At 59.5% G+C, this 57,516-nt stretch carries 54 protein-coding genes, 1 tRNA gene and 1 pseudogene (1 of these 56 cut by a window edge); 26 read left to right on the plus strand and 30 right to left on the minus strand.

Going from position 1 to position 57,516, the window contains the following annotated elements; genetic code table 11:
* The 7 genes from atzF to urtE form a co-directional block, all read left to right on the plus strand.
* On the plus strand, positions 1-53 hold the final stretch of the coding sequence (atzF, locus tag VCA57_RS13530) for an allophanate hydrolase (RefSeq protein WP_411185559.1). 1,750 nt of this gene lie to the left of the window's left edge; only the last 53 of its 1,803 coding nucleotides appear in the window; its start codon lies off the left edge, out of view; its stop codon occupies positions 51-53.
* Positions 54-57: 4 nt separating this feature from the next.
* Entirely contained in the window at positions 58-792 is a 735-nt protein-coding gene (locus VCA57_RS13535; protein ID WP_411185560.1) for a GntR family transcriptional regulator, read from the plus strand.
* A gap of 81 nt (positions 793-873) precedes the next feature.
* Entirely contained in the window at positions 874-2,139 is a 1,266-nt protein-coding gene (gene urtA / locus VCA57_RS13540; protein WP_411185561.1) for an urea ABC transporter substrate-binding protein, read from the plus strand.
* 163 nt (positions 2,140-2,302) lie between these two features.
* Complete coding sequence (urtB, locus tag VCA57_RS13545; RefSeq protein WP_411185562.1) at positions 2,303-3,874, plus strand: urea ABC transporter permease subunit UrtB; 1,572 nt, start codon at positions 2,303-2,305, stop codon at positions 3,872-3,874.
* On the plus strand, positions 3,874-4,965 hold the full coding sequence (gene urtC / locus VCA57_RS13550; RefSeq protein WP_411185563.1) for an urea ABC transporter permease subunit UrtC: 1,092 nt from the start codon (positions 3,874-3,876) through the stop codon (positions 4,963-4,965). The genes urtB and urtC overlap by 1 nt, the downstream gene beginning before the upstream one ends.
* The gene (gene urtD, locus VCA57_RS13555; RefSeq protein WP_411185564.1) at positions 4,965-5,816 is read left to right on the plus strand and encodes an urea ABC transporter ATP-binding protein UrtD; all 852 of its coding nucleotides are present in this window, start codon (positions 4,965-4,967) and stop codon (positions 5,814-5,816) included. Before urtC ends, urtD begins: the two co-directional genes overlap by 1 nt.
* A 195-nt stretch (positions 5,817-6,011) precedes the next feature.
* The gene (urtE, locus tag VCA57_RS13560) at positions 6,012-6,710 is read left to right on the plus strand and encodes an urea ABC transporter ATP-binding subunit UrtE (protein ID WP_411185565.1); all 699 of its coding nucleotides are present in this window, start codon (positions 6,012-6,014) and stop codon (positions 6,708-6,710) included.
* Between the two features lie 197 nt (positions 6,711-6,907).
* On the opposite strand, the gene VCA57_RS13565 is transcribed toward urtE, so the two are convergent.
* Positions 6,908-7,693, minus strand: a complete 786-nt coding sequence (locus VCA57_RS13565) for an aldolase (protein WP_411185566.1) — start codon at positions 7,691-7,693, stop codon at positions 6,908-6,910.
* A 201-nt stretch (positions 7,694-7,894) separates the two neighbouring features.
* Here VCA57_RS13565 and VCA57_RS13570 point away from each other — a divergent pair, with 201 nt between their 5' ends.
* Positions 7,895-9,214, plus strand: a complete 1,320-nt coding sequence (locus VCA57_RS13570) for an aspartate aminotransferase family protein (RefSeq protein WP_411185567.1) — start codon at positions 7,895-7,897, stop codon at positions 9,212-9,214.
* A gap of 195 nt (positions 9,215-9,409) precedes the next feature.
* On the opposite strand, the gene VCA57_RS13575 is transcribed toward VCA57_RS13570, so the two are convergent.
* Positions 9,410-10,906, minus strand: a complete 1,497-nt coding sequence (locus tag VCA57_RS13575; protein ID WP_411185568.1) for a PLP-dependent aminotransferase family protein — start codon at positions 10,904-10,906, stop codon at positions 9,410-9,412.
* Positions 10,907-11,104: 198 nt separating this feature from the next.
* Here VCA57_RS13575 and VCA57_RS13580 point away from each other — a divergent pair, with 198 nt between their 5' ends.
* The 5 genes from VCA57_RS13580 (at position 11,105) to VCA57_RS13600 (ending at position 14,975) form a co-directional block, all read left to right on the plus strand.
* The gene (locus tag VCA57_RS13580; protein ID WP_411185569.1) at positions 11,105-11,989 is read left to right on the plus strand and encodes a transporter substrate-binding domain-containing protein; all 885 of its coding nucleotides are present in this window, start codon (positions 11,105-11,107) and stop codon (positions 11,987-11,989) included.
* 97 nt (positions 11,990-12,086) lie between these two features.
* Positions 12,087-12,728: an amino acid ABC transporter permease gene (locus tag VCA57_RS13585; RefSeq protein WP_411185570.1), complete on the plus strand. Its 642-nt coding sequence runs from the start codon at positions 12,087-12,089 to the stop codon at positions 12,726-12,728.
* 10 nt (positions 12,729-12,738) lie between these two features.
* Complete coding sequence (locus VCA57_RS13590; protein WP_411185572.1) at positions 12,739-13,401, plus strand: amino acid ABC transporter permease; 663 nt, start codon at positions 12,739-12,741, stop codon at positions 13,399-13,401.
* Positions 13,394-14,152: an amino acid ABC transporter ATP-binding protein gene (locus VCA57_RS13595; RefSeq protein ID WP_411185574.1), complete on the plus strand. Its 759-nt coding sequence runs from the start codon at positions 13,394-13,396 to the stop codon at positions 14,150-14,152. The genes VCA57_RS13590 and VCA57_RS13595 overlap by 8 nt, the downstream gene beginning before the upstream one ends.
* 61 nt (positions 14,153-14,213) lie before the next feature.
* Entirely contained in the window at positions 14,214-14,975 is a 762-nt protein-coding gene (locus VCA57_RS13600; RefSeq protein WP_411185575.1) for an SDR family NAD(P)-dependent oxidoreductase, read from the plus strand.
* 58 nt (positions 14,976-15,033) lie between these two features.
* On the opposite strand, the gene VCA57_RS13605 is transcribed toward VCA57_RS13600, so the two are convergent.
* Positions 15,034-15,762 carry a sulfite exporter TauE/SafE family protein gene (locus VCA57_RS13605; RefSeq protein ID WP_411185577.1) on the minus strand — a complete coding sequence of 243 codons (729 nt, stop codon included), beginning with the start codon at positions 15,760-15,762 and terminating at the stop codon, positions 15,034-15,036.
* A gap of 260 nt (positions 15,763-16,022) precedes the next feature.
* Between VCA57_RS13605 and VCA57_RS13610 the strand changes: the two genes are divergently transcribed.
* From VCA57_RS13610 to ureC, 6 genes are all read left to right on the plus strand, one after another.
* The gene (locus VCA57_RS13610; protein ID WP_411185579.1) at positions 16,023-16,856 is read left to right on the plus strand and encodes an urease accessory protein UreD; all 834 of its coding nucleotides are present in this window, start codon (positions 16,023-16,025) and stop codon (positions 16,854-16,856) included.
* A 3-nt stretch (positions 16,857-16,859) separates the two neighbouring features.
* Positions 16,860-17,162, plus strand: coding sequence for an urease subunit gamma (gene ureA, locus VCA57_RS13615; protein ID WP_411185581.1), 303 nt, complete (start codon positions 16,860-16,862; stop codon positions 17,160-17,162).
* Positions 17,163-17,171: 9 nt separating this feature from the next.
* Complete coding sequence (locus VCA57_RS13620) at positions 17,172-17,684, plus strand: GNAT family N-acetyltransferase (protein WP_411185583.1); 513 nt, start codon at positions 17,172-17,174, stop codon at positions 17,682-17,684.
* Between the two features lie 5 nt (positions 17,685-17,689).
* On the plus strand, positions 17,690-18,223 hold the full coding sequence (locus tag VCA57_RS13625) for a GNAT family N-acetyltransferase (RefSeq protein ID WP_411185584.1): 534 nt from the start codon (positions 17,690-17,692) through the stop codon (positions 18,221-18,223).
* Positions 18,220-18,525 (plus strand): urease subunit beta, encoded by a 306-nt coding sequence (locus tag VCA57_RS13630; RefSeq protein ID WP_411185585.1) that lies wholly within the window; start codon positions 18,220-18,222, stop codon positions 18,523-18,525. Before VCA57_RS13625 ends, VCA57_RS13630 begins: the two co-directional genes overlap by 4 nt.
* Before the next feature lie 111 nt (positions 18,526-18,636).
* Positions 18,637-20,337, plus strand: coding sequence for an urease subunit alpha (gene ureC, locus VCA57_RS13635; RefSeq protein WP_411185586.1), 1,701 nt, complete (start codon positions 18,637-18,639; stop codon positions 20,335-20,337).
* An 81-nt stretch (positions 20,338-20,418) separates the two neighbouring features.
* On the opposite strand, the gene VCA57_RS13640 is transcribed toward ureC, so the two are convergent.
* The 3 genes from VCA57_RS13640 to VCA57_RS13650 all read right to left on the minus strand — a co-directional run bounded on the left by VCA57_RS13640 (position 20,419) and on the right by VCA57_RS13650 (position 22,158).
* Positions 20,419-20,865, minus strand: coding sequence for a hemerythrin domain-containing protein (locus tag VCA57_RS13640; RefSeq protein ID WP_411185587.1), 447 nt, complete (start codon positions 20,863-20,865; stop codon positions 20,419-20,421).
* A gap of 85 nt (positions 20,866-20,950) precedes the next feature.
* Positions 20,951-21,217 (minus strand): DksA/TraR family C4-type zinc finger protein, encoded by a 267-nt coding sequence (locus VCA57_RS13645; RefSeq protein ID WP_411185588.1) that lies wholly within the window; start codon positions 21,215-21,217, stop codon positions 20,951-20,953.
* A 77-nt stretch (positions 21,218-21,294) separates the two neighbouring features.
* Entirely contained in the window at positions 21,295-22,158 is an 864-nt protein-coding gene (locus tag VCA57_RS13650) for an oxaloacetate decarboxylase (RefSeq protein ID WP_411185589.1), read from the minus strand.
* A 381-nt stretch (positions 22,159-22,539) separates the two neighbouring features.
* Here VCA57_RS13650 and VCA57_RS13655 point away from each other — a divergent pair, with 381 nt between their 5' ends.
* The 4 genes from VCA57_RS13655 to VCA57_RS13670 all read left to right on the plus strand — a co-directional run bounded on the left by VCA57_RS13655 (position 22,540) and on the right by VCA57_RS13670 (position 26,440).
* Entirely contained in the window at positions 22,540-23,268 is a 729-nt protein-coding gene (locus VCA57_RS13655; RefSeq protein ID WP_411185648.1) for a VC0807 family protein, read from the plus strand.
* Between the two features lie 23 nt (positions 23,269-23,291).
* Complete coding sequence (locus VCA57_RS13660; RefSeq protein WP_411185590.1) at positions 23,292-23,729, plus strand: YqaA family protein; 438 nt, start codon at positions 23,292-23,294, stop codon at positions 23,727-23,729.
* Positions 23,730-23,990: 261 nt separating this feature from the next.
* Positions 23,991-24,947, plus strand: a complete 957-nt coding sequence (locus VCA57_RS13665) for a lysylphosphatidylglycerol synthase transmembrane domain-containing protein (RefSeq protein WP_411185591.1) — start codon at positions 23,991-23,993, stop codon at positions 24,945-24,947.
* A gap of 221 nt (positions 24,948-25,168) precedes the next feature.
* On the plus strand, positions 25,169-26,440 hold the full coding sequence (locus tag VCA57_RS13670; RefSeq protein ID WP_411185592.1) for an Hsp70 family protein: 1,272 nt from the start codon (positions 25,169-25,171) through the stop codon (positions 26,438-26,440).
* Between the two features lie 216 nt (positions 26,441-26,656).
* Here the strand turns inward: VCA57_RS13670 and VCA57_RS13675 are convergent, their stop codons facing one another.
* A complete protein-coding gene (locus VCA57_RS13675; RefSeq protein WP_411185649.1) occupies positions 26,657-28,975 on the minus strand; it encodes a YgiQ family radical SAM protein in 2,319 nt (772 codons plus the stop codon).
* Between the two features lie 259 nt (positions 28,976-29,234).
* Here VCA57_RS13675 and VCA57_RS13680 point away from each other — a divergent pair, with 259 nt between their 5' ends.
* The gene (locus VCA57_RS13680; protein WP_411185651.1) at positions 29,235-31,085 is read left to right on the plus strand and encodes a diguanylate cyclase domain-containing protein; all 1,851 of its coding nucleotides are present in this window, start codon (positions 29,235-29,237) and stop codon (positions 31,083-31,085) included.
* Positions 31,086-31,114: 29 nt separating this feature from the next.
* Here the strand turns inward: VCA57_RS13680 and alr are convergent, their stop codons facing one another.
* From alr to rnr, 8 genes are all read right to left on the minus strand, one after another.
* Complete coding sequence (alr, locus tag VCA57_RS13685) at positions 31,115-32,191, minus strand: alanine racemase (protein ID WP_411185593.1); 1,077 nt, start codon at positions 32,189-32,191, stop codon at positions 31,115-31,117.
* Positions 32,192-32,289: 98 nt separating this feature from the next.
* Entirely contained in the window at positions 32,290-33,684 is a 1,395-nt protein-coding gene (dnaB, locus tag VCA57_RS13690) for a replicative DNA helicase (protein ID WP_411185594.1), read from the minus strand.
* Positions 33,685-33,801: 117 nt separating this feature from the next.
* On the minus strand, positions 33,802-34,248 hold the full coding sequence (gene rplI, locus VCA57_RS13695; RefSeq protein ID WP_411185595.1) for a 50S ribosomal protein L9: 447 nt from the start codon (positions 34,246-34,248) through the stop codon (positions 33,802-33,804).
* A 21-nt stretch (positions 34,249-34,269) separates the two neighbouring features.
* Positions 34,270-35,163, minus strand: coding sequence for a hypothetical protein (locus VCA57_RS13700; RefSeq protein ID WP_411185596.1), 894 nt, complete (start codon positions 35,161-35,163; stop codon positions 34,270-34,272).
* 36 nt (positions 35,164-35,199) lie between these two features.
* Positions 35,200-35,430 carry a 30S ribosomal protein S18 gene (rpsR, locus tag VCA57_RS13705; protein ID WP_069519637.1) on the minus strand — a complete coding sequence of 77 codons (231 nt, stop codon included), beginning with the start codon at positions 35,428-35,430 and terminating at the stop codon, positions 35,200-35,202.
* Between the two features lie 28 nt (positions 35,431-35,458).
* Positions 35,459-35,881: a 30S ribosomal protein S6 gene (rpsF, locus tag VCA57_RS13710; RefSeq protein ID WP_397492493.1), complete on the minus strand. Its 423-nt coding sequence runs from the start codon at positions 35,879-35,881 to the stop codon at positions 35,459-35,461.
* A gap of 249 nt (positions 35,882-36,130) precedes the next feature.
* On the minus strand, positions 36,131-36,883 hold the full coding sequence (gene rlmB, locus VCA57_RS13715) for a 23S rRNA (guanosine(2251)-2'-O)-methyltransferase RlmB (protein WP_411185597.1): 753 nt from the start codon (positions 36,881-36,883) through the stop codon (positions 36,131-36,133).
* The gene (gene rnr / locus VCA57_RS13720; protein WP_411185598.1) at positions 36,880-39,420 is read right to left on the minus strand and encodes a ribonuclease R; all 2,541 of its coding nucleotides are present in this window, start codon (positions 39,418-39,420) and stop codon (positions 36,880-36,882) included. Before rnr ends, rlmB begins: the two co-directional genes overlap by 4 nt.
* Positions 39,421-39,635: 215 nt before the next feature.
* Between rnr and VCA57_RS13725 the strand changes: the two genes are divergently transcribed.
* Positions 39,636-39,722, plus strand: a tRNA-Leu gene (locus VCA57_RS13725).
* A 102-nt stretch (positions 39,723-39,824) separates the two neighbouring features.
* Here VCA57_RS13725 and VCA57_RS13730 read toward each other — a convergent pair.
* The 13 genes and pseudogenes from VCA57_RS13730 to VCA57_RS13790 form a co-directional block, all read right to left on the minus strand.
* Positions 39,825-40,709 (minus strand): methyl-accepting chemotaxis protein, encoded by an 885-nt coding sequence (locus VCA57_RS13730; protein WP_411185652.1) that lies wholly within the window; start codon positions 40,707-40,709, stop codon positions 39,825-39,827.
* A pseudogene (locus VCA57_RS13735) lies at positions 40,683-41,687 on the minus strand (HAMP domain-containing protein); the annotation flags it as partial. The gene VCA57_RS13730 and the pseudogene VCA57_RS13735, both read right to left, overlap by 27 nt.
* A gap of 207 nt (positions 41,688-41,894) precedes the next feature.
* Positions 41,895-43,190, minus strand: a complete 1,296-nt coding sequence (locus VCA57_RS13740; RefSeq protein WP_411185599.1) for an adenylosuccinate synthase — start codon at positions 43,188-43,190, stop codon at positions 41,895-41,897.
* 64 nt (positions 43,191-43,254) lie between these two features.
* Positions 43,255-44,442: an ATP phosphoribosyltransferase regulatory subunit gene (locus tag VCA57_RS13745; RefSeq protein ID WP_411185600.1), complete on the minus strand. Its 1,188-nt coding sequence runs from the start codon at positions 44,440-44,442 to the stop codon at positions 43,255-43,257.
* 321 nt (positions 44,443-44,763) lie between these two features.
* Positions 44,764-45,633: a protease modulator HflC gene (hflC, locus tag VCA57_RS13750; protein ID WP_411185601.1), complete on the minus strand. Its 870-nt coding sequence runs from the start codon at positions 45,631-45,633 to the stop codon at positions 44,764-44,766.
* Entirely contained in the window at positions 45,633-46,790 is a 1,158-nt protein-coding gene (gene hflK / locus VCA57_RS13755; protein WP_411185602.1) for an FtsH protease activity modulator HflK, read from the minus strand. The genes hflC and hflK overlap by 1 nt, the downstream gene beginning before the upstream one ends.
* A gap of 96 nt (positions 46,791-46,886) precedes the next feature.
* Positions 46,887-48,188, minus strand: a complete 1,302-nt coding sequence (gene hflX, locus VCA57_RS13760; RefSeq protein ID WP_411185603.1) for a ribosome rescue GTPase HflX — start codon at positions 48,186-48,188, stop codon at positions 46,887-46,889.
* A gap of 14 nt (positions 48,189-48,202) precedes the next feature.
* Positions 48,203-48,463 (minus strand): RNA chaperone Hfq, encoded by a 261-nt coding sequence (gene hfq, locus VCA57_RS13765; RefSeq protein WP_411185604.1) that lies wholly within the window; start codon positions 48,461-48,463, stop codon positions 48,203-48,205.
* 100 nt (positions 48,464-48,563) lie between these two features.
* Complete coding sequence (gene miaA, locus VCA57_RS13770) at positions 48,564-49,541, minus strand: tRNA (adenosine(37)-N6)-dimethylallyltransferase MiaA (protein ID WP_411185605.1); 978 nt, start codon at positions 49,539-49,541, stop codon at positions 48,564-48,566.
* A 30-nt stretch (positions 49,542-49,571) separates the two neighbouring features.
* Complete coding sequence (gene mutL / locus VCA57_RS13775) at positions 49,572-51,449, minus strand: DNA mismatch repair endonuclease MutL (protein WP_411185606.1); 1,878 nt, start codon at positions 51,447-51,449, stop codon at positions 49,572-49,574.
* Positions 51,446-52,810 carry an N-acetylmuramoyl-L-alanine amidase gene (locus tag VCA57_RS13780; protein WP_411185653.1) on the minus strand — a complete coding sequence of 455 codons (1,365 nt, stop codon included), beginning with the start codon at positions 52,808-52,810 and terminating at the stop codon, positions 51,446-51,448. Before VCA57_RS13780 ends, mutL begins: the two co-directional genes overlap by 4 nt.
* A gap of 82 nt (positions 52,811-52,892) precedes the next feature.
* Positions 52,893-53,360, minus strand: a complete 468-nt coding sequence (gene tsaE / locus VCA57_RS13785) for a tRNA (adenosine(37)-N6)-threonylcarbamoyltransferase complex ATPase subunit type 1 TsaE (RefSeq protein WP_411185607.1) — start codon at positions 53,358-53,360, stop codon at positions 52,893-52,895.
* On the minus strand, positions 53,348-54,847 hold the full coding sequence (locus VCA57_RS13790) for an NAD(P)H-hydrate dehydratase (RefSeq protein ID WP_411185608.1): 1,500 nt from the start codon (positions 54,845-54,847) through the stop codon (positions 53,348-53,350). Before VCA57_RS13790 ends, tsaE begins: the two co-directional genes overlap by 13 nt.
* 60 nt (positions 54,848-54,907) lie before the next feature.
* On the opposite strand from VCA57_RS13790, the gene queG reads away from it, so the two are divergent.
* Positions 54,908-55,969 (plus strand): tRNA epoxyqueuosine(34) reductase QueG, encoded by a 1,062-nt coding sequence (gene queG / locus VCA57_RS13795; RefSeq protein ID WP_411185609.1) that lies wholly within the window; start codon positions 54,908-54,910, stop codon positions 55,967-55,969.
* A gap of 42 nt (positions 55,970-56,011) precedes the next feature.
* On the opposite strand, the gene orn is transcribed toward queG, so the two are convergent.
* Positions 56,012-56,554, minus strand: coding sequence for an oligoribonuclease (gene orn / locus VCA57_RS13800; protein WP_411185610.1), 543 nt, complete (start codon positions 56,552-56,554; stop codon positions 56,012-56,014).
* Positions 56,555-56,738: 184 nt separating this feature from the next.
* Complete coding sequence (locus tag VCA57_RS13805; RefSeq protein WP_411185611.1) at positions 56,739-57,512, minus strand: class I SAM-dependent methyltransferase; 774 nt, start codon at positions 57,510-57,512, stop codon at positions 56,739-56,741.
* Positions 57,513-57,516: the final 4 nt, after the last annotated feature.

Below are 57,516 nucleotides of genomic sequence, written 5' to 3' on the forward strand. Positions count from 1 at the left end.
TCACCAGCTTTGGCGGCTGGCGCGCATTTATCGCCAGCCAACAGCAGGGCTAACCCGATGCAACTGAGCGGCACGTCAGGCCTGTCCAAGGTTCGCCCGGAGAATCTTGCCGAGCGCATCTACCAGCAGCTCAAGGACGATATTTTCGAGTTTCGCCTGCTCCCAGGTGATCGCTTTTCCGAAGGCGAGATCGCCGAGCGCGTGGTCGCCAGCCGCACGCCGGTGCGTCAGGCGCTGTATCGCCTGCAACGCGAAGGCTATTTGCAGGTGCATTTCCGCAGCGGCTGGCAGGTCAACCCATTTGACTTCGCGCATTTCGAGGAGCTTTACGACGTGCGCATCGTCCTCGAACTGGAGTCGGTGCGCCGCTTGTGCGCGCGCCCCGCAGACGAGCACAGCAGTGCACTCACGCTGCTAGCGCGCACCTGGCTGGTGCAGCCAGAGCAGCGTTTGCACGACGAGCGTGAAGTATCGCGCCTTGATGAGCACTTTCACTGCCAGTTAGTCGAGGCCGCAGGCAACCGCGAAATGGCCCGCCTGCATGCCGAGGTGAGCGAGAAAATCCGCATTATCAGGCGTTTGGACTTCACCCAAGCGCCACGCGTGACGGCCACTTACGCAGAACACGGGGCAATTCTTCAGGCAATTCTGGCCAACCAAGCAGAAGAGGCACAGCTATTGCTCAAGACCCATATAGAGGTCAGCAAGGCCGAGGTGCGCAAGATCACCCTACACATGCTGCACAACGCACGTCAGCGCACCAACCCGGCACCCGAGGTAACGCCTTCGTAATCGACCCTGTTGCAACTGCCAAACAGACAACTAAAAAAACCAGCAGCTCAAACACTTAAGTTCGTGAATGGAGATCGCACCATGCAACGTCGCAATCTGATCAAGGCCTTCACCCTGACCGCGTCAATCGCCGCCATGGGCATGACCTGGACCGTGCAAGCCGCCGAAACAATCAAGGTCGGTGTGTTGCACTCGCTGTCCGGCACCATGGCCATTTCCGAAACGTCGCTGAAAGACATGGCCTTGATGACCATCGACGAGATCAACGCCAAGGGCGGTGTGCTCGGCAAGCAACTCGAAGCAGTGGTCGTCGACCCCGCCTCCAACTGGCCGCTATTCGCTGAGCGCGGCCGCCAGTTGCTGACCCAGGACAAAGTCGCCGTAACCTTCGGCTGCTGGACCTCGGTATCACGCAAATCGGTATTGCCGGTTTATGAAGAACTCAACGGTTTGCTGTTCTACCCCGTGCAGTACGAAGGCGAAGAAATGTCGCCAAACGTGTTCTACACCGGTGCTGCGCCAAACCAACAGGCCATCCCGGCGGTAGAGTACCTGATGAGCGAAGACGGCGGCGCGGCCAAGCGCTACTTCCTGCTGGGTACTGACTACGTTTACCCGCGCACCACCAACAAGATCCTGCGCGCCTTCTTGGTCAGCAAAGGCGTGGCCGAGAAAGACATCGAAGAGGTCTACACACCATTCGGCCATAGCGACTATCAAACCATCGTCGCCAACATCAAGAAGTTCTCCGCTGGCGGTAAAACTGCGGTGATCTCCACCGTTAACGGCGACTCCAACGTGCCGTTCTACAAAGAACTGGCCAACCAAGGCATCGAAGCGACCGACATCCCAGTGGTCGCTTTCTCCGTAGGCGAAGAAGAACTGCGCGGCATCGACACCAAGCCGCTGGTTGGTCAACTGGCCGCCTGGAACTACTTCCAGTCCGTGGAGAATCCGGTCAACACCAAGTTTGTAGCCGACTGGAAAGCCTACGCCAAAGCCAAGAAGCTGCCGAACGCCGACACCGTGGTAACCAATGACCCAATGGAAGCCACTTACGTGGGCATCCATATGTGGGCGCAAGCTGTTGAGAAAGCAGGCACCACCGACGTTGATAAGGTGCGTGAGGCCATGGCCGGGCAGACCTTTGCCGCGCCAAGTGGCTTCACTCTGACCATGGACAAAACCAACCATCACCTGCACAAGCCAGTGATGATCGGTGAAGTGCAGGAAGACGGGCAGTTCTCCGTGGTCTGGCAGACCGAAGGGCCGATCCGCGCCCAGCCGTGGAGCCCGTACATCGAAGGCAACGACAAAAAGCCGGATCACCCGGTCAAGTCGAACTAAGGCAAAAGCCCTCCCCTTGAGCGTGATGACACGCCGCGCGTGCTGACCAACCCTTTTGTAAGAGATGGGTTGGTCAGCCACGCAGGGAGAGGGTCGCTGTAGCCCGGATGCGATCCGGGAAGACCGCTCCCGGATCACATCCGGGCTACGCCAAGGAATCCCCATGCCCACTGCCCTTACCCGAATTCTGCTGAGCCTGCTGTTGCTGCTGCCCCTGGCCGCGCACGCTGGTGATGCGCAAGATTTTGCCGCCGCCAACCCAGCCAAGCAGGCCAAGCTGCTGCAAAGCTGGTCGGCCTCCCCCAATGCTGCACGCCTGCCACTGCTTGAGGCCTTGCAGGAAGGTCGTCTCGCTGCCGACAGCAGCAAACAAGCCTTTATCGAAACAGCGGATGGCTACCAAGCCGCCGAAGGCGACGCCCAACCACTCGACACACCGAAAAAGCTGCGCTTGAACAACCGTCTGCGCGGCCTGATCAGCACGGCCATGGCCAGCCATCAGTTGCTCGCGGACGACCCAGCACTGCGCCTGGCTGCCGCCCAGCAACTGCAAAAGAGCGCCAAACCGGCACAACTGCAACTGCTCAACGCCAGCGTCGCCCGCGAGACCGACGATGCCGTGCGTGACGCACTCACCCTGGCCCTGGCCAACCTGCAACTGGTCGACAGCGACCCAGCCGTGCGCCTGGCAGCGGTACGTTTGCTCGGTGAAACCGGCGACCCACTGGCTCGCACCCGCTTGGAAACCCTGCTCGACCCGGCCGTAGAAAGCGACCCAGGTGTGCGTACCGCCGCTGAAACCAGCCTGGCGCAGGTCAAACGGCAACTGCTGATCGGCGAATTGCTCGGCCAGGCCTTCAGCGGCCTGTCGCTCGGCTCGATTCTGCTGCTGGCGGCACTGGGCCTGGCCATCACCTTCGGCCTGCTCGGGGTAATCAACATGGCCCACGGTGAGATGCTTATGCTGGGTGCCTACTCCACCTACATGGTCCAGGTCATGTTTCAGCGCTTCGCCCCCGAGGCTCTGGCGCTGTACCCGTTGGTGGCGCTGCCGGTGGCGTTCTTCGTCACTGCGGCCATCGGCATGGCACTGGAGCGCACGGTAATCCGCCACCTTTACGGCCGCCCGCTGGAAACCCTGCTGGCCACCTGGGGCATCAGCCTGATCCTGATCCAACTGGTGCGCGTACTGTTCGGCGCGCAAAACGTCGAAGTGGCCAACCCTTACTGGCTGTCCGGCGGCATTCAGGTGCTGCCAAATCTGGTGCTGCCATATAACCGCATCGTCATCATCGGCTTCGCCCTATTCGTCGTGGTGCTGACCTGGCTGCTGCTGAACAAGACCCGCCTGGGCCTTAACGTGCGGGCCGTCACCCAGAACCGCAACATGGCCGCCTGCTGCGGCGTGCCGACGGGCCGTGTGGACATGCTCGCCTTCGGCCTCGGTTCGGGCATTGCCGGCCTCGGCGGCGTGGCCCTGAGCCAGATCGGCAACGTCGGCCCAGACCTTGGCCAGAGCTACATCATCGACTCCTTCCTGGTGGTAGTGCTTGGCGGCGTCGGCCAGCTGGCCGGTAGCGTGATGGCGGCCTTCGGCTTGGGCATCGCCAACAAGATTCTCGAACCGCAGATCGGTGCCGTACTCGGCAAGATCCTTATCCTCGCGCTGATCATTCTGTTTATTCAGAAACGCCCGCAAGGTCTGTTTGCACTTAAAGGACGGGTGATCGACTGATGACTATGCCCCTGAATCAAACGTTGCTGGCCCGCGCCAGCGCCAAGCTCGACCCACAAGTATCGATTGCCATTGGCCTGCTGGTAGTGGCCGTGCTCGTGGCCATGCCTGTGCTGCACCTGCTACCAGCAGACAACGCCCTGCATATCTCGGCCTACACCCTGACCCTGGTGGGCAAAATCCTCTGCTACTGCATCGTCGCCCTGGCGCTCGATCTGGTCTGGGGTTATGCCGGCTTGCTGTCGCTCGGCCATGGCCTGTTCTTCGCCCTCGGTGGTTATGCCATGGGCATGTACCTGATGCGCGAAGCCGCTGGCGATGGCCTGCCGGCCTTTATGAGCTTCCTCGCCTGGAACGAACTGCCCTGGTACTGGTACGGCACCGACAGCTTCCTCTGGGCGATGTGCCTGGTGGTGCTGGCACCCGGCCTGCTGGCGCTGGTGTTTGGCTTCTTCGCCTTTCGCTCGCGGATCAAGGGCGTGTACTTCTCGATCATGACCCAGGCGCTGACCTTCGCCGGCATGCTGTTGTTCTTCCGCAACGAAACCGGTTTTGGCGGCAACAACGGCTTTACCAACTTCAGGACCATTCTCGGTTTCGATATCACCTCGGCGCACACCCGCGCGGCGCTGTTCTTCGCCACCGTGGTGCTGCTGGTGGCCAGCCTGTACCTGGGCTGGCGGCTTGCCCGCAGCAAGTTCGGCCGAGTGCTGACCGCGCTGCGCGATGCGGAAAACCGCCTGATGTTCTGCGGCTACGACCCGCGCGGCTACAAGCTGTTTATCTGGGTATTGAGCGCCGTACTGTGTGGCCTGGCTGGCGCGCTGTATGTGCCACAGGTGGGCATCATCAACCCCAGCGAAATGTCGCCAACCAACTCCATCGAAGCTGCCGTTTGGGTTGCCCTCGGCGGGCGCGGCACGCTGATCGGCCCACTGCTCGGCGCGGGGCTGGTCAACGGCATGAAGAGCTGGTTCACCGTGGCCTTCCCCGAGTATTGGCTGTTTGCCTTGGGCTTCCTGTTTATCGTCGTGACACTCTTTCTACCTAAGGGCGTTATTGGTCTCTTACGTAAAAAAGGAGAGCAATAATGCGCGCTGCTCCGGTACCCGAATTTATGCTCGAACCAGCCTATGACCCGGCCGGCAGCGGCCGCGACCCGATTGGTGCCAGTGCGGCGGCAACCAAGGGCCTGAACATCCGCCATGGCACCATCCTGACGCTGGAAGACATCAACGTCAGCTTTGATGGCTTCAAGGCGCTGACCAACCTAACCCTGTATATCGGCGTCGGTGAGCTGCGCTGCATCATCGGCCCCAACGGTGCCGGAAAAACAACCATGATGGACGTGATCACCGGCAAAACCCGCCCAGACAGCGGCGTCGCCTACTTCGGTGAAACCTTCGACCTGACCCAGATGAGCGAAGTAGACATCGCCCAGTCCGGTATCGGTCGCAAGTTTCAAAAGCCCACCGTATTCGAAGCGCTGAGCGTGTTCGAAAACCTCGAACTGGCGCAAAAAACCAACAAGTCGGTGTGGGCCAGCCTGCGCGCCAAACTCAGTGGCGAACAACGTGACCGCATCGATGAGGTGCTGCAGACGATCAAACTCGACGGCTCACGCTCACGTCCTGCTGGCCTGCTCTCACACGGGCAGAAGCAGTTTCTCGAGATCGGCATGTTGTTGGTGCAAGACCCGCAATTGCTGTTACTCGACGAGCCAGTGGCAGGCATGACCGACTCGGAAACCGAGTTCACCGCCGAGCTGTTCAAGTCCTTGGCGCGCAAACACTCGTTGATGGTGGTCGAGCACGACATGGGTTTTGTCGGCAGCATCGCCGACCACGTCACCGTGCTGCACCAGGGCAGCGTATTGGCCGAAGGCTCGCTGGAACAGGTGCAGGCCGATGAGCGGGTGATCGAGGTTTACCTCGGTCGCTAAGGGATTCGTAGGGTGGATGACGCTTTTCTCATCTACCACAGGCAGTGCACGGCGGATCGATAAAACGCGATCCACCCTACGCACTAATGCATACCTGTGGGAGGGGCTTTAGCCGCGAGCTCTTAAAGATCAAAAGCTTCGCGGCTAATCGGTTCGCCGCCCACCCCCTCCCACACAACGAACAAGGACACAACCATGCTGCAAGTTGAGCAACTGCATCAGTACTACGGCGGCAGCCACATCCTGCGCGGCCTGTCGTTCGAGGCCAAAGTTGGCGAAGTCACCTGCCTGCTCGGGCGCAACGGCGTGGGCAAAACCACCCTGCTGAAATGCCTGATGGGCCTGATCCCGGCCAAAGAAGGCGCGGTGCAATGGGAAGGCCAGCCGATCACCTCACTCAAACCGCACCAGCGCGTGCACGCCGGCATCGCTTACGTGCCGCAAGGCCGTGAGATCTTCGGCCGCCTGACCGTGGAAGAAAACCTACTGATGGGCTTGTCGCGTTTTCCCGGCAGCGAGGCCAAGGTGGTGCCGGAATTTATTTATGAACTGTTCCCGGTGCTGCGCGAAATGAAGCTGCGCCGTGGCGGCGACCTCTCCGGCGGCCAGCAGCAACAGCTGGCCATCGGCCGCGCATTGGCCAGCAAACCACGCCTGCTGATCCTCGACGAACCCACCGAAGGCATCCAGCCCTCGGTGATCAAAGAGATCGGCGCGGTGATCAAAAAACTCGCGGAACGCGGGGACATGGCCATCCTGCTGGTTGAGCAGTTCTACGACTTTGCCGCCGAGTTGGCCGATCAGTACCTGGTGATGAGCCGTGGCGAAATCGTTCAACAAGGCCGTGGCGAAAGCATGGAAGCCGATGGTGTGCGCGGGTTGGTGGCAATCTGACGCTGGAGCGTGGGCTCCATCGACCTGTGGGAAGGGCTTCAGCCGCGACCCGTTGCAGATCGCTCCCCACGCTCCAAGTGGGAATGCCGCCAGGGACGCTCTAAGTCCAGTGTCAAACCCAAGCAGACGTGGAGCGTAATGACCTAAGCGCTGGAGCGTGGGCGCCATCGAATGACGCAACCCGTTGGGCGCTATCGCTAATCGGCGTAATCCGCGCCCTCGCGCAGTAACTGGCGCTTCACACTCTCCAGATGCAGGTAGGCACTTTCGGCATTGCCCTGCAGCATCTGCTGGCAGGCTGCGCTGGCGATGGCCGGTGCTACAGCCTTCAGCGGGCGACCGCTGGCCATGGCCTTGAGTTGCACCTCGGCGGCACGCTCCAGGTAATACAAATCGTCCCAGGCCTCGGCAATGCTCGGCCCGAGCACCAGCGGGCCGTGATTCTTCAGCATCACCACAGCCGCATCACCGGCTGCGCGGGCGATGCGCTCACCCTCGGCATTGTTCAGCGCCAGCCCTTGGTAATTCTCATCCACCGCCAGCCGCTGATAAAACTTCAACGCGGTCTGCCCGGCCCAAATAAAGGGCTCGCCCTCCAGCATGCACAAGGCCGTGGCATTCGGCATATGCGTGTGGAATGCCGCCGTAGCCTGTGGATTCAAGCGATGCAGTTGCGCGTGAATAAAGAAGGCGGTGGCCTCAGGGCGGCCCTCGCCCTGCAGTACCCGGCCCGCGAAATCGCAGATCAGCAGCGATGAAGCCGTGATCTCGGCGAACGCCAGGCCATAAGGGTTGACCAAAAACAGCGTCGGATGCCCCGGCACAACCACCGAGAAGTGGTTGCAGATGCCCTCGCCCATGCCCAGCCGCGCGGCCATACGAAAACAAGCTGCCAGGTCGATGCGCGCCTGACGGATGGCCGGGCTATCAAGGTCGGCGGGCGGGGCAACGGGGGCACTGTTGATGTCAAAGAGATGGGCCATGGTCTGCGACTCCGCAACGAAGGACAGCCCTTAGCCTAGCGCGCCCGCCATCTAAGCCAAGGGCCAGATAGCCACAACCGATGAGTCAGCAGCTCTGACCCGGCCATTTCGACGAACTGGCCCTACGGCCCGCGCGCGCTTTGTTTCTATCGTGAAGCCATGCACTAGCGGCAGCCACCCACGCGATCACACGAGGTCACCATGAGCACACCGATCAGCAATCAATACGTTTACGATCTGGATCGCCAGCACGTCTTCCACTCCTGGTCGACCCAGGGCAACCTCAACCCGCTGGTAATCGCCGGTGGCGAAGGCTGCACCCTGTGGGACTACGACGGCCGTCGCTACCTCGACTTCAGCAGCCAGTTGGTCAACACCAACATTGGCCATCAACATCCCAAGGTTATCGCCGCCATCCAAGAGCAGGCCGGCAGCCTGGTGACCATCGCCCCGGCTACCGCCAACCTGATGCGCGGCGAAGCCGCCAAGCGCATCCTCGCCCGCGCGCCGGCCGGTTTCAGCAAGGTGTTTTTCACCAACGCAGGGGCCGACGCCAACGAAAACGCCATGCGCATGGCGCGCGTATACACCGGGCGCGACAAAATTCTCTCCGCCTACCGCTCCTACCACGGCAGCACCGGCGCGGCCATCGTCGCCACCGGTGACCCACGCCGAGTGCCCAATGAATTCGCTCGCGGCCACGTGCACTTCTTCAACCCCTACCTGTACCGCAGCGAGTTCAACGCCGCGAACGAAGAAGAAGAGTGCGAACGCGCGCTGCAGCACCTGCGGCGGGTTATCGAGTGTGAAGGCCCTGGTGCCATCGCCGCGATCCTCCTGGAAAGCATTCCCGGCACCGCCGGCATCCTGATCCCGCCTAAGGGTTATATGCAGGGTGTGCGCAAACTGGCCGACGAATTCGGCATCCTGGTGATACTCGATGAAGTGATGGCCGGCTTTGGCCGCACCGGTGCCTGGCTGGCGCTGGAGCATTTCGGCATAGTGCCGGACCTGATTGTCTTCGCCAAAGGCGTCAACTCCGGCTACGTGCCAGCGGGTGGGGTGATGATCTCCAAGCCGATCTGCGACTATTTCGACAACCACTTCTTCCCTGGCGGCCTGACCTACTCGGGTCACCCGCTGGCGATGGCGGCGATCGTTGCCACCCTCGACGCCATGAGCGCGGAAGGTATGGTCGACAACGCCCGCGACATTGGCCAGAACGTGCTTGGCCCAGGCCTGCAGAAACTCGCCCAGCGCTACCCGATGATTGGCGAAGCGCGTGGACTGGGGCTGTTCTGGGCGCTGGAGTTTGTTCGCGACCCGCAGCTGAAGACGCCGATGCCAGCGCCGGTAATGCTGGAGATGAAGGCGGCGCTAACCGCGCGCGGGCTGCTCAGCTTTGTGGTTGAGAACCGTATCCATGTGGTGCCGCCGTGCATCGTCAACGCCAGCCAGGTCAATGAAGCACTGGCGATTTTCGACGAAGTGTTCGCCCTTTTCGCCCCGCGCTTTGCCTAAACCGCTCGCGGCTAAAGCCCCTCCTACAGCCCATATCGTGGAAGGGTTTTACATCCGTAGCCCGGATGCAATCCGGGGGCTTTATAGACCGGTAGAGGCTCCCGGATTTCATCCGGGCTACGAACTGGACGCAGAGCGTGAAACGATCTGCAACAGGCCGCGCATTGAGCGAGGGGCTTTAGCCACGACAACGCATTACATCCGCGCCAGCACTTCACCCAGCTTGCGCACGCCAGGCCTGATGCGTTCAGCATCGATGGCATGAAAGCCCAGGCGCATAAAGTTGCTCGGGGCCACGCCCTCCCCCAGAAAGAACTGCGCCCCGGATTCGATCAACACACTCTGTTGCGCCGCTGCCCAGGCTAGGCGCTGAGTGTCCACGCCATCTGGTGCAGCTAGCCAACAAGCGCTGGCTCCGGGGCTGCCCATCGGCAGGCACTCGCTAAGCTCCTCGCGCAGCGCGCTGTAAAGCAGCTCGCGGCGGCGGCAATGCTCCTCACGGAAGCGCCGCAGGTGAGCGTCGTAGTGCCCCTGCGCGAGAAAGTCGGCCAGCATGCGCTGGTTATTCAGCGGCGGATGGCGATACATCAGCCGGCGCAAGGCACGCAGCTCGTCGATCAACTCGGCATCGGCAACCATGTAACCGATGCGCAAGCCCGGCGCGAAGGCCTTGGACAGACTGCTCAGATAAATCACCCGGCCATTGCTATCACTGGCTTTTAGCGCCGGCAGCGGATGGTTATCCAGGTTGAACTCGGCGTCGTAGTCGTCCTCGATCAGCACCTGATCGTGCTGGCGGATCTGCTGCAGCAACTCGCTACGCCGCGCCGCGCTCATGGCCACCCCAGTGGGCACCTGATGCCCTGGCGTGACATACAGGTACTGGCAGCTATCGAGGCGCGAATCGACCACCAGACCTTGCTCGTCGACATCCTGCAATTGCACCCGAGCGCCCAGGATGTCGAAGATGCTCATGGCATCGCGAAAGCCGGGGTTCTCCACGCCGACAGTTACGCCCCGGCTCATCAACAAGCTGGCCAGCAGGTAGAGCGCATTCTGCGAACCTAAGGTCACCAAAATCTCATCGGCGCGCGCCCAGATGCCACGCTTGGGCAGTACACGGGTGCGTAGCTGTTCGATGAGCATGTCATCGTCACGGTCGAAACGGTCGCCCAGCCAGCCCTGGTCGCGCTCGCCACGCAGGTTATTGCGGGAAACCTCGCGCCAGCGCTCCAGGGGGAACAGATCGTTGATCGGCTGGCCATAAATAAATGGGTAGGTAAAGCTGGTCCAGTTGCTCGGGCGCAGTACGCCGTGCTTCAAACTGGGCTGCATACGGAAGCGCGCGTTCCAATCCAGCGCACGATCCTCGGCCGGCTCGTCCGATTGCTCCTGCTTGCGCAGCGGGGTAATGCGCAACACCGCGTCGGCAGCCTGGCCAGAATAATCCGGGTGCAGGTAATAACCACTGCGTGGCCGGCTGACCAGGTAGCCATTATCGAGCAGGCTTTCATATACCAGCGCCACGGTATTGCGCGAGATGGACAGCTGCTGGGACAGCTTGCGGCAGGATGGCAGCGGCTCATCAGCCGGAAAACCGCCGCCGAGAATCGCCGACACCAGTGACTCGCGCAATTGCTCCTGAAGGCCGCGCTGATGATCAAAATCGAGGTGGTAGCAGTGATCGATCATGGCATTTCCACACAGACGGTAACCCCTTACAAAAGCAAGTAGCGCGCCAATTTAAAGGCCGTTCGACTGGCCAGTTGAAAGGCCCAAACTGCCCCTATCCACCGCGCCAACGGCGTCTCTATGGTGACAGCGAAACCACTGCCAGACCTGGCCCAGAGAGGCCCGGTTCAACCCTGTCGCGATAATCGGAGCACGTCCATGAAGCACTTGAACAAGGATTGCAAACCCTTTGCCCTGCTGCGCAAGTTCGCCCTGGCCAGTTGCCTGGTCGGCGTCGCGCTGAGCGCCCATGCCGACCTGGCCGAGATCAAGGCCAAGGGCGTGATGAGCGTTGCCACTGAAGATGACTACGCGCCCTTCAACTACATCGTCGACGGCAAACCAGAAGGCTTCCACAAAGAGTTGCTGGAAGACCTCAAGACCTACGCCAAGGCGCAAGGCTTCGACGTTAAGCAGGAAATCCTGCCGTGGACCGGCCTACTCGCATCGGTCTCGGCCGGGCAATACGACATGGCCTTTACCGGCGCACTGGTCACCGATGACCGCCTGCGCGTGTTCAACTTCGCCCCGCCCTTCGCCTCCGCGCAGCACTTCTACGTCAAGCGCGCCGGCGATGACAGCCTCAGCGGCATCGCCAGCCTGTGCGGCAAAACCGCCGGCGTGCAAGCCGGCAGCGCCCTGCTCGCGCGCCTGCCGGAGCTGAAGAAGATGATGGCTGCCGAGGGTTGTGAAATTGGCGACGTGATCGAGTACCCGTCCTACCCGGAGGCTTACGCCGACCTGGCGAACGGCCGCCTGGATTACGTGGTCAATGCGCTGATTTCGGTTAACGACCTGGTCAAAACCCGCGGCGATACCTTCGCCAAAGGCATCGCCGTATCGGGTGACGGTTTCGCTGCCTGGCCGGTGCCCAAGAGCAGCCCTGAGCTGCTGACCTTCCTGACTGGCTTTATGGACCACGTACGTGACAACGGCCGCTTGGCAGAACTGCAAAGCAAGTGGTTCGGCGAAGCCTTCCCGAGCATGCCCAAAGAGCCGATCAGCAACGTCGAGCAATTCCACAGCCTCGCCGGCATGGAATAACCCCAGCGGGCACCCGCAGCGGGTGCCCCTCTAAGGTCAGGGCTGGCCCTGACCTTGCTTGTACAGCAAATACCCCGTTATTTCTTAGGAGCCCGACATGACCGGAAACGCCTGGCTATTGCTGCTGGAAGGTGCCTGGACAACCCTGTGGATCTCCTCAATCGCCATTGCCCTAGGCGTGGTGATCGGCCTGGGGATTGCTTTGGTACGTATGGCGCGCCTGCCGTTCATCGACCAAGTGTTGGTGCTGTATGTCAGCCTGGCGCGGGCTACGCCGCTGGTGACACTGGTGCTGTTTATCTTCCTCTCAGCCCCCACCTTCGGCCTGGCAATGGACCGCAACAGCGCCGCCATTCTCGCCTTAACCCTGAACACCGCTGCGTTTAACGCCGAAGTCTGGCGCGCGGCATTCATCAGTTTCTCCCGCGAACAGAAAGAGGCCGCGCTGGCCTGCGGCATGACCAATGGCGTGTTCTTCCGGCGCATCATGCTGCCGCAAATGATCACCAGCAGCCTGCCTGGTCTGTTCAACGAAATGTCCTTCCTGATCAAGAGCAGCCCGGCCATTGCGGTGATCGGCATCGTCGACCTGACCCGCGTGACCAACCGCATCAGCGCCGTCACCTACGAACCGCTGCCGCCGATTCTCGCTGCCGCACTGCTGTACATGCTGATTATCGGCGTCCTGCTCAAGCTGCAGGCCATCGCCGAGAAAAAAGCCAACCGCCTGGCGATGTGAGGACACACAAATGACTGAGTGGAGCATCATCTGGGACGCGCGCGGCGCGTTCCTCAACGGCGCATTGAATACCCTGATTCTGTTTATCCTCTCGGTGCTCGCCGCGTTCGCCATGGGCTGTGTGGCTGTCTACCTGCTGGAGGCGCGCAACGCCCTGTCGACCACCCTGCGCTGGGCAATCAACCTGATGCGCATGCTGCCCTTTCTGGTGCTCGCCTACCTGCTGTACTACGGGCTGCCGGCACTGGGCTTCAAACCCAGCGCCTGGAGCGCCGGCCTGGTCGCCCTAGCCACCTATCACGCGGCCTACTTTGCCGAGATTCTGCGCGGTGCGCGGATCGTCCTGCCTGCCGGGCAGATCGAGGCAGCCAAGGCCCACGGCTTTCGCTCCGCACGCCTGTTCTGGCGGATCATCCTGCCGCAACTGGTGATCCGCACCCGTCCGCTGCTCGGCAACCAATTGATCTACGCGCTCAAGGACACCGCCTTTCTCACCATCATTACGGTGCAGGAACTCACCGCCGCCGCCAACTCGGTGCAGGCCACCTACTTCATCCCCACCGAGGCGTTTGTCGTGGTTATCGCCTTGTACTGGGTCATCTGCATCTGCCTGGAACTGGCGCTCAAATGGGCCGGCCGGCTCGGCGCAAAACGAGGATTTGAACATGCCTGAGGCACCTGCGGTACAGATCGAAAAACTGTCAAAGAGCTTCGATGGCGTGGAGGTGCTGCGCGACATTTCGCTCACCGTAAACAAGGGCGAAGTGGTCAGCGTGCTGGGCTCCTCCGGCTCCGGTAAATCGACCCTGCTGCGCTGCATCAACTGGCTAGAAGAACCCGATCGTGGCAGCATCCAGATCGCTGGCCAGCGCATCGGAGTCGACGCACACGGCAAGCGCATGAACAACCGCGACCTGGCGGCTATTCGCGCCAAGACTGGTATGGTGTTCCAGGGTTTCAACCTGTGGCCACACCTGACGGTGCTGCAAAACGTCATGGAGTCGCCGGTTCAGGTCAAGCGCATGCGCAAGGACGAAGCCCGCTCCATCGCTGAAGCACTACTGGAAAAGGTCGGCATGGAGCACAAGGCCGACGCGTATCCCTATACCCTGTCCGGCGGACAGAAACAGCGGGTGGCCATCGCTCGCGCATTGGCCATGAGCCCCGAGGTGATTCTCTTCGATGAGCCGACCTCGGCACTCGACCCAGAACGCGTCGGCGAAGTGCTGACGGTCATGAAGAACCTCTCCAGTGAGGGCTACACCATGATCGTGGTGACCCATGAAATGGAGTTCGCCCGCGCCGTGTCCGACCAGGTAGTGTTCCTGGAAAAGGGCCTGCTGATTGAAAAGTCCGCGCCCGAGAAGTTCTTCACTAACCCGGAGACCGAGCGAGTGCGCAAATTCCTCGAACTCGCCAACTGATTAATACGGCTGGCTGCACGGCTGGCCGATCCAAAACCGCAAGACCGACACGAGGTTGCATATGAGTAAGGTGGTATTTATCACAGGCGCCACATCCGGCTTCGGCCGCGCCACTGCACGCCGCTTCGCCGAAGCCGGCTGGTCACTGGTGCTCAGCGGCCGCCGCATGGAGCGTCTGGAAGAACTGCAGCAAGAACTGCAGAGCAAGGTGCCGGTACACATCGCCGCCCTGGACGTGCGCGACGCCGCCGCCGTGCAGCAAATGGTCGACGACCTGCCAGAAGGCTTCCGCGAAATCCGCTCGCTGATCAACAACGCGGGCCTGGCATTGGCCCCGGAGCCCGCGCAGAAGGTGGCGCTGCAGGATTGGCACACAATGATCGACACCAACATCACCGGCCTGGTCAACGTCACCCATGCGGTGCTGCCTAAATTGCTGGAAACCGGCAAGGGCGCGAGCATCGTCAACATCGGCTCGGTGGCTGGCGAATGGCCGTATCCGGGCGGCCACGTCTACGGCGCGAGCAAGGCGTTCGTCAAACAGTTCAGCTTCAACCTGCGCTGCGACCTGGTGTCCACTGGCGTACGCGTCACCGATATCGCGCCGGGCATGGCCGAGACCGAGTTCACCCTGGTGCGCACCAAGGGCAACCAGGCTGCCTCCGATGCGCTGTACGGCAGCACCACGCCGTTGAGTGCGGAAGATATCGCCGAGCAGATCTTCTACGTCGCCACCCTGCCCGACCATATCAACATCAACCGCTTGGAAATCATGCCCAGCCGCCAGGCCTGGGGCCCGTTCGCGGTCGACCGCGACAAGTAAGCAGATCGCGCCACGCGCTGCACCCACAGCGCGTGGCAGTTCGGCTAGCCGCGACTACTCATGACTGACCGCCCGACAGGCGGTGATAAAGCGTGAGAATCGACAGCACAACCAACAACCCACCCACCAACACCCGCACAGATGCCGGCGGCCAGCGGCGGTGCGCCCACTGCCCAAGCAAGTTGCCCAGCAAGGCCGGCCCCAGCAATACCGCCACCAACTGCGCCTGCTGACTTTCTAGCACGCCAAACCACCACAACCCGAGCAGCGAGCAAGCACTGCTGGCCAGGAAAAATAGGATGGCCGTACCGCGCATATGCTGCGGCTGCACGCCACTGCGTACCAGGTACAACATCAATGGCGGGCCACCCGCAGATGCCAAGCTGGTAGCCAGCCCCGATAACAGTCCGGCCAACATGGCCAAGGGCCGCCGCGCAGGCGCAACCAACTGCGGTGCCGGCTGCAACAGCACTGCCGCCCCACCCACCAGGCACAGCAAAGCAATTACCGGTGCTAGCAATTCGGCAGAGACCCGCGACAACAGCCAAACGCCCGGCAATACCGCCAGCAGCATGCCGCCTACCAGACACGCCGTTACAGGTCGATCAAAGTTGCGCATCGCCGACGGCAGCAGGCTGATACTGCACAACAGATCGAGCATCAGCGTCACCGGAATGGCTTGCGCGGGTGGCAACTGCAGCAGTAGCCCGAGCGCCATGATGATGGCAAAACCGAAGCCGCTATAGCCCCTTACCAGCCCCGCCAACAACGCAATCGCATAAAACACGGCCAACCTCCATGACTAGAGCCACGACTCTAAGAGGCCGGCCGCCAAGCCTGCAAAGCCAGTTAGCGCCGGCTTACAGGCCACCCAACGCACAGTAAACGCACACAACCAAAATAAATCGCACCAAATAAGAGCGCGCATGCAGCTCGAAAACCGCCTTAACCGCAGTGCTGCATCAGCAATGACACAGATGCACCGTCGTAGCGCATTGGGCATGGCAATTGCTCCACAGTTGCCATGAGCCTAATCAACCAACCGCTATGAACGCCCTGACCGCGCCCTTCACCCCAAGCTGGCATGCCGAGCTTGAGCTGGGCTATGGCCGTCAAGGCGAGCACACACGCCCGACGCTACGCCGCCACCTTGGCCCGCTGCGCGTGCAAAAACACCTGTATGCCGAAGGCCCCGAGGTGTGTCAGCACATCATCGTGCACCCGCCCGGTGGGATTGCCGGCGGTGACCGCCTGGACATTAGCGCCACAGTCGGTGCCAACGCCTGGGCGCAGCTGACCAGCCCTGGTGCCGCCAAGTGGTACCGCGCCGCTGGCCCGGCCTACCAAACACTAAAGCTGCGCGTTGAATCTGGCGCGACGCTGGAATGGCTGCCGCAAGAAACCATCATCTACTCAGCCGCCCAAGCCGAGCTGAGCACCGAAATCGACCTCGAAGCAGACGCCAAGCTGCTCTATTGGGACATCATCGCCCTTGGCCGCCCGGCCAGCGGTGAGCGCTTCGACAGCGGGCACTTTCAAGCCCAGCTGAACATTCGTCGCGACGGTGAACTGCTCTGGCACGAGCGCCAGCGCATAAGCGGCGCGGACGGCCTACTCGACTCAGCCATTGGCCTGGACGGCAAACCGGTGTTTGCCACCCTGCTGATCAGTGGTGAAATCGACCCTGAATTGCTCGAACGTTGCCGCGAACTGCCCAGCGCTGTGCGCGGCGATCTAACGCAACTTCCCGGCCTGCTGGTCGCCCGCTGCCTGGCCAGCGAAGCGCTGCATGCCCGTGCTTGGCTAATCGAACTCTGGCACCTGCTGCGCCCGGCCCTGCTCGGCCGCCCGGCCGTGCCCCCACGAATCTGGAGCACCTAAACCATGGATTTAACCCCCCGCGAAAAAGACAAACTGCTGATCTTCACCGCCGGCCTGGTAGCCGAACGCCGCCTCGCCCGTGGGGTGAAACTCAACTACCCGGAAGCCATGGCCTATATCTCCGCCGCCCTGCTGGAAGGCGCACGCGACGGCAAAACGGTGGCCGAGCTGATGCACTTCGGCACCACCCTGCTCAGCCGTGACCAGGTAATGGAAGGCATCCCGGAAATGATTCCGGAAATTCAGGTGGAGGCCACCTTCCCGGATGGCACCAAGCTGGTGACCGTGCATCAACCGATCGCCTGAGGCCCGACCATGATTCGTGATGCAACCGAGCAGGACCTGCCAGCGATCCGCGCTATCTACAACGACGCGGTGCTGAACACCACGGCGATCTGGAACGAACAACCGGTAGACCTGGCAAACCGCCAGGCTTGGTTCGCGGCGCGCCAGGCCCAGCAGTATCCGATCCTGGTCGCGGTGGAAAACGCTGAGGTCACGGGCTATGCCTCGTTCGGCGACTGGCGGCCCTTCGAAGGCTTCCGCTACAGCGTCGAGCACTCGGTTTACGTACGCAACGACCAACGCGGCAAAGGCCTCGGCCTGCGCCTGATGCAAGCCCTGATCGAACGCGCTCGCAGCGGCGGCAAACACGTGATGGTTGCCGCCATCGAAAGCGGCAACCAGGCCTCGATCCACCTGCATGAGCGCCTGGGTTTCGTCACCACCGGGCAAATGCCGCAAGTGGGCATTAAATTCGGCCGCTGGCTCGATCTGACTTTTATGCAACTGACCTTGAATCCGGGCGCGAAAACGCCCCAGGAGTGAGATCGATGAGCACCACGCAACTGCGTCGAGTCAATGCTGAAAGTTTCGCCCATTACCGCCCGGGCTTGCTCGAACTGTTGCTGGACGCGGTCAGGCACGGCGCATCGGTGGGTTTCATGGCCGACTTTGATGAGGCCCAGGCCCGCACCTATTTACACAGCGTCCAGGCCAGCATCGCAGACGCCAGCTTGCTGCTCTGGGTGGTGGTGCGCGACGAACAGGTGATCGCCAGCGTGCAGTTGGCACTGTGCCAGAAGGCCAACGGCCTGAACCGCGCCGAAGTGCAAAAGCTACTGGTGCACAGCAGCGCGCAGCGCCATGGCCTGGGCCAAAAATTGATGACCACTCTGGAACTCGCCGCGAGTCAGCACAAGCGTGGCCTGCTGTACCTAGACACCGAAGCCGGCTCCGCTGCCGAAGCCTTCTATCAGGCGCTGCACTACACCAAAGCTGGTGAACTACCCAATTACTGCCAAAGCCCGGACGGGCGCTACAGCCCGACAGCTATCTACTTCAAGACCCTGGAGCAACCTGCATGATTCCCGGCGAATACCAGATCCAGGACGGCGAGATTGAGCTCAACGCTGGCCGTCGCACCCTGACCCTAACCGTGGCCAATAGCGGCGACCGGCCGATTCAGATCGGTTCGCACTACCACTTCTTCGAAACCAATGATGCGCTGACCTTTGATCGCAGCGCCGCACGCGGCATGCGCCTGAATATTCCGGCTGGCACCGCAGTGCGCTTCGAGCCAGGGCAGTCGCGTGACGTGGAACTGGTTGATCTCGCCGGCCATCGCCGCGTGTTCGGCTTTGCCGGACGGGTGATGGGCGATCTCTGACAGCAACATGAATTTGTAGGATGGGTGGAGCGCAGCGATACCCATCGTTCGATATCCCTGATGGGTTACGCCGCTCTGCGCCTAACCCATCCTACGGACAGGACTCACCGCATGAAAATCTCCCGCCAAGCCTATGCCGATATGTTCGGCCCAACCGCCGGCGACAAGGTACGCCTGGCCGACACCAACCTGTGGATTGAGGTTGAGCAGGACTTCACCACCTATGGCGAAGAAGTGAAATTCGGCGGCGGCAAGGTCATCCGCGACGGCATGGGCCAGGGCCAACTGTGCGCCGCCGATGTGGTCGATACGCTGATCACCAACGCGCTGATCATCGATCACTGGGGCATCGTCAAAGCTGACGTGGGCCTCAAGGACGGCCGTATCGCAGCCATCGGCAAAGCCGGCAACCCGGATATCCAGCCCGACGTGACCATCGCCATCGGTGCAGGCACCGAGGTGATCGCTGGCGAAGGCATGATCCTTACCGCTGGCGGTATCGACACGCACATCCACTTCATCTGCCCGCAGCAGATCGAAGAGGCGCTGATGAGCGGTGTGACCACCATGATTGGCGGCGGCACGGGACCGGCCACCGGCACCAACGCCACCACCTGCACCTCCGGCCCTTGGCACATGGCGCGCATGCTGCAGGCCGCCGATGCCTTTCCAATGAACCTGGGCTTTACCGGTAAGGGCAACGCCTCGCTACCCGAGCCGCTGATTGAACAAGTTAAAGCGGGGGCCATTGGCCTAAAACTGCATGAAGACTGGGGCACCACGCCGGCCGCCATCGACAACTGTCTGAGCGTGGCCGACCAATACGATGTGCAGGTGGCGATCCACACCGACACACTGAATGAATCTGGCTTTGTCGAAACCACCTTGGCCGCGTTCAAGGGCCGCACCATCCACACCTATCACACCGAAGGTGCTGGTGGCGGCCACGCGCCGGACATCATCAAGGCCTGCGGCTTTCCTAATGTGCTGCCCAGCTCGACCAACCCGACCCGGCCGTTTACCAAGAACACCATCGACGAGCACCTGGACATGCTGATGGTCTGCCACCACTTGGACCCGAGCATCGCCGAGGACGTGGCGTTTGCCGAAAGCCGTATCCGCCGCGAGACGATTGCCGCCGAAGACATCCTGCATGACCTCGGCGCGTTCTCCATGATCAGCTCCGACAGCCAGGCCATGGGCCGCGTCGGCGAAGTGATTACGCGCACCTGGCAGACTGCCGACAAGATGCAGCAGCAACGCGGCCCACTGCCTGGCGACGGTGAAGGCAACAGTAACTTCCGGGTCAAACGCTATATCGCCAAATACACCATCAACCCGGCGATCACCCACGGCATCAGCCATGAAGTGGGGTCTATTGAAGTGGGCAAGTGGGCGGACTTGGTGCTCTGGCGCCCTGCGTTCTTTGGCGTGAAGCCAACGTTGATTCTCAAAGGCGGAGCGATTGCCGCCAGCCTGATGGGCGACGCCAACGCCTCGATTCCGACCCCGCAACCGGTGCACTACCGGCCAATGTTCGCCAGCTACGGCGGCAGCCGCCACGCCACCAGCATCACCTTTATCAGCCAGGCAGCATTCGACGCAGGGGTTCCCGCACAGCTCGAATTGAAAAAGCAGATCGGCGTGGTCAAGGGTTGCCGCAACGTGCAGAAAACCGACCTGATCCACAACGACTACCTGCCGAACATTGAGGTCGATCCGCAGAATTATCAGGTCAAGGCTGACGGCCAATTGCTCTGGTGCGAACCGGCCGAGGTATTACCGATGGCGCAGCGTTATTTTCTGTTTTGATGCCTTCACTGCCAGGAGCAGACAGAGGCTAGAGGGGCGTTTGCAGCCGCGCCCGCACCTTAGGTGCGGGCCGGGAGATGCTCAGCTGACGGCTGCTTTGTGCTCGTCATAAGTGCTGAAATAAGCAGACGAGAGTGTGTTCTTCTGCGTTTCACTCAACAGCTTGCCGGCCATTTGGAAGAACTTTTGTTCTTCCTCATGCAGATGATGATGCACCTTATCCGACAGGGCTTTGGCCTGGACCAACCAGCTGGGGCTGCTGAGATCGGTGTCTTCCAGGTCTTCAATCATTTCATCCATCTCGTGATGCTCGGCGATGGCATGACGCGACAAGTCCACGCCCAGATCGTCCTGCATCAGCGGGATATAAAAGTTGCGTTCTTCGGCCACCGAATGCGCGGCCAACTCGTCTTTCAATTCGCTAAACAGGGCTTCTCGCTCAGGACTGTCACCGCTGGTCGCCACCATTTTCTCGGCCAACTCACGTTGACGGTCGTGGCTGATGCGCAGAGCTTCAAAAATCGTCATGGGCAAATTTCCTCTGTAGTCACCAATATCCCTGTTGTGACCCCAGTAACCGCCAAAAAGTGCCATAACGGCTCAAGCGGCGCCGTCAGCGCAACTGGCTGTCCTTACTCCCGCGCCGGTTGTAGCCGCTGAATTGGGCCTGACTTTTATCCTGTTCGGCTTGGCAGGTCACACACAAGCGCACACCGGCAATGGCCTTGCGCCGCGCCTCGGGAATGGCCGCATCGCACGCTTCGCAGTGCGTCAGGCTCTCGCCACTGGGCAACTGACTGCGCACACGCTGAATGGCGTCCTCGATGCTGCTGTCGATCTGCTCTTGCACCGCGCCGTCGTTGCTCCAACCTCCGGCCATAACCACCTCCACACATTGCACTGAGTAGGAGATATGAACGTCACAGCGGTTAATTACAAGCGCAGTTGATCGGTTAGCTACTCATGCACATTCATAAACTCTTCAGCCCAGACAATGTAATCCTCTGGCTGGGTGTAGGTGTGCGTCAGCTCGGTTGCGCTGAGATCACTGGACTGCGCCCCGCGCTGCTCGCGCAGGCAATCGTAGGTGGCCTTGATGGCCGCGAAGTAGGCGGCATGACCATTGACCACAATGCGCACGCCGAGCTTGGCCAGGCGCTCGTTGTCACGCAGTTTGGGGTTGCCGTAGGTCACCAGCATCAGCGGAACGCTCAAGGCCGCAGCAATTTGTTCCAGATGATCAAAATCTTCAACGCCGACAATGCAGATCGCATCGGCACCGGCTGCCTGATAAGCCAGGGTACGGCGGATAACCTCATCAAGCGTAAGCACGCCAGCATGGGTACGGGCGATGATCGCCAGGTCCGGGTCGACCCGTGCCTCCAGAGCCGCGCGGATTTTGCCAACACCCTCAGCAACGCTGATCAAATCGGTAGACTTGCGCCCGAACTGCGCCGGCAGCAGGGTGTCCTCAATGGTCAGCGCGGCTATCCCAGCGCGCTCCAGCTCCACCACGGTGCGCATCACGTTGAGCGCATTGCCGTAGCCATGGTCAGCATCGGCGATGACCGGCAAACGGCTAACGCGACCAATACGGGTAGCCTGCTCGACAAACTCGCTCAGGGTAATCAAGGCGAAGTCCGGAGCGGCCAAAACTTGTAGTGAAGCTACAGAACCGCCCAAAATCCCCACTTCGAACCCCAGGTCAGCAGCAATTCGCGCGGCCATGGGATCAAACACCGAAGCGGTGTGATAGCAGCTATTTGAAGCAAGAAGCGCACGAAATTGCGCGCGAAGGTCGTGATGCGAGGATCGTTGCATGGGATGCACCATCGGTCATGGTCAATTCTGAGCAAGGCATTATGTAGCAAAACTACAAAAGCCGTCATGTAGTAAAACTACATAATCGACCAACAACCTTGCACTCGCCTTTCAGTACGCAGGCGACACTAAGCTGTTACCCGCCCTGATAGCAGCGCAGCAGCCACAGATCCGCGGCTTAACTCAAGGGTCATGCTGAACCTGCTGCGCGGATGTTCGCCACCAACCCGCCGCGACATAGACGCCCGCCAGTAATAAGCCTTGAGACATAGCGATACAGCGCCCTTACTTGATACTTTTTCACGCTCAATACGACGACTGGACTAGCCGCAGCCGCTCAGGCAGGCGATGATCGCGCCTCTTTCCTGCGCCTTGAATGACATGACCGACACCACACAAAGTACCCAGGCTGCCCATAAACCCCGCCCACTGATCGATTTGCTGGTCAGCATCCTGATCCCCTCGCTGATTCTGATGAAGCTTAGTGGCGAAACCAGACTCGGTGCCGACGGGGCACTAGTACTGGCGCTGGCCTTCCCTTTGGGCTGGGGCAGTTTCGAGCTGATCAAGTACCGCAAATTCAACTTTATCGCCCTACTCGGCCTGGTCAGCGTGCTGCTTACCGGTGGTATCGGCCTGCTCAAACTGGACAACCAGTGGCTGGCGATCAAGGAAGCAGCGATCCCCGGCATCATCGGCATCGCCGTGCTGGTATCGACCCGCACTCGCTTTCCATTGATTCGCACCATGCTGTTCAACAAAACCGTGCTTAACGTCGACAAAATCCACGAGTGCCTAGAAAAAGCAGGTAATACCAGTGCGTTTGAGGCGCGCCTGCTGAAAGCGACTTACTGGCTGAGTGGCACGTTCTTCTTTTCCTCGGCGATGAACTACGCCCTGGCCAAGTGGATTGTTATCAGCCCGGCCGGCAGCGAAGCCTTCAACGAAGAGTTGGGGCGGATGAACCTGCTCAGCTACCCGATGATCGCCATTCCCTCGATGATCATGCTGATGGCCATCTTCTATTACCTGTGGCGCACCATCCACGGCCTCACCGGCCTCAAGCTGGAAGATGTGATGGCCAATGCCGAAGAGGAAAAGCAGCCCTGAGCAGAGCCGGCCAGTTTTAGTCGATGCTGACCCTCAGCGCCTACCTCAGCCTGTTTCTCTCGGCTCTCAGTGCAGCGACCTTACTGCCGCTGCAATCGGAGAGTGTGCTGGTGGCCCTGCTGCTCAGCGCGAGCTATTCGCCTTGGGGCCTAGTCGCGATTGCCAGCCTCGGCAATATCCTCGGCTCACTGCTCAACTGGCTGCTGGGCCGCTACGTGGAACACTTTCGCCAGCGCCGTTGGTTTCCCGTTAGCGAAGCTCGCCTACAGCAAGCCCAACAGTGGTATGCGCGCTACGGACGCTGGTCACTGTTGCTGAGTTGGCTACCGATAATCGGCGATCCACTTACCCTGGTCGCCGGCGTAATGCGCGAACGCCTGTGGCTGTTTCTCTTGATCGTCAGCCTGGCCAAGACCACACGCTATGCCGTGTTAACGCTCATCACCCTAGGCCTGACATGACCACCGACGAATACCCCAAGACATACCCGGTAACGCCCATGGCGCGCACGGTGGTTGAGCATCTGCTGCGGCTCCGCGATACTGCGCGCCTTGCGCCAAGCAGGCGCATACTAGCCCCCGTTATAAAACTGGCCGCGCTGATTAGCAGCGGACATGCTGCTCTGCGTAATCCCATGCAGCAGCATGCGATCCCGTACAGGTTGAACAACCTTATGTCCAAGCAGTGCGCAGTGGTTGTCGTAAGGTGAAGGAGCTACGCCCGTGATGAAGAAGAGCGATCTGATCTGGACCCTAGTGGGTCTCGGAGCCGTTCTGCTGTCGTGCTACTTGCTCTACCACGAAGTACGCAACATCTCCCTGCATGAGATTGCCGATAGCCTGCAAGCCATCCCGCACAAGGCCTGGCTGCTCGCGGCTGGCGCCACCCTCGGGGCCTATTGCGCGCTGGCTTGGTATGACCGGATTGCGCTCGCGCACTTGGGCAAGAAAATCCCCTGGCACTTTATCAGCCTGTGTTCCTTCACCACCTACGCGCTGGCTCACAACATCGGCGCTTCGGTGTTTTCCGGCGCGCTGGTGCGTTACCGCGCCTACCGCACCAAAGGCATGACGCCACAGGAAATTGGCATCCTGATCGTCTTCTGCTCTTTCACCTTTATCCTTGGCACCCTGCTGGCCAGCGGTTGCGTGCTGCTGCTGGAGCCAAACCTGATTCACCGCGTGACCAAAGTGACGCCCGTGGTATCCGAGATCATCGGCGCGTTCTTGCTGCTACTGGTCGCCTTGTATGTGCTGGGCTCCTGGCGACACTTCAAACCCTGGCACTGGGGCAAACTGCACATCGAATACCCACGCCTGGGGATTGTCGCCCGCCAGTTACTCGCAGGGCCGTTGGAGCTGGCTTGCGCGGCAGCAATTATCTACTTCGCCCTACCGGCCGAAAGTAATCCTGGCTACCTGGTGGTGTTTGGGGTGTTCCTGGCATCGTTCTCACTGGCGCTGCTGTCTCACGCGCCTGGCGGCTTGGGCGTACTCGAAGTGACCTTTCTCGCGGCGATGCCCGAGCTACCAGCGCCCGACGTACTGGCGGCGCTGATCGTCTTCCGCGGCTTCTACCTACTGCTGCCCTTCGCCCTGTCTCTGCTGATCGTGGTGGGCTTTGAGTGGAGCCAATGGCGAGGCCGACGCGCCCCAGTAAAACTCCCCGAACAACCCTAAAGCGGATAATCGGGGCAGCATTACGCGCCACACTCGCATAGAATGCGCGGCCGTTTTTGTGGCCATGCCATCCATGCTGGCCACCCTTCGGGCCGTCGCTAAGCGACTTCAGATATTTCTCTCAGCACGTTGTGGCCACGCCCTTAGGGCAGCCACCCACTAAGTTGTCGCTAGGCGACATCAGAAATGCTCCCGGTAATTTTTCAGGAACAGCGCGCCGCATGACTCTATCCACACCCGCCCGCGCCTGCGGCATCGACTTCGGCACATCCAACTCCACCGTCGGCTGGCTACGCCCCGATAGCCAACCGCTGATTACCCTGGAAGACGGCAAGATCACCCTGCCGTCCGTGGTGTTCTTCAACCTCGAAGAACGCCGACCGGTGTATGGCCGCCTCGCCTTGCAGGAATACCTGGAAGGCTACGAAGGCCGCCTGATGCGCTCGTTGAAGAGCTTGCTGGGCAGCAAGCTGCTGAAAAGCGAAACCACCGTGCTAGGTAGCGCCCTGCCGTTCAAGGACCTGCTCGGTTTCTTTATCGGCGAACTGAAAAACCGCGCTGAAGCCGAGGCCGGCCGCCCCTTCGAGGAAGTAGTACTGGGCCGCCCGGTGTTCTTTGTCGATGATGACCCCGTCGCCGACCTGGAGGCGCAGAACACTCTGGTAGCCGTGGCGCATAAGCTCGGCTTCAAGGATGTATCGTTCCAATACGAACCGATTGCTGCCGCCTTCGACTACGAGTCCGGGATTGACCGCGAAGAACTGGTACTGATCGTCGACATTGGCGGCGGCACGTCGGACTTCTCCCTAGTGCGCCTGGCCCCGGAGCGGCGCAGCATTGCCGACCGCCACGCCGACATCCTCGCCACCGGCGGCGTGCATATCGGCGGCACCGACTTCGATAAGCAGCTCTCACTGGCCGGGGTAATGCCACTGTTCGGCTACGGTAGCCGGATGAAAAGCGATGCACCAATGCCCACCAGCACCCACCTGAGCCTGGCCACCTGGCACACCATCAACGCCGTCTACTCCGCACAGTCGCAGCGCCAGTTGCAGAGCATGCGCTATGACATCGTCGACCCCACCGGCATCGATCGCCTATTCAAACTGATTGAGCGCCGCGACGGCCACTGGCTGGCGATGCAAGTGGAAGACAGCAAGATTGCCCTGACCGAACAAAATGCGCGGCCCATCGACCTTAGCCGTCTGGAGGACGGCCTGGTCGCCGAACTGACCCGCGACCTGTTTGAAGGTGCCATCGAGCCGTTACTGGCACGCGTGCGCGCCAGCGTCACCCAACTGCTTGGCGATGCAGGAGTGGGCGTTGCGCAGGTCGATACGGTGTTCTTCACTGGCGGCTCCAGCGGCATCCCTGCGCTGCGCCAGAGCGTTGCAGCCATGCTGCCCAACGCCCGCCATGTCGAAGGCAACACCTTCGGCAGCATCGGCAGCGGCCTGGCTATCGAAGCGCATAAGCGCTACGGCAGCGTCTAGAACGCAACCTGAGTCCTCGCGGCTAAAGCGGAACGCCGCCCGGCCTCTCCCACAGGTTTATATGCCTCTGTGGGAGGGGCTTTAGCCGCGACATTTTTATAGAACCGTCACCAGCCCCGCAATCGGCCCCATGGGTTACGCCGCACGCAGCTAAACCCGCTGCTCGCCCCCCATAAAAAACGCCAGCTCAAGGCTGGCGTTTTTATTTGCGCAGAATTAGCGCGGCACAGCCGGCTTCTTCACCGGTTTCTTGCCTTTTCCCTTGGCAGCATCGGCACGCTCTTTAGCGGCCTGCTGGTTACGCACTTGCGCAGCCGCTTTGGCCTGCTCGCGTTTGTCCCAAGGGTTGCCACCGGCAGCGCCCGTATCACGCGGCGGCAAACCGGTGTGCTGAGTCAGCATCGGCTTGCTCTTAGCAGCGGAAGCCCCAGCCACTTTCTTACTGCCTACGGGCGTCGAGTTCTTCCGGCGTGCACTCTGATAGCTGTCGGTGGCCGGTTGGTGAAGCGGGATAAGCTGGTTCTTGCCGGGCCCGATCAGGTCGGCACGGCCCATGCGCTCCAGTGCCTCGCGCAGCATCGGCCAGCCTTTCGGGTCGTGATAACGCAGGAAGGCCTTGTGCAGGCGGCGCTGCGCCTCGCTCTTAACGATGGTAACGCCGTCGCTCTTGTAGCTGACCTTGCGTAGCGGGTTCTTGCCAGAGTGGTACATCGCCGTCGCCGTGGCCATTGGCGACGGGTAAAACGCCTGCACCTGGTCAGCGCGGAAGCCGTTGCCCTTGAGCCACAGAGCCAAGTTCATCATGTCTTCATCGGTGGTGCCCGGGTGTGCGGCGATAAAGTACGGGATCAGGTACTGCTCTTTGCCCGCTTCCTTGGAGTACTTCTCGAACATGCGCTTGAACTTGTCATAGCTGCCAATGCCCGGCTTCATCATCTGGTTGAGCGGACCTTCCTCGGTGTGTTCCGGGGCGATCTTCAGGTAACCACCGACGTGGTGAGTGACCAGCTCCTTCACATACTCCGGCGACTCGACCGCCAGGTCGTAGCGCAGACCGGAGGCGATGAGGATTTTCTTCACCCCTGGCAAAGCACGGGCGCTGCGGTACAGCTGAATCAGGCTGGAGTGGTCGGTATTCAGGTTCGGGCAGATGCCAGGGAACACGCAGGACGGTTTGCGGCACGCGGATTCAATTTCCGGACTCTTGCAGGCGATGCGGTACATGTTCGCGGTCGGCCCGCCGAGGTCGGAAATCACCCCAGTGAAGCCCGGCACCTTGTCGCGGATCTCTTCGATCTCGCGAATGATCGACTCTTCCGAACGGTTCTGGATGATCCGGCCTTCGTGCTCGGTGATCGAGCAGAAGGTGCAGCCGCCGAAGCAGCCACGCATGATGTTCACCGAGAAACGGATCATGTCGTAGGCCGGGATTTTCTCCTTGCCATAGACCGGGTGCGGGATGCGCGCGTAGGGCATGCCGAACACGTAGTCCATCTCTTCTGTGGTCATCGGAATGGGCGGCGGATTGAACCACACGTCCACCTCGCCATGCTTCTGCACCAGCGCGCGAGCGTTACCGGGGTTGGTTTCCAGGTGCAGCACGCGGTTGGCGTGAGCGTAGAGCACCGGGTCGTTGCGCACTTTCTCCATGGACGGCAGGCGAATCACCGTTTTATCGCGGGTCATGCGCGGGCTGGCGAGCAACTGCACCACTTTGGGCTCGTTCGGGTCCTCAACTGGGCCTTTCTCTTGCTCAATGGCGCAGGCTTGGGTGTCCTGGGTGTTTACATACGGGTTGATGATCTTGTCGACCTTGCCCGGCCGGTCGATGCGCGTGGAATCGACTTCGTACCAGCCCTGCGGCGTATCGCGACGAATAAACGCAGTGCCGCGCACATCAGTGATGTCTTCAATCTTGTGGCCGTAAGACAAACGCTGGGCGACCTCAACAATCGCCCGCTCGGCATTGCCGTACAGCAGGATATCGGCGCTGGCGTCGATCAGGATCGAGTTGCGCACGCGGTCCTGCCAATAGTCGTAGTGGGCGATGCGCCGTAGCGAGGCTTCGATGCCGCCCAGGACGATCGGCACATGCTTATAGGCTTCCTTGCATCGCTGGCTGTACACCAAGCTGGCACGATCCGGACGCTTGCCGGCCAGACCGCCTGGGGTGTAGGCGTCGTCTGAACGGATTTTCTTGTCGGCGGTGTAACGGTTGATCATCGAGTCCATGTTGCCGGCCGCGACGCCGAAAAACAGATTCGGCTCGCCGAGCTTCATGAAATCGTCTTTCGACTGCCAGTTGGGCTGGGCAATGATCCCGACGCGGAAACCTTGCGACTCCAGCAGCCGACCGATGATTGCCATGCCAAAAGATGGGTGGTCAACGTAGGCATCGCCCGTCACGATGATGATGTCGCAGCTGTCCCAGCCAAGCTGATCCATCTCTTCCCGGCTCATTGGCAGGAAAGGTGCAGGCCCGAAACACTCGGCCCAGTATTTTGGATAATCGAATAACGGCTTGGCGGATTGCATGGACATGGAAATTGACCGGCGGTGGCGAAGATGAATGAAAAATCGCGGGCGCGGAATATAGCACAAAATTTAACCAAACCCGACTCAAACGCTAGGTTAAGTAGCGGGAATAAAGCCAGAGATGTAGCTTCACCGTAATGGCTTGGGGCTATACTCCGGCCCACAACATCGGTCCCAATAGCCGAGACTAGGAGCACATGCGGTGCAGCGCTTAGCCCTTTCGATCTTGTTCACGTTGAGCCTGGCGTTCGTCAGCGGTATGGCGCACTCCGCTATTGAGCTTACGCCTGCGAGTAGCGGCACCTCACTGAATGACCAGATTGAGCTCCTAGAAGACGTCGGGGCACAGCTGAGTATCAGCGACATGGCCGATCCGGCCGTGCAACGCCGCTTCCAGCCAGCGGCTGGGCGCGCCACCGTCGGCCAAAGCCGCAACCCCTGGTGGATCAAAGTCACCCTGCAGCGCACGCCCGAAGCCCCCAGTCAGTGGTGGCTGGAAAATGCAGGGATCACCATTTTCAGCCTGCAGCTTTATCTGCCCGACGGCAACGGTAGCTGGAGCCTGCGCGAAACGGGCGAGGCCGTACCGTATATGGATGGCCGCGATTACGCCTACCGGCGCATGCTATTCAAGCTCCCGGAGATCGGTGAGCAACCGCTGACCCTCTACTTCCGCAGCCTGGACCCTGCCGGTAACTCCTTTCCATTGAGCATCTGGCAACTGCCAGACCTAGCCCAGCTAGCGAGCAACGAGAACATCGGCTTCGGCCTAATCTACGGGGTGATTTTCGCCCTATTTCTCTACAACCTGTTCATCCTGGTCGCGCTGCGCGACCGCGCCTACTTCTGGTATGTACTAGCAACCGCCTGCGTGCTGGTATTTATCCTCAGCATGAGCGGCCATGGTGCCCAATACCTTTGGCCGAACGCAGCCGTCCCCTTCTGGCTTGACCGCATCACCTTACCGGCGCTGTGGGGCATATTTGTCATGCGCTTCACCCAGGAACTGCTCTACACCAAGCAGGGCCTGATCTGGCCGCACCGCCTACTCAGTGCCGGTTGTGTCCTTTATGTCATTGCTATCGTGATCAATATGTTCGGTTACCGGGCAGAAGGTGCACTGATGATTGCCCTGACACCCATCGTCACAGTCCCCACGGCATTGTTCAGCGCCGGCATCCGTTGTTATCAGGGTTTTATCCCCTCTCGCTTCTACCTGCTGGGCTATGGTGCAGTACTTACTAGCACCATCGTCCTAGTGATGCGTGCAGCCGGGCTAATTGAACCCAGTAACTTCACCGCCTACTTGTTCCCGATTTCCGTCGCCGCAGAAACCATTCTGTTCTCCTTCGCCCTGGCCTATCGCATCCAGATGCTTAAGCAAGAAAAGGCCGAAGCCCTTATGCAAGCCGACCGCGAGAAGACCGCTCGCCTGGCGCAGATGCAGAGCAGCGCAGACGAGCTGCAGGATGCAGTTAATCTACGTACGGCAGAGTTGGCCCAAGCCAACCTGCAACTCAGTGAGCGCGAACGCGAATTACAGCACGCGGCCTTCCATGACTCACTCACCGAACTGCACAACCGCCGCTTTCTGGTCGAGCGCTGCGAAGCGGCGCTGGCCAACGCCCGCCGCTATAACGAAGCCACGGCGCTGCTGCTGATCGACCTCGATCACTTCAAACCAATCAACGATAAGTACGGCCACGACGCGGGAGACCTAATGCTGCAGAGCATTGCCCAGCGCCTACGTGAACACGTGCGCTCAGGTGATGCTGTGGCACGCTTGGGAGGTGATGAATTCGCCGTGCTGATTTGCGGTGAAGATGCCGAACAGCATGCCCGCGAAATCGCCCAGCGCCTGCTAGCCGAGCTCGCCAAACCAGTGAGTTATGGTGCCGAACGCCTAACCGTAACCATCAGCATCGGGGTCGCGCTATACCCGCACCATGCCAGCAACTTCACCACGCTGTACAAAGCCGCTGACGAGATGCTCTACAAAGTCAAGAGTCGCGGCCGCTCTGGCTCAGCGATATGCGGCGAGGATGGCGAGCTGAGTAGCAGCGCCCGCCTGCAACTGGATGTACTCAACGTCCCCAGCGGCCTGAGTTGAAGCCATCACACTGCAGCTGCCCTGCCTCATCAGCACTGATAGCGACGCGGCACGCGCGCAGTGACCTTGCTAAGCAGTTCGTAACCAATGGTGCCGGCTGCCTGTGCCACCTCATCCACCGGTAACTGCGTGCCCCATAGTTCAACCGCGGCGCCTTCAACCGCAGCAGGCAAGTCGGTTAGGTCAACCGTCAACATATCCATGGAAACGCGCCCAACCAGCGGCACCCGCTGCCCCTGCACAACAACCGGCGTGCCGGCCGGCGCATGGCGCGGATAACCATCGGCATAACCACAGCTCACCGTACCGATACGCGACGCTCGCTCGGCACGCCAAGAACCGCCATAGCCAACGCCTTCGCCTGCGGCAATATGCCGACAGGCAATCAACTGCGCAGTAAGGCTCATGGCCGGAAGCAGACCCAGCTCAGCCGCGTGCAAGTCGGCAAAAGGGGTGGCCCCGTAAAGCATGATGCCCGGACGCAACCAATCCATATGCGCCGCCGGGATAGTCAGAATGGCCGCCGAATTGGCCAGTGAACGCTGAACAAAGTCCAGATCCAGCAGGTCGAGAAACCCTTCAAGCTGCAACTCCGTCACCTCACTGCCGCGCTCATCGGCGCAGGCAAAGTGACTGAGCAGGTTCAACTCTGCCACCTGGGCCGCCCCCTGTAAGCGCCCATAGCATTCACGCAATCCTGCAGAACTGAAACCGAGTCGATGCATGCCGCTGTCCAGCTTCAGCCAGACATTCAGTGGCCGAAGCAAACTGGCATCGAGCAGCTGCAGTGCCTGCTGCTCGCTGTGCAACACAACGTCTAAACCCAGCTGCGCGGCGAACTGATACTCCAACGCCTCGAAACAGCCTTCAAGCAACAGAATCCGTGCATCGGCGTGTAAAGCGCGCACCTCCGCAGCCTCCTCCAAGCTGGCCACAGCAAAACCATCAGCCACATCAAACAGCGCAGTGACCACCTCACGCACGCCGTGCCCGTAGGCATTCGCCTTGACCACCGCAAACGCTTGCCGCCCTGGCGCGCAGCGCTTGGCCACAGCGTAGTTATGCACAATCGCAGACAGATCAATGGTGGCAACAAGCGGGCGCATAAGTGGGCAGTCCTTAAAACAAAACGGGCGACCAGTTTAACCACTGGTCGCCCGTTTTCATTGATCTAGCGCGGTAAGAAGATGCGCGATTGGCCGCGTTACTCTTCGTCGAACTGATAGCTACCCGGCGCCAAGTTCTCAAAGCGCGAATACTTGCCGAGGAACGCCAGGCGCGCCGTACCCAACGGGCCGTTACGCTGCTTACCAATGATGATTTCCGCCACTCCTTTGTACTCAGTCTCGGGGTGGTAAACCTCGTCGCGGTACACAAACATGATGATATCGGCGTCCTGCTCGATCGCTCCTGACTCACGCAAGTCGGAGTTGATCGGGCGCTTGTTCGGCCGCTGTTCGAGGCCACGGTTAAGCTGCGACAGGGCGATCACCGGGCAGTTAAATTCCTTGGCCAGGGCCTTTAGCGAGCGGGAGATTTCGGAAATCTCGTTCACTCGGCTGTCACCGCTCGACCCAGGAATCTGCATCAGCTGCAGGTAGTCGACCATGATCAAGCCGATCTCGCCGTGTTCACGGGCCAGGCGGCGAGTACGCGCGCGCATCTCCGAGGGCGAGATGCCGGCGGTGTCGTCGATAAACAGCTTGCGGTCGTTGAGCAGATTGACCGCCGAGGTCAGGCGCGGCCAATCGTCGTCATCCAGGCGGCCGGCGCGCACCTTGGTCTGATCGATACGCCCAAGCGATGCCAGCATACGAATCACAATGGATTCCGAGGGCATCTCCAGGGAGTACACCAGAATCGACTTGTCGCTGCGCATCAGCGCGTTTTCCACCAGGTTCATGGCAAAGGTGGTCTTACCCATGGACGGACGCCCGGCGACAATGACCATGTCGGCCGGTTGCAGGCCGCTGGTCAACTCATCCAACTCGCTAAACCCCGTGGACAAACCGGTGATTGCATCGCCGTTATTGAACAGCTCGTCGATGCGGTCGATGGCCTTGACCAGGATGTCGTTGATACCTACCGGACCACCCGTCTTCGGCCGCGCTTCAGCGATCTGGAAGATCAGCCGCTCAGCCTCGTCGAGAATCTCCTCACCGGTACGGCCTTCCGGGGCATACGCGCTGCCGGCAATATCATTACTGATGCCAATCAGCTTACGCAGCGTCGCGCGCTCACGAATGATCTGCGCATAAGCCTTGATGTTGGCCACCGACGGGGTGTTCTTGGCCAGCTCGCCGAGGTAGGCCAGCCCGCCGACTTGCGACAACTGCCCTTCCTTGTCCAACTGCTCAGATAAGGTCACTACGTCGAATGGGTGGTTACGCTCGGCTAACTTGAACACCGCGCGGAAGATCAAGCGATGGTCATGCCGGTAGAAGTCGCCGTCGGAGACCTGGTCAAGCACCCGCTCCCAAGCGTTATTGTCGAGCATCAGGCCACCGAGTACGGCTTGCTCAGCCTCGATCGAGTGCGGCGGCACTTTCAGCGCGGAGGTTTGCAGGTCGTACTGTTCGGGCAGGCTGATGTCGTTCATAAGGCTCTGGGGAAAAATTCTATGTTGTAAAAACAAAAGGCACGGCATCGCTTTCGCAATGCCGTGCCCGATGTTAGCCGGCCTACACCTAAGCGCAAGCCCACTTCAGCGGTTCGCTTAAGCAGCGACCACAATAACCTTAACGGTTGCTTCAACGTCGCTGTGCAGGTGCACGGCTACGTCGTATTCGCCAATTTGGCGAATGGTGCCGTTCGGCAGACGCACTTCAGCTTTGGCCACTTCAACGCCAGAGGCGGTCAGGGCGTCAGCAATGTCGTGAGTACCGATCGAACCGAACAGTTTGCCTTCATCGCCCGCAGTAGCGGTGATGGTGACTTCCAGTTCAGCCAACTGAGCAGCACGAGTTTCAGCGGAAGCTTTCTTATCGGCAGCCAGTTTTTCCAGCTCAGCGCGGCGTGCTTCAAAAGCAGCAACGTTCGCAGGCGTAGCAGCGGTAGCTTTGCCTTGCGGCAGCAGGAAGTTACGGCCGTAACCGGACTTAACATTCACTTTATCGCCCAGGTTGCCCAGGTTGGCGATTTTTTCCAGCAGGATCAGTTCCATTTGGTAATAACCTCTTAACTTTTAACCTTCACCGTTCGCGGGGCCAGAGCCTTGCTTGCGCTCAAAGCGACCACGAAAATCAAGCAGACTGTCGACAATGGCAAAAATTACCAATAACGGATAAGTCAGCTGCATAAACAGCAACAGCGTGATGTACAACCCAACCAGCCAGAACTTACCTAGCCGACCTTGCGCCACCACCCCATGCAACAGGGCTATACCTGCAAACGCCAGCGGCACACTGCACAACGGTGTCAGCATGGCCATTTGCGGGCCTAGATTTGGCCCCAACAGCATGCCAATCAACAGCAGCATCGCTAGCGGTGGCGGGAGGCGTAGGGAGCGAAATTCGCTACCAAAACCACCCGGGTTATACAACTGCGCCTGCCAGAAGCGCCCAAGCATCAGGCTCAACAAGCTGACTATCTGCAACAACGCCGCGATCAAACCGGTCAGTACCGGTGCAATCAGGCTATCCAGGCGCGCTCGCTCGTCCACCGACATCTGCTGGTGAACCCCATCGAGCATTTGCGGCATCAGCTTTTGCAGCTCAAGCGCCATTGCATCAATGGGTTCGCGGAATACCGCACCCAAAACCACCCCATACACCAAGCCCAATGCCACGCTGCAAAGCAGCACACGATTCCAGGACGGGTTAGCGCGCAACAACAACGCTAACCCCAGCGCACCGAGCAACACCAACAGGGTGCGCGGCTCGCCAAAATACCACCAGCCAATGGCCGGCAGCAGGGCCCAGGCGAGGATGCCAACGGCATCACTCCAACCGCGCCGCAGAAGCACCAGGCTTCCAGCGGCAGCACTTAACCAGAACAGCAGCGGCAATGCCGCAGAAACCACCACTACAAGAGTGGCCTGCATACGACCGCGCATAATGAATTCAGCTAAGGCGCGCATGCAATTTATCCCTTACTTCTTGTCGAACATCTGGTCTCAGCGGCCGTGGCTGTCGGTGTAAGGCAGCAGGGCCAGGAAGCGGGCGCGCTTGATAGCGGTAGCCAGCTGACGCTGATAACGAGCCTTAGTACCGGTGATACGGCTAGGAACGATCTTGCCGGTTTCCGAGATGTAAGCTTTCAGCGTGTTGAGATCTTTGAAATCGATCTCTTTCACTTCTTCTGCGGTGAAACGGCAGAATTTACGACGACGGAAGAAACGTGCCATGAGAGTGGCTCCTCAATAGATCCGTGGATTACTCGTCAGCGTTGTCGCTGTCGTTGTTGTCGCTGTCATCGCCATCGTTAGAATCGGCGTTTTCAGGACGGTCACGACGCTCACGGCGCTCACTGCGGTTTTCTTCGGCCTTGAGCATCTCGGACTGGTCAGTAACGGCCTCGTCGCGACGGATGACCAGGTTACGGATCACGGCATCGTTGTAACGGAAGTTGTCTTCCAGCTCAGCCAGGGCTTTGCCAGTGCACTCAACGTTAAGCATCACGTAGTGAGCTTTGTGGACGTTGTTGATGGCGTAAGCCAACTGACGACGGCCCCAATCTTCCAGGCGGTGAATCTTGCCGCCGTCTTCTTCGATCAGCTTGGTGTAACGCTCAACCATGCCGCCGACTTGCTCGCTCTGGTCCGGGTGAACCAGAAAGATGATTTCGTAATGACGCATAAATGCTCCTTACGGGTTGTAGCCTGCCGCCAAATGCGGTCAGGCAAGGAGTGAATTTCACTTGTTTGTCTTGCTGAAACAGAAAGGCGCAAATACGCCTGCCGTAGCGGCAAGGGGCGACATTCTAGTGAAGCCCCCAGCCACACGCAAGGTGAACTGGTGATTATTTGAACAGCCGTAGGTTGGATTAGCGCAGCGTAATCCGACAGGCCGAGACCTCACCCGGATTACGCCTTCGGCTAATCCGGGCTACGCCTTGGTATTTCCGCGACGCTGACGCAATGCCTCAAACAGGCAAACACCAGTGGCCACCGAGACGTTAAGACTGCTGACACTGCCCGCCATCGGTAACTTGACCAGGTAATCGCAGTGCTCACGGGTTAGCCGGCGCATACCCTTGCCCTCAGCCCCCATGATCAGCACGGTCGGCCCGGTCAGGTCATGCTCGTACAACTCCATCTCAGCCTCGCCAGCCGTGCCAACTACCCACAAACCGCGCTGCTGGAGCTTCTCCAGACTGCGCGCCAGATTGGTCACCGCCACCAGCGGGATGACCTCAGCCGCACCACAAGCCACCTTGCGCACGGTGGCATTCAGCGTCGCGGACTTGTCCTTGGGCACAATCACCGCCAGAGCACCGGCGGCATCGGCTGTACGCAAGCAGGCACCGAGGTTATGCGGATCGGTCACACCATCTAGCACCAGCAACAGAGGCGCGCCTTCAGTGCGATCAAGCAACTCGTCAAGCATGGCCTCGCCCCAAACCTGGCTCGGACTAACATCAGCCACCACACCCTGATGCACACCCTCAACCCAGGCGTCCATCTCACGGCGCTCACATTGACCGACTGCAACTCGCGCATCCGCCGCCAGGCTCAACAACACCTGCACACGCGGGTCATTGCGCCCCTCGGCCAACCAAATTTGCTTAACCCGCTTCGGGTGATGGCGCAGCAACGCCTCTACGGCATGCACGCCGTAGATTTTTTCCAACTGACTCATGACTTCGCCTTACGCTTGCGCGGCCCACCGGTACTTGGCGCACCTGTGCCGGCAGCGCCTTTACGATGACTACTTGGCTTGGCTGTCGAACGACCGCCATCACCCTTGGCAGCCGCACTCTTACTCGATTTGCCTTTCGACTCATTGAGCAGCGATTTCTTCAGTGCGCGACTCTGTTCCACATCGGTGTTACCCGGCGCAGAGCGCTCACCGCGACGCCCAGTCTTGCTCGCAGCCGACTCAAAACCGCCGCGCCGTGGACCAGCAGGCGCAACCGCTTTACCTTCAGCCAACTCGAAATCGATCTTGCGCTCATCCAGATCGACACGCATGACTTTGACTTCAACGCTATCGCCCAAGCGGAAGCTACGGCCACTGCGCTCACCCGCCAAGCGGTGATGCACAGGATCGAAGTGGTAGTAGTCGCCCGGCAGAGCCGTAACGTGCACCAGGCCCTCAACGTAGATGTCCTTCAACTCGACGAACAGGCCAAAGCCAGTCACCGCCGTGATCACACCTGAGAAGGTCTCGCCAACACGATCCTTCATGAACTCGCACTTGAGCCAGTTCACCACATCGCGAGTCGCTTCATCGGCGCGCCGCTCGGACATCGAGCACTGCTCGCCAAGCTGCTCGAGAATCGCATCGTCGTACGGATAGATTCGTGCTCGAGGCATGATCGCCGCACCGGCACGCTTGACGTGCGGGGTATCGAGCTTGGAACGAATCACACTGCGAATCGCCCGATGGATCAGCAGATCCGGATAGCGGCGGATTGGCGAGGTGAAGTGCGCATAGGCGTCGTAATTCAGACCGAAGTGGCCCTGATTGTCAGCGCTGTACACCGCCTGACTAAGGGAGCGCAGCATCACAGTCTGGATCAAGTGGTAATCCGGACGCTCGCGAATACTCTCCAGCAGCAACTGGTAATCCTTCGGCGTCGGACCCTCTTTGGCCTTGCCACGATGCAGCGACAAGCCCAACTCAGTAAGAAACGCCCTGAGCTTCTCTACCCGCTCTGGCGGCGGACCGTCATGCACGCGATACAACGCAGGAATTTCGTGCTTCTGCATAAAGGCAGCCGTGGCCACGTTCGCCGCCAACATGCACTCTTCGATCAGCTTGTGCGCATCGTTACGCTGCGTTGGGCGAATTTCCGCGATCTTGCGCCCGGAGCCAAAGATGATGCGGGTTTCCTGGGTTTCAAAATCAATCGCACCGCGCTCATGCCGCGCAGCCAACAAGACCTGATACAGCGAATACAGCTGCTTGAGGTGCGACAGCACTTCTTGGTACTCACCACGCAGGGCTTTGCCTTCGCTGCTTTTCGGCTGCTCAAGCATGGCACTGACCTTGTTGTAAGTCAGGCGCGCGTGCGAGTGGATCACCGCCTCATAGAATTGATAGTCGGTCATCTTGCCGGTTTTCGAGATACTGATCTCGCAGACCATGGCCAGGCGATCAACATGCGGATTCAGCGAGCAGAGGCCATTGGACAACTCCTCCGGCAGCATCGGGATAACCCGCTCGGGGAAATACACCGAGTTGCCACGCACTTGCGCTTCAGCATCCAGCGCCGAATCGATCTTCACATAATGGGAAACGTCGGCGATGGCGACATAGAGCTTCCAGCCGCCAGAGAACAGCCGCCAGTTGCTGCCGTTCTTCTCGCAATACACCGCGTCATCGAAGTCGCGAGCATCTTCACCATCAATGGTAACGAACGGCAGATGGCGCAGATCAATGCGCTTCTCCTTGTCCTTCTCCTCGACTTCTGGCTTGAGCTTATGCGCCTCTTTGACCACAGCCTCAGGCCAGACATGGGGAATATCGTAGCTGCGCAGGGCAACGTCGATTTCCATGCCAGGGGCCATGTAGTTGCCGACGACCTCAACCACATCACCCTGCGGCTGGAAGCGCGTAGTCGGCCAATGGGTGATTTTCACCTCAACGAACTGACCCTGCTTGGCACCGGCATTACGCCCTGGCGTCACCAGCACTTCTTGCTGAATCTTCGGGTTGTCGGCCACAACAAAGCCAACACCACTCTCTTCGTAATAGCGACCAACAATACTTTCGTGAGCACGGGAGATGACTTCAACCACAGCGCCTTCACGACGACCGCGCCGATCCAGCCCGGAAACGCGCGCCAGCGCACGGTCACCATCGAACACCAAGCGCATTTGCGCAGGACTCAAGAACAGATCATCGCTACCGTCATCCGGCACCAAAAAGCCAAAGCCATCGCGATGACCGCTGACTCGACCGAGAATCAGGTCGAGCTTATCGACTGGCGCATAGGTGCCACGGCGGGTATAGATCAATTGACCATCGCGCTCCATAGCACGCAGACGGCGACGCAGCGCTTCGAGCTGCTCTTCACTGGCCATGCCAAACTCATCGGCCAGCTCTTCCCGGCTCGCAGGGGAGCCACGGTCAGACAAGTGCTGCAGAATCAGCTCGCGACTTGGAATGGGGTTTTCGTATTTTTCCGCTTCACGAGCGGCCTCGGGATCGAGGGATTGCCAATCGGCCATTAGAGGTAATTCACCTTATCTACACAAATTCGGTTTGCCATGTGCCTATTGAAGCGCGAAACCACTGTCCAGGTCAGCCCGGCACACAGAATAAAATTTTTTAACAACAGGGGTTTACAAGTAAAAACTCGGTCCGTATTATGCGCGCCACAACGACGGGAAACGAAGTTAACCGAGTTGTAGTTGATAGCAAATAAGCATTTTTTGCAATCAATGCCCAGGTGGTGAAATTGGTAGACACGCCAGCTTCAGGTGCTGGTGACCTTACGGTCGTGGAAGTTCGAGTCTTCTCCTGGGCACCAATTCAAAAACCGAGCCACTGGCTCGGTTTTTTATTGCCCTCGATTTAGCGTGCGCCCCTCGGTTTATTCGGCGAGCGCCTTACGCGCCCGCCACAAGCCAACTTAAACGCGAAACTGCCCCAGGCTAGCCTTGAGCCGCTTCGCCAATCCATCTAGCACGCGACCACTATTCGCCGTCGCCGCAACAGCCTCTGCCGCCCGCTGCGCCTCGGCATGAATCACCTCGACACGACCACGCACGGCATCCGCCCCTTCAGCCTGGTGCGCCGCCGCCTCGGTCGCAGCATTGATCGCACCATGCACCTCCTCCACCGCATCACGTACTGATTGCTGCACCCGCGCACTTTCACGCAATGCCGCCAGCCCTTGATCCGCCTGCTTACCAGCCTGACCGATGACGTCGACAGCCTCACGCGCACCCTGCTGCAACGCACCGATATGCGCCTGAATATCACCCGTGGACTGCTGCGTCTTACTCGCCAACGCGCGCACCTCATCAGCCACCACAGCAAAGCCACGACCGCTTTCGCCGGCGCGGGCAGCCTCAATTGCCGCATTCAAGGCCAGCAGATTAGTCTGCTCGGCAATTGAACGAATAACCGTCAGCACTACCTCGATCTGCTCACTCTGCTTGGCCAAGCGCTCAATCACAGTAGCGCCCGCATCAATACGCTGCACCAACTCCTCAATCGAACCACCAACGCGCCGGGCAATCGCCGCATTGTCATCCGCCGCCTGACGAATCGCCCCAACACGCTGCAACGCTTCGCGCATAGCCTGGCTTTCTGCCTGAGCCTCGCCAGCCATCTCCGCCAAGGCCTGCAGACTGCCAGCCACCTCATCACGCTGACGCGCGGCAGCAGACTCGGCCGCCACACTGCGCGCAGCTAAATTGCCGATTTCCTGACCAGTGAGAGACGCCACCTCACCAGCCTCGCGCACAATTGGCTGCAATTTGGCCACAAAACGATTGACCGCTGCCGCCATATCGCCAATTTCATCACGACTGTCTAACTCGACGCGGCGAGTCAGATCCCCCTCGCCCGCCGCCCAGTCATTCAGCACCGCGATCAACATATGCAGTTTATTAACCACACGCCGCCCAAGCACCACAGCCAACACCAGCAGGATCAGCAGCGCCACGACAACCAGACCCGCACTGATTTTCCAACGCAAGTCTGTTGCCGCTCTTTGCACAACCTCCCGACTACTTTGCGCCATACCACTAGCCGTTTCACGCGCCACGCCAAGACGTGTCGCCAAGACGTCAGCACTACTTCGAGCCGCACCACTCAAGCTATCTGAAACCAGCTGACCACTGCTGTCGATCAGACCAAGAAATCGCTTATCCAGCGAGGCCAACGCCTCATCTACTGCGGCAGTCGAGATACCTAGTACTACCTTGCCGATGTCAGCCCCCATTGGGCTGATCGACACCTCAGCGATGTACACACCAGGATCATTGACTGCGGCCTGCAGCACCTTATCCAGTGGGCTATTGCCCTCGCCCTTCGCGATCAAAGCACGCACGCGAGCATCTTGGCGGTTGAGATGACGCGTCAGACGCTGCCCCTGAGCATCAAAATAAACCGCAAACAGCACCTCAGGATTACGCTGCGCACCCCGCACCAAAGCCGTTAGCGCCGGCACATCAGAGTCCCAGATAGCCTTTGGCGCAACAGCCGCAAGCAACTGCGCCAGCTCATCTGCGGAGTGCTTAAGATTGCCGCCCAGCACCGCACGGATTTGCTCCTGTTCCTGCGCCAAGCGCCCCGAAAGCCCCTTGGCAAGCTGCGCCTGAGTACTCGCAGATAAACTATCCAGACCGCCACGCACCTCATCACTAGCACGACCTAATTCATCGACCAGGCGCGCCGTATCATCCTGCATACCCTTACCCAGATCAGCCTCAAGCGTAGCCACAGTCGCACGCGTTAGTGCCACCGCCACGATAACCTGAACCATCAGCGCCACACCCAAGGCAAGAAACACTGGCAACAACAAGCGGCTGCGCAACACAGAAATAATGGCAAACACGACAGACACTCCTAACAGCGGTAATACCTATAACGGCGAAGAGCTGAATTTATAAAGGCCAAGTAGGTTTTTTTCCCAGTCCAGAAACGGCGAAGGGCCGCCAATTGGCGACCCTTCGTGCACTGCATACGACTATCAGGCAAACGGATGCCGCAACACAATAGTCTCGTTACGATCAGGACCCGTTGAAACGATATCAATCGGCGCACCAACCAACTCTTCCACACGCTTGATGTAAGCGCGCGCATTAGCCGGCAGTTCTTCCAGGGTCTTGGCTCCCAGTGTCGACCCACTCCAGCCAGGCATGTCTTCGTAAACCGGCTGTAGACCGAGGTAGCTGTCCGCATCGGTCGGCGCATCGACCAACACATCACCATTCTGGTCTTTATAGCCAACGCAAATACGGATGGTATCCAGACCATCAAGCACGTCGAGCTTGGTCAGACACAGACCGGAGATGCTGTTGATTTCGATGGCGCGACGCAGGATCACGGCATCGAACCAACCACAACGGCGCGCGCGCCCAGTGGTGGAACCAAACTCATGACCACGCTTGGCGAGGAAAGCGCCAGTTTCGTCAAACAGCTCAGTCGGGAACGGACCCGAACCTACACGCGTAGTGTAAGCCTTGGTGATACCAAGAATGTAATCCAGGTACATCGGACCAAAACCGGAACCAGTGGCAATACCACCTGCCGTGGTGTTGGAGCTAGTGACGTAAGGATAGGTGCCGTGGTCAATATCCAGCAGCGAGCCCTGGGCACCTTCGAACATGATGTCTTTGCCGCCACGACGCATGTCGTGCAGCACAGCGGTCACGTCGGTCATCATCGGCTTGAGTAACTCGGCGTATTCCATGCACTCATCAAGAGTCTTCTGGAAGTCGATAGCCGGCTCTTTGTAGTAATTGACCAGAACAAAGTTGTGGTAATCCAGCAACTCGCCCAGCTTGGCGGCAAAACGCTCACGGTGGAACAGATCACCAATACGCAGACCGCGACGCGCCACCTTGTCTTCGTAAGCCGGGCCGATACCGCGACCGGTGGTACCGATCTTGGCATCGCCACGGGCCTTTTCACGCGCCTGATCGAGAGCCACGTGATACGGCAGAATCAAAGGGCATGACGGGCTGATGCGCAGTCGCTCACGAACCGGCACACCCTTTTCTTCCAGCTTGATGATTTCACGCATCAACGCATCAGGCGCGACTACCACGCCGTTGCCGATCAGGCACTGCACGTTTTCGCGCAGGATGCCGGAGGGGATCAGGTGCAGAACGGTTTTCTCGCCGTCGATCACCAGAGTATGGCCAGCGTTATGCCCCCCCTGATAACGCACAACAGCTGCAGCCTGTTCGGTCAGCAGGTCGACGATCTTGCCCTTGCCTTCATCGCCCCACTGGGTGCCCAGGACTACGACATTCTTACCCATAACACGAACCCTCTTCGCAAACTTGATGCCGGCAACCGCCGACGGAAACTTTTCGCACGAACAATCAGGCTGTCAGTGCAGCCAACTGCCAACGGCCATCACGCAACTGCAACTGACGGTCACAGCCTGCTGTCTCAGCATCAGCGGTGGATTGCCCAGGCAATGCCTGAACCACACGCAAACCCTCAAGACGCAAACGCTGAATCGCCTGCCACAAAAACACATCATGATTATCTGGAGCCCAGATACCAGCAGGCTCTTCACCCAACTGCATTTGCCCCAGGCTTACCAGGGTTTTCAGATCAGTAGAGAAACCTGTTGCTGGACGCGCCCGACCAAAATCAGCACCGATGTCGTCATAACGACCGCCCTGAGCAATGGAGTAACCCACGCCAGGAACAAAGGCCGCGAACACTACGCCAGTATGGTAGTGATAGCCGCGCAACTCGCCGAGGTCGAAGTACAGTGGTAACTCCGGGTAGCGCAAGCTCAGCGCATCGGCGATCGCCATCAGATCATCCAACGCCGCATGCACATCATCCGGCGCATCGACCAGGCAAGCCTGGGCCAGATCCAGCACCTCACGACCACCACACAGCTCGCTGAGCGCACGCAACATTTTGCGCAGATCATCCGGTAACGCTTCGGTCAGCTCGGCAATTTCATCCATCGCCTTGCGCTGTAGCGCATCGAACAGCTGCTGCTCGACCTCACCAGACAACTCAGCAGCGCGCGCCAGCCCACGATAAATACCAACATGACCAAGATCCATGTGCACATCAGGCACCGCCGCCAACTCAAGGGCATTGACCAGCAGACTGATCACCTCGACATCGCTGGCCGGGCTGGCGTCACCATACAACTCAGCACCCAACTGTATCGGGCTGCGCGAGGTCGTCAGCGCACGCGGCTGAGCGTGCACCACACTACCTGCGTAGCACAGGCGACTCGGCCCTTCGCGACGCAAGGTATGCGCATCTATGCGCGCCACCTGCGGCGTGATGTCGGCACGAAAACCCATCTGCCGACCGGACAGCGGATCTGTCACCTTGAAGGTGCGCAGATCCAAGTCCTGGCCCGCGCCAGTCAGCAGCGACTCCAGGTATTCGATGTGTGGCGTAACCACAAATTCATAGCCCCAGCGCTGGAACAGATCCAGCACTTGGCGGCGCGCCACCTCAATACGTCCTGCGTACGGAGGTAGTACTTCTTCAATGCCATCTGGCAGCAGCCAGCGGTCTACCGTTGCCATTTCGCCATTCCCCTCTTGAACCGGGCGGCACAAGCCTTCAGTGAAGCCACAAAGGACGGTTGCTCCCAGCAGCATGCTGGTCAACCCCATCAGACGTAGCTGCCGACTAGACAGCTGCGTAAGTTGTAAAAGCGCACTGCATCAATGATGCGAAGCAGGGAGGACAAGAAGCATTTCAGCACCAGCACAAGACAAAACGCGATGCCCAACTCCTGCCACATGCTTCCCACAGACGCAAAAAAGCCGGGATTTTCCCGGCTGCCGCATCATACCACGTTTTCCCAAAGGATCACCCCGGCGGCTTCCCGCCGGGGTGATAACTTAAGGCTTGGACTTCTCCAAATAGCGGAAGAAGTCGCTCTTCGGGTCTAGCACCAACACATCACGCTTATCAGCGAAACTTTCGCGATAAGCCCTCAGGCTGCGATAGAACGAATAGAACTCCTGATCCATACCATACGCCTTGGAATAAATCGCAGCAGCCTGGGCATCACCATCACCACGCAACTCTTCCGCCTGACGGTAGGCATCAGCAAGCAAAACCCGGCGCTGACGATCGGCATCAGCACGAATACCTTCGGCGAGCTCTTTACCCTTCGCGCGATGCTCGCGCGCCTCACGCTCACGCTCAGAACCCATGCGATCGAACACGCTACGGTTTACTTCCTTAGGCAGGTCGATGGCCTTAACACGCACATCCACCACCTCGATACCCAACTCCTTCTGCGCGGCACGATTCAGCGATGCAGTTACATCCGCCATCAGCGCATCACGCTCACCCGACACCGACTCATGCAGCGTGCGCTTGCCGAATTGGTCACGCAGAGACGCTTCCAAACGGCGAGCCAAACGCTCATCAGCAGTCAGCTTAACCCCGGAAGTCGCCGTGTAGTAACGCTCAGCATCCAGCACACGCCACTTGGCGTAGGCATCCACCATCAGCGCTTTCTTTTCCAGCGTAAGGAAACGCGAACTAGTGGAGTCTAGCGTCAGCAAACGCGCATCAAATTTACGCACTTGGTTAACGTAAGGGATCTTCACATGCAAACCCGGCTGCACGTTCGGCTCAACGATACGACCGAACTGCAACAGCACCGCACGCTCAGTTTGCGAGACGATATAGAAGCTATTCCAGGCGACCAACGCCAGTACCACACCAACAATAAGGGCGATCAGCGATTTATTGCCCATCAGCGGCTCTCCCTTGTACGCAACTCAACCTGACGCGGATCGATACCCGCCCGAGAGCCAGTGTCCGCAGCACTCGCGGAACCAGATATCGAGCTAGACGCAGAAGAACTGCGACCATCAATCATCTTGTCTAGCGGCAGATAAAGCAGGTTGTTCTGCCCCTTGTCGCCAGTCACCAAGACCTTACTGGTATTGGTCATCATCTCTTGCATGGTATCCAGATATAGACGCTCGCGAGTGACCTCAGGCGCCTTGCGGTACTCGGTCACTAATGCAGTAAAGCGATCTGCCTCACCCTGCGCCCGAGAAACCACCTCATCACGATAACCACTGGCATCTTCAATCAGGCGCTGCGCCTGACCACGAGCCTCCGGCACCACGCCATTGGCGTAGGTTTCGGCCTGATTTTTCTCACGCTGCTCATCTTCACGAGCACGAATCACGTCATCAAAGGCTTCCTGCACTTCGCGCGGTGCAGCAGCGCTCTGCAGGTTGACCTGAGTGACCGTAATCCCGGTTTTGTAGTTGTCGAGGAAACGCTGCAAGCGCTCCTTGACCTCACTGGCCATTAGCTCGCGGCCTTCAGTCAGCACCTGATCCATCTCGGTGGAGCCCACCACATGGCGCACGGCACTGTCAGTCGCATGCTGCAAACTGATTTCCGGCTGATCGACGTTGAGCACAAAATCCTGCAAGTTGCTGATCTTGTATTGCACGGTCAACGGCACTTCGATGATGTTTTCGTCCTCGGTCAACATCTGCCCCTGCTTGCTGTAAGCACGCTCGCGGGTGACGTTTTCCTGGAACTTACGATCAATAGGCGGGAAGTAGATATTCAGGCCCGGCCCAACCGTTTCATAGTATTTTCCGAAGCGCAGCACTACGGCCTGCTCCTGCTCGTCAACGACATAGATGGCACTGTACAGCCAGACTGCAGCCAACAGCCCAAGGCCCACGAACAGCAGGCCGAAACCGCCACCACTGCTCGAGCCAGACTCTCCGCCTCGTTTTTTGCCGCCACCGAACAGCCCATTCAGGCTCTCCTGCAGCTTGCGGAAGGCCTCATCGATATCCGGCGGCCCCTTACGATCACCGTTCTTACGGCCACCCCATGGGTCCTGATTATTCGAGTTGCCACCCGGCTCATTCCAAGCCATAGCGCTCTCCATCTGATAAAGCAAAGACGCGCCCACGGCGCGCCCGCCAATGCTACAGAATGCATGCAACCAGCGGCAAAGTCGCTGGCGCAGGCTTTATTGCAAAGTGTGTTGCTCGATAAACTCCTGCGGCTTGAGCCCTTCGCGACTCACCAGCCGATTCAACTCGATACGCGGCACACGCACAGCAAGCAGACTGCTGCCATCCTCGCTGTAGGACTCACTCTGCACAACGCCCAAAGCAAAAAACTGTGCACGCATACGCCCAAGGCGCTGCGGCAACTGCAATGTACCCACGAATAGGTCACTACCCAACAGCTCGGCTATCGCCTGGCGCAACAACGGCAAACCGCGCCCGTCACGCGCCGACAACCAAACCCGCTGTGGCCTGCCATCGGCATCGCGCTGAATCTGCGGCTCGACTCCCTCAAGCAGATCAAGCTTGTTATACACCTCAAGCATCGGCAGTTCATGCGCACCGATCTCACCCAACACCGCCAATACCTGCTCAATTTGCTGGTCACGCTCGGGCTCATGGGAGTCAATTACGTGCAACAACAGATCAGAATTGCTCGATTCCTCAAGAGTCGCGCGAAAGGCCTCAACCAGCTTGTGCGGGAGATGTCGGATAAAACCCACAGTATCGGCCAGCACGATCGGGCCCAAATCATCCAGTTCAAGACGCCGCAAGGTAGGGTCAAGGGTGGCGAATAACTGGTCGGCCGCATACACGTCCGATGTGGTCAGCGCATTGAATAAGGTCGACTTACCGGCGTTGGTGTAGCCCACCAACGACACCGAGGGGATATCCGCGCGCTGACGGCCACGCCGGGCCTGCTCTCGCTGACTGCGGACCTTCTCGAGTTTTTGCTTGATCTGACGAATCCGCACCCGCAGCAGACGGCGGTCGGTTTCTAATTGGGTCTCACCCGGACCGCGCAGGCCGATACCACCTTTTTGCCGCTCAAGGTGGGTCCAGCCACGAACCAGCCGTGTACTCATGTGATCAAGCTGAGCCAGCTCGACCTGCAACTTACCTTCATGAGTACGCGCGCGTTGAGCAAAAATGTCGAGGATCAGACCAGTACGGTCCAACACTCGACATTCAAAAACTCGCTCAAGGTTACGTTCCTGACTGGGCGTAAGCACGTGATTGAAGATCACCAGGTCAGCCTCGACGGCCTTGACCTGATCACGTAACTCTTCAACCTTGCCACTACCAATCAGGTATTTAGCCGTCAGTCGATTGCTTGGGACACTGAGGAACGCGACTGTTTCAGCACCGGCCGAGATGGCCAATTCCTGAAACTCTTGCGGGTCCTCGCGCGCCTCGGAATTTTGGCCGTCCAGATGAACCAGGATGGCCCGCTCCCCACCTTCATGGCGCTCGAAGAACAATACAGCCTCCTAAATTAGGCGTTACCAGCCTCAGCCTCAGCTTGCTCAGTTTCACTTGCACTCGGCAGCCGCACTGGACGACTAGGCACTACAGTAGAAATGGCATGTTTATAAACCATCTGGCTGACTGTGTTTTTCAGCAAAATCACGAACTGGTCGAAAGATTCGATCTGGCCTTGCAGCTTAATGCCGTTAACCAAATAAATAGAAACCGGGACGCGTTCCTTACGCAAGGTGTTTAAGTAAGGGTCTTGTAGCGAATGCCCTTTTGACATGTGCCGCACTCCTTTAAGGATCAATTTTCAATAATTTTAGTAAACCAACGAACGGCTTAAAGCCGTCATACCCCAATGATAGACGGCCAACGGCAAGGTCTTAGGTCAATATGGAGACCGCTGCCAGGTATTTCAAGGCACGCGGCAGATTGTCGCAATCAGCACTATCAAGCCAATGCACATTCTGCTGCCAACCCCGTAACCAAGTGAACTGTCGCTTGGCCAATTGGCGCGTGGCGATAATGCCGCGCTCCTGCATCTGTTCTGCACTGAGATTACCATCGAGGTAATCCCAAACTTGGCGATAGCCAACCGCCCGTATAGACGGCAAACCAACGTGCAAGTCACTTCGCTGATGCAGGCGTTCGACCTCAGCAACCAGCCCCTGTTCCAACATCAAGCGAAATCGTAGGGCAATTCGCTCATGCAACAGCTGCCTTTGCGCCGGTGCAATGGCTAATTGCGCCACAGTATAGGGGAATTGGCGCGATGCCGATGCGCCGCCGGCAGTATTTTCTGCAGCCTGACGCAAACGGTGAGCGGTCATGCTTTCCCCACTCACATGATAGACCTCAAGGGCACGAATCAAGCGCTGCGGATCATTAGGATGAATACGCGCGGCAGACTCTGGATCGATCGCACCCAGCTCAGCATGCAGCACGTCCCAACCTTCGGCCTGGGCCCGCGCCTCCAGTTCGGCCCGTAGCGCCGCATTAGCACCGGGCATATCAGCAAGCCCTTCGAGCAACGCCTTGAAATACAACATGGTGCCGCCGACCAGCAGAGGAACGCGTCCACGTGCAGTAATGTCAGCCATAGCCGCCAAGGCATCGGTGCGGAATTCGGCTGCGGAATAACTCTGCACCGGGTCACGAATGTCGATCAAGCGATGAGGAAACTCTGCCAGGGTCGCCTTGTCAGGCTTGGCCGTACCGATATCCATATCACGGTAGATCAGTGCCGAGTCAACGCTGACGAGCTCACATGGCAGCACCCGCGCAAGCTCAATGGCCAGGTCAGTCTTGCCGGCCGCAGTAGGCCCCATCAGGAAGATCGCCGGCGGCTGGCGCTCGGACATGTTGAAGACTCTCTAAATAGCGCGGGCCGCTTAACGGCCGCGCAGGAACAGTTTGTCGAGGTCATCCATACCCATCTGCGTCCAAGTTGGACGACCATGGTTACACTGACCACTCCGCTCGGTGTGCTCCATATCACGCAGCAAGGCGTTCATTTCCGGCAAGGTCAGCCGCCGATTGGCGCGCACCGAGCCGTGGCAAGCCATGGTGCCGAGCAGCTCATTAAGATGCGCCTGAATACGATCAGTGGTGCCGTACTCAAGCAGATCACCCAGCACATCCTGCACCAGACGCGTTGCCTCGGCCTGCTTGAGCAACGCGGGAATCTGCCGGATCGCGAGAGTTTCCGGCCCTAAGCGCTGCAATTCAAAACCCAGGCGCTGGAACCATTCGGCATGTTCCTCGGCACAATCAGCTTCGCGCTGACTCAGCGCAATCGACTCAGGCACCAGCAACGGCTGACCACGCAAGCCTTCATTGGCCATGGCGACCTTCAGCCGCTCATAAGTAATGCGCTCATGAGCCGCGTGCATATCCACCACCACCAGGCCTTGGACGTTTTCGGCAAGGATGTAGATGCCCTTGAGCTGAGCAATCGCATAGCCTAACGGCGGAATATCGCCCTGCGCCTCAGGCAAACCTGCTGGAGCTGGCGCGGCGGCCATCGGCGAGAAAAATTCGCGATACGCGCCCTGAGCTTCCGCCGCTGGCAAGACTGCCTCGGGACGAGAACCTTGATAGCCCGCCCCTGGAGAGCGCCAAACCGAAGCACTAGGCGTAGCCTGCAGCAGGCTGGCAGCCAAGCCGATTTCACCCTGCGGACCAAACTCGCCAGCGGCCTGACCACTAGGGCGCACCATCTCGCTAACCGTCGCCGGTGCCGCCAACTGATCTTCCGGGCGCACCTCGCCCAGCGCACGATGCAGCGTGCCATAAAGAAAGTCATGCACCATGCGCCCATCACGGAAGCGCACTTCGTGCTTGGTCGGGTGCACGTTGACATCAACTACCGAGGGATCGATCTCAAGAAACAGCACAAAGGTCGGGTGCCGCCCATTGAACAGCACATCACGGTAAGCCTGACGCACCGCATGGGCGACCAATTTATCGCGCACCGTACGGCCGTTCACATAGAAGTACTGCAGGTCGGCCTGGCTACGCGAGAATGTCGGTAAGCCAACCCAGCCCCACAAATGCAAGCCATTGCGTTCGATATCGATCGGTAACGCCTGCTCGAGAAATGCCGCACCGCAGACGGAGGCCACACGCCGCGCCCGACTCACTTCATCTGGAGCCTCATGCAGGCCGAGCACAGTCTTGCCGTTGTGCCGCAGATGGAAGGCCACATCGAAACGCGCCAGCGCCAGACGCTTGATCACCTCTTGCAGGTGATCAAATTCAGTTTTCTCAGTTTTGAGGAACTTGCGTCGCGCCGGGGTATTGAAGAACAGGTCACGCACCTCAACCGAAGTACCAACGGGATGCGCAGCAGGCTGCACGCGCGGCTGCATGTCGCGCCCTTCGGTTTCCACCTGCCAGGCTTGCTCGGCATCTGCGGTACGCGAGGTCAGGGTCAAGCGCGCGACCGAGCTGATCGACGCCAGCGCCTCACCACGAAAACCCAGGCTCATCACCTGTTCGAGGTCTTCCAGCTCACGAATTTTGCTGGTGGCATGTCGCGCCAATGCTAGGGGCAGGTCATCCGCCGAAATACCACCGCCGTTGTCACGCACTTTGAGCAGTTTGACGCCGCCCTGCTCAACATCCACTTCGATACGTTTGGCACCGGAATCGAGGCTATTTTCCAGCAGTTCTTTGATCACCGAGGCCGGCCGCTCGACCACCTCACCGGCAGCAATCTGGTTCGCCAGCCGCGGACTTAGCAGCTGGATACGCGCAGCATCACTCATGGCTGCGCAGCCAGAGCAGTAGCAGGAATTTGAATACGTTGACCCACTTTTATCACATCGCCTTTCAATGAATTGGCACTGCGCAACGCCGACAGACTGATCTGATAACGCTGGGCAATCAGCGCCAAGCTTTCGCCAGAACTGACCACATGCTCGCGTGGCCCCATGGCAATTTTGCCGTTATCACGCAGCCAGGCTACATAAGTGCCGGGCGGCGGATTCTCCTGGAAGAACTGTTTTACGCCGGAAACAATCGAACGCCCCAATGCCTGCTGATGACTGGCGCTCGCTAGTTTGCGCGCCTCGTTTGGATTGGAGATAAACCCGGTCTCAACCAGAATCGACGGAATATCCGGCGACTTCAGCACCATAAATCCGGCTTGCTCTACCCGCCGTTTGTGCAGCGGGGTTATACGCCCCATATTGCCTAGCACCTTGTTGCCGACATTCAAGCTGGACGACAGCGATGCCGTCATCGACAGATCAAGCAACACACCGGCAAGCATGCGGTCTTTGTCATCCAAGCTAACATTACCGGCACCGCCGATCAGGTCGGACTGGTTTTCCGAATCCGCCAACCAGCGCGCTGTTTCCGAGGTTGCGCCGCGATCCGACAGGGCATACACCGAGGCCCCAAACGCCGATGAGCGCGGCGCCGCATCGGCATGGATGGAAACGAACAGATCTGCGCCCTTCTTGCGGGCGATTTCGGTACGTTTGCGCAGCGGAATAAAGTAATCGCCAGTACGGACCAATTCAGCGCGGAAGCCTTTTTCGGCATTGACCTGACGCTGCAGCTCTTTGGCAATCGCCAAGGTTATATGCTTCTCATACTGACCCTTGACCGGCGACAACGCCCCAGGGTCTTCACCACCGTGGCCGGCATCGATAGCAATCACGATATCGCGCTTACCACTGGGCACCGGCGTCAATTTGGGTGGTGCTTGGGTCGACGTTACAGGCACTGGCGGCGCAGTGCCTGCGGTATCTACCGAGGTAGTTGGCAGACTTGGCGCAGCACCTGGGTCCTGGTCGAACAGGTCAACAACCAGACGATTGCCATATTGCTGATTGGGCGCCAAGGTAAAACTCTTGGGCGTTACCGGGGACGACAAGTCGATAACCACGCGCAAATCGTCCGGCGTACGTTGCGCCGAACGGATACCCGTGATCGGTGTATTACTCAGGGCCAACTGTTCAAAGCTGGTGGCTAACTTGGCACCACTGACGTCGATCACGATGCGATTAGGCGCCGACAACTGAAATACGCTGTGCTCCACCGGACCGGACAGATCAAACACCAGCCGAGTGTTATCCGGTGCGCGCCATAAGCGTACACTACGCACATCCGAAGCGGCCATTAGATTGGCGGCAAAAGCGAGCAATGCCACGCCAACTACAATAAAACGTGCGCCCATGCGCATAGCCAACCCCATTATTGATTCATGCCCCGACGGCCAAAGCAGCACACCAGGCAGCGCCTCGCTCGCCTTGTGCGTGCAAACGCAGCACCCGACCGGCCCCATGCGGGCTAATGGTAATGTCCATGTCCGCCTTTGGCAAAAAGCCTGCGCCACGTTGCGGCCACTCAATCAGACACAATGCATCGCCCTCGAAATAATCACGAATGCCGAGGTACTCCAACTCCTCCGCATCCACCAGACGGTAGAGATCGAAGTGGAAGGCGCGCAACGCACCAATCTCATAGGGCTCAACCAGAGTAAAAGTCGGACTTTTCACTGCACCAACATGGCCAAGCCCACGAATGATCCCGCGCGACAAGGTGGTTTTGCCGGCGCCGAGGTCACCGTGCAGATAAATCACCCCAACAGCACCACTCACCTCGGCGATACGCGCACCTAGCGCCAGCATCGCCTGTTCATTGGCGGCAAACAGCTCTAACTCAGACACGCAGACTGCTCCTGCAATAACTCACGAATAACCGCACACAAATCACTGGCTGCCAAACCACAGCCCTGCAACGCCAAACGCTCACCGGCACAGGCGTGTAGATAGACCGCCAACTGGGCTGCCGGCAACGGCGCCAGCCCTTGCGCCAACAGCGCACCAATAAAACCTGCCAACACATCACCCAAGCCAGCACCGGCCATGACCGGATCACCACGATCACACAGCCATAAGCCGCCATCCGGCGAGGCAATCAGGCTGCCCGAGCCTTTCAGCACGCATACCGCCTGATAGCGCTGCGCCAAGGCACGCGCTGCGGCAGGCCGGTCTGCCTGAACAGCGGCAGCACTGATACCGAGCAAACGCGCCGCCTCACCCGGGTGCGGCGTAAGCACTGCCGCTGCGGGCAACTGGACCACAGACTGCGCCAGTAGGTTCAGTGCATCCGCGTCCCACACCTGCACCACACGGCTAACTGCCGCCGCCGATAAGAGGCTGCGCGCCCATGCGCCCTGACCAAGACCCGGCCCTATTACCCAGACGCTGGCATTCGCGCCCAACACCAACAACTGGTTGGCCGACGCCACGCCGACTGCCATCACCTCAGGCAAACGTGCCTGGGCTGCAGGAAGATGCTCGCTGCGCGTGGCCAGGCTGACCAACCCAGCCCCGGCACGCAGCGCACTCTGCGCTGCCAACAGGCCTGCACCGGCAAAGCCGCGCTCGCCGCCGACCACCAACACATGCCCCAACTGCCCCTTATGCACGTTGCGTGAACGCACCGGTACTTGCGGCAGACTGGTCGGCGCCAAGCGCTGCGCGGTAAAAGCCTGAGCAGCAAGCAGAGCCGCATCAGCCTGGAGATCGGCAAATTGCAACTCACCCAGATAATCAGCCGACTGCCCGGTAAACAGGCCCAGTTTCAAACCGATCAAGGTCACCGTTAGCTCGGCATGCACAGCCACTCCGAGCGCCTGACCGTTGTCCGCGCTGAGCCCGGACGGGATATCCACCGCCAACACAGGCAAGCCAGCGTCATTGACCCGGCGAATAACCTGAGCATAAGGCTCACGCACGTCGCCCTGAAGACCGGTGCCAAGCAGAGCATCGAGCACCACACCACGCAGTTCAGCCTGATCATTCCAGGGAAGCACTGACACGCCAGCGGCCAGCGCCTGATCACGGGCCAGCGCCGCATCGCCCTGCAACTGCGCCGCATCCCCCACCGCCAGCACCTGTACCTGCCAACCGGTACGCAATGCCAAGGCTGCCACCAGATATCCGTCGCCAGCATTGTTGCCACGCCCGGCCAGCACCGTCAGCACGCCGGCATCCGGCCAGCGCCGGCGCAGCGCCCGCCAAATTGCCTGAGCGGCGCGGCTCATCAGCTCGAAACCTGGCGTGCCGGCAGCGATCAGCCGCGCATCCAGCTCACGCACTTGTGCAGCGCTGTATAGCGGTAGGGGAAGATTGTCTGGCAAATGCGGCATGCGTGGACTCCGATGTCTGGCAGAATTATACGCACCTCTGCCCTGGTTACCCGCCTTCATATGAACAGTGATGCCCTCGACCTTGCCGCTCTCGCTCAGTCCATCAAAGACTGGGGCCGCGAGCAGGGCTTTCAGCAGGTCGGCATAGCCGACGTACAACTGGGCGAGCACGAAGCGCACCTGCAGCGCTGGCTGGACGCCGGCTACCAGGGCGAGATGGACTATATGGCCGCCCATGGCAGCAAACGTTCACATCCAGAGCAACTGGTGCCTGGAACTCTGCGCGTGGTGTCGCTGCGCATGGACTACCTGCCGGGCGACACGCAGATGGCCCAACGCCTGGCGCAGCCGGAAAAGGCCTACGTCTCGCGCTACGCCCTGGGCCGCGACTACCACAAACTGATCCGCAAACGCCTGCAACAACTGGCCGAGCGCATTCAGCAGCAGATCGGCCCCTTCGGCTATCGTGCGTTTGTCGACAGCGCGCCAGTACTGGAAAAAGCCATTGCCGAGCAGGCCGGTCTCGGCTGGATCGGCAAGAACACCCTAGTGCTCAACCGCAAAGCCGGTAGCTATTTCTTCCTTGGCGAGCTGTTCGTCGACCTGCCGCTACCAGTGGATCAGCCACACAGCAGCGAGCACTGCGGCCGCTGCACCGCCTGCATGGATATTTGCCCGACCGCGGCCTTTGTCGGCCCCTACGTGCTGGATGCACGGCGCTGCATTTCCTACCTGACCATCGAGCTCAAAGGCCCAATTCCGGAGGAGCTACGCGCGCCTATCGGTAACCGGGTGTTTGGCTGCGATGACTGCCAAATGGTTTGCCCGTGGAACCGCTTTGCCAAAGCCACCGAGCAGAGCGATTTCCAGCCGCGCCACAGCCTGGACAATGCCGAACTGGCGGAACTGTTCTGCTGGAGTGAAGACGAGTTTCTCAGCCGCACCGAAGGCTCGCCACTGCGCCGCGCCGGATATGAGCGCTGGCTGCGCAACCTGGCCGTCGGCCTGGGCAACGCGCCCTCAAGCATCCCGGTAGTGGAAGCGCTAAAGGCACGCCGGGAGCACCCATCCGAGCTGGTACGCGAGCATGTCGAGTGGGCGCTGGCGCGCCACGGCCTGTAATTCAGATAAAGAAAAGCCCGCATTAGCGGGCTTTTCTTGGCGTCACACCTTGAGGAAGTGCTGACGGTAGTGCTTCAGCTCGGCGATAGACTCACGAATATCATCCAGCGCCTGGTGCGTGCCCTGCTTTTTAAAGGACTCCTTAACCTGCGGCGCCCACAAATCCGCGAGAATCTTCAAGGTCGACACATCCAAATAGCGATAGTGGAAATAGGCCTCAAGATTCTGCATGTACTTGTAGAGGAAGCGCCGGTCCTGGCCGATGCTATTACCACAGATGGGTGACTTGCCCTTCGGCACCCACTGCTCAAGAAAGGCAATGGTCATGGCCTCAGCTTCAGCCGGCCCGATTTTGCTCTCCCGCACTCGCTGGGTCAGGCCGCTAGCACCGTGGGTACGGGTATTCCACTCATCCATCCCGGCAAGCAGCTCATCACTCTGGTGCACGGCAATAACCGGACCTTCGGCGAGAATATTCAGGTCACTGTCGGTGACAATAGTGGCCATCTCGATGATGACGTCGGTTTCAGGCTCCAGACCGGTCATTTCCAGGTCGATCCAGATCAGATTCTGTGGATTCTGCATGTTGCGCTCCTCGGCTAAGGCCGACAGTTTAACAGGCCGCCGAAAAACTACTGCGCTCGGCTATGCGGCGTTGAACTCGGCCTCGAAATGCTCATGGACAACTCGTACACTGCGCTTTCTCAGCCGATTTCGCCTTGCCTAGCCGTCGCTCGCTACATTTTTCAACGACCTGTTCGCGAATAAATCAACGCGGCATACGCCACAACAGCAAGCGTGACTTGCGCCAATCGTGCAACTCGACCTGCCGATCCGCCGGATGATCGGGCACTGCAAAGGTATTACTAATGAGCAAACTACCTGCCGGCATCTGCGCACAGGCCTTGCCCCATAGTTCAGCCATAGGCGCGGGCGAGAGAAAGCAATACACCACGTCAAACCCTGACAGATCAGTGCGCCAGAGGTTTTCATAGCGAATCTGGCAGTTGCTGCAGCGCAACGCACGTAGCCAAGCGATAGCGAAAGACAGCGGCGCCGTCTCAACACCCACAAACTGCGCCTGCGGGAACTGCCGGGCTAGACCCAGCAGCATCCCGGCCGGGCCACAGCCTAAATCGACAAAACGAAACGGCTCGGGCTGCTCGTTAAGCACCTCGGCCAGGTGCTGCCGCGAGCCAGCGGCGGTCAGGTACAACGGCACCTGTTCAGCAAAACTGTTCCAGTTGAGCAGCAGCACCAGGAAAAAACCTGCGAGAAACACCCAGGACGGCAACGGCGCGCCGCTAGCCAGCAGCAACGCTGGAACAAACAGTAAATTTAGCCAGCACCACCAACGCGACAAGCCCAGGTAGCGCGCCAACCCAGCCGCCAGCAAACCTTGCGACAGACCGACAGCCAGCCAAGTTGGCCGCCAGGGCGCGACCTGCGCCGCCAGATACAGCGCCAAACCGACCAGCAGTGTCGCGCCTAATTGCGCGCACAAGGCCAGCAGCGCCGGATATTGCCGAACAACACGCAGCATGCAG

The sequence above is a fragment of the Pseudomonas sp. genome, from assembly GCF_046581935.1.
GTDB lineage: Bacteria > Pseudomonadota > Gammaproteobacteria > Pseudomonadales > Pseudomonadaceae > Aquipseudomonas.

Coding starts and splice junctions, on each gene's coding strand:
- VCA57_RS13680 (WP_411185651.1), top strand. CDS start 29,235: ATGGCGCACTCCGCTATTGAGCTTACGCCTGCGAGTAGCGGCACCTCA.
- urtD (WP_411185564.1), top strand. CDS start 4,965: ATGCGCGCTGCTCCGGTACCCGAATTTATGCTCGAACCAGCCTATGAC.
- hflK (WP_411185602.1), bottom strand. CDS start 46,790: ATGGCTTGGAATGAGCCGGGTGGCAACTCGAATAATCAGGACCCATGG.
- dnaB (WP_411185594.1), bottom strand. CDS start 33,684: ATGAACGACATCAGCCTGCCCGAACAGTACGACCTGCAAACCTCCGCG.
- VCA57_RS13700 (WP_411185596.1), bottom strand. CDS start 35,163: ATGCGCGCCTTAGCTGAATTCATTATGCGCGGTCGTATGCAGGCCACT.
- VCA57_RS13780 (WP_411185653.1), bottom strand. CDS start 52,810: ATGGCCGCTTCGGATGTGCGTAGTGTACGCTTATGGCGCGCACCGGAT.
- VCA57_RS13660 (WP_411185590.1), top strand. CDS start 23,292: ATGCTGACCCTCAGCGCCTACCTCAGCCTGTTTCTCTCGGCTCTCAGT.
- queG (WP_411185609.1), top strand. CDS start 54,908: ATGAACAGTGATGCCCTCGACCTTGCCGCTCTCGCTCAGTCCATCAAA.
- VCA57_RS13590 (WP_411185572.1), top strand. CDS start 12,739: ATGACTGAGTGGAGCATCATCTGGGACGCGCGCGGCGCGTTCCTCAAC.
- VCA57_RS13595 (WP_411185574.1), top strand. CDS start 13,394: ATGCCTGAGGCACCTGCGGTACAGATCGAAAAACTGTCAAAGAGCTTC.
- VCA57_RS13655 (WP_411185648.1), top strand. CDS start 22,540: ATGACCGACACCACACAAAGTACCCAGGCTGCCCATAAACCCCGCCCA.
- alr (WP_411185593.1), bottom strand. CDS start 32,191: ATGCGCCCGCTTGTTGCCACCATTGATCTGTCTGCGATTGTGCATAAC.
- rlmB (WP_411185597.1), bottom strand. CDS start 36,883: ATGAGTCAGTTGGAAAAAATCTACGGCGTGCATGCCGTAGAGGCGTTG.
- VCA57_RS13650 (WP_411185589.1), bottom strand. CDS start 22,158: ATGCAACGATCCTCGCATCACGACCTTCGCGCGCAATTTCGTGCGCTT.
- rpsF (WP_397492493.1), bottom strand. CDS start 35,881: ATGCGTCATTACGAAATCATCTTTCTGGTTCACCCGGACCAGAGCGAG.
- orn (WP_411185610.1), bottom strand. CDS start 56,554: ATGCAGAATCCACAGAATCTGATCTGGATCGACCTGGAAATGACCGGT.
- ureC (WP_411185586.1), top strand. CDS start 18,637: ATGAAAATCTCCCGCCAAGCCTATGCCGATATGTTCGGCCCAACCGCC.
- VCA57_RS13805 (WP_411185611.1), bottom strand. CDS start 57,512: ATGCTGCGTGTTGTTCGGCAATATCCGGCGCTGCTGGCCTTGTGCGCG.
- rplI (WP_411185595.1), bottom strand. CDS start 34,248: ATGGAACTGATCCTGCTGGAAAAAATCGCCAACCTGGGCAACCTGGGC.
- VCA57_RS13640 (WP_411185587.1), bottom strand. CDS start 20,865: ATGACGATTTTTGAAGCTCTGCGCATCAGCCACGACCGTCAACGTGAG.
- VCA57_RS13565 (WP_411185566.1), bottom strand. CDS start 7,693: ATGGCCCATCTCTTTGACATCAACAGTGCCCCCGTTGCCCCGCCCGCC.
- VCA57_RS13790 (WP_411185608.1), bottom strand. CDS start 54,847: ATGCCGCATTTGCCAGACAATCTTCCCCTACCGCTATACAGCGCTGCA.
- ureA (WP_411185581.1), top strand. CDS start 16,860: ATGGATTTAACCCCCCGCGAAAAAGACAAACTGCTGATCTTCACCGCC.
- VCA57_RS13740 (WP_411185599.1), bottom strand. CDS start 43,190: ATGGGTAAGAATGTCGTAGTCCTGGGCACCCAGTGGGGCGATGAAGGC.
- VCA57_RS13630 (WP_411185585.1), top strand. CDS start 18,220: ATGATTCCCGGCGAATACCAGATCCAGGACGGCGAGATTGAGCTCAAC.
- urtA (WP_411185561.1), top strand. CDS start 874: ATGCAACGTCGCAATCTGATCAAGGCCTTCACCCTGACCGCGTCAATC.
- VCA57_RS13730 (WP_411185652.1), bottom strand. CDS start 40,709: ATGGCGGCAGCGGTCAATCGTTTTGTGGCCAAATTGCAGCCAATTGTG.
- VCA57_RS13600 (WP_411185575.1), top strand. CDS start 14,214: ATGAGTAAGGTGGTATTTATCACAGGCGCCACATCCGGCTTCGGCCGC.
- miaA (WP_411185605.1), bottom strand. CDS start 49,541: ATGTCCGAGCGCCAGCCGCCGGCGATCTTCCTGATGGGGCCTACTGCG.
- VCA57_RS13625 (WP_411185584.1), top strand. CDS start 17,690: ATGAGCACCACGCAACTGCGTCGAGTCAATGCTGAAAGTTTCGCCCAT.
- VCA57_RS13745 (WP_411185600.1), bottom strand. CDS start 44,442: ATGGCAACGGTAGACCGCTGGCTGCTGCCAGATGGCATTGAAGAAGTA.
- VCA57_RS13670 (WP_411185592.1), top strand. CDS start 25,169: ATGACTCTATCCACACCCGCCCGCGCCTGCGGCATCGACTTCGGCACA.
- rpsR (WP_069519637.1), bottom strand. CDS start 35,430: ATGGCACGTTTCTTCCGTCGTCGTAAATTCTGCCGTTTCACCGCAGAA.
- VCA57_RS13535 (WP_411185560.1), top strand. CDS start 58: ATGCAACTGAGCGGCACGTCAGGCCTGTCCAAGGTTCGCCCGGAGAAT.
- VCA57_RS13645 (WP_411185588.1), bottom strand. CDS start 21,217: ATGGCCGGAGGTTGGAGCAACGACGGCGCGGTGCAAGAGCAGATCGAC.
- rnr (WP_411185598.1), bottom strand. CDS start 39,420: ATGGCCGATTGGCAATCCCTCGATCCCGAGGCCGCTCGTGAAGCGGAA.
- mutL (WP_411185606.1), bottom strand. CDS start 51,449: ATGAGTGATGCTGCGCGTATCCAGCTGCTAAGTCCGCGGCTGGCGAAC.
- VCA57_RS13570 (WP_411185567.1), top strand. CDS start 7,895: ATGAGCACACCGATCAGCAATCAATACGTTTACGATCTGGATCGCCAG.
- VCA57_RS13580 (WP_411185569.1), top strand. CDS start 11,105: ATGAAGCACTTGAACAAGGATTGCAAACCCTTTGCCCTGCTGCGCAAG.
- VCA57_RS13585 (WP_411185570.1), top strand. CDS start 12,087: ATGACCGGAAACGCCTGGCTATTGCTGCTGGAAGGTGCCTGGACAACC.
- urtE (WP_411185565.1), top strand. CDS start 6,012: ATGCTGCAAGTTGAGCAACTGCATCAGTACTACGGCGGCAGCCACATC.
- VCA57_RS13675 (WP_411185649.1), bottom strand. CDS start 28,975: ATGCAATCCGCCAAGCCGTTATTCGATTATCCAAAATACTGGGCCGAG.
- urtB (WP_411185562.1), top strand. CDS start 2,303: ATGCCCACTGCCCTTACCCGAATTCTGCTGAGCCTGCTGTTGCTGCTG.
- VCA57_RS13610 (WP_411185579.1), top strand. CDS start 16,023: ATGAACGCCCTGACCGCGCCCTTCACCCCAAGCTGGCATGCCGAGCTT.
- hflC (WP_411185601.1), bottom strand. CDS start 45,633: ATGGGCAATAAATCGCTGATCGCCCTTATTGTTGGTGTGGTACTGGCG.
- urtC (WP_411185563.1), top strand. CDS start 3,874: ATGACTATGCCCCTGAATCAAACGTTGCTGGCCCGCGCCAGCGCCAAG.
- VCA57_RS13620 (WP_411185583.1), top strand. CDS start 17,172: ATGATTCGTGATGCAACCGAGCAGGACCTGCCAGCGATCCGCGCTATC.
- VCA57_RS13575 (WP_411185568.1), bottom strand. CDS start 10,906: ATGATCGATCACTGCTACCACCTCGATTTTGATCATCAGCGCGGCCTT.
- hfq (WP_411185604.1), bottom strand. CDS start 48,463: ATGTCAAAAGGGCATTCGCTACAAGACCCTTACTTAAACACCTTGCGT.